Here is a 56128-nt window from a genome sequence, read left to right as displayed (position 1 = left end):
TGGAGTTCGCCAACGCCGCGCAGAAGATCCTCAGCCGCTCGGGGCTGCCGGCCCACGGCATCACCGGCGGGCTGTCGGCGGTCTTCCAGTTCGTGTACGGCTTCGGCACCATCGAAGGCCACTTCGTCGCCCGGTGCGCGGAGGCCGGAGTCACCCAGGACGAGTACTTCGCCCAGGCGATGGGCGCCCTGCGCGAACGCCCCGACCTCCACGAGGTGTTGGAGCTGTCGGAAGAACTGATGGAGGCGCGGGGCGGGGACACGGTGGAGGAGATGCGCGAGCGGGACTTCGTGTTCGCGCTGGAGATTCTGATCGCGGGAATCGAGGCGAAGCGGGAGCGGTGACCGGGGTGTTGTTCTTCCCGGCGCCTTCCCTGCCTTTCCCTGCGCCTTTCCCAGCCCTCCGGGGCGGTGTGGAGGGGTGGGCCCGGACGGGCGAGCGGGGAGTGGGCGTGGGTGGACGCCTCAATGCGAGAGGGCCTGAGGAGATCTCCCGGGCCCTCTTGGTTGCTGTCGTGGATTCGACAGGGCTTGAGCTTGCAACCTTCTGATCCGTAGCTCTATGCAGGTCGGTCGCCAGTGGTCATATCGACCGCAACAAGGTCCTACTGGGATGGGTCAAGTCGCTGATGGCTGCTGTGGTTGCGGTACTTCGCTGCTGTACTGCTGGCGGGGGAGAAGAGCTGGCTCCCCCTGCCCCCGTATGGCAGTGAGGCGCACGGCTACCGCGTGCGTGCTCGTCTGTCGCTGCTGCCGTGAGTGTGCACGGCGGTCGGTACGGTGCACCCTATGGGGAAGCGCGTAAGCAGAAGTAGGGGCCGCACGTCTAAGGCCGCAACTGTCGTCACACTGGTGCACGGTACCTACGCCCGCAACGCAGCCTGGACCTTGAGTGATAGCCCGCTGCACGTTGCACTGACGACAGCAGGGTGCCGCGTGATCCCGTTCTCTTGGTCCGGCAGGAACTCGCACCGGGCTAGGAATCACGCAACAGACGAACTTGCCACCCACCTAGAGATGCAGATTCGGAATTCTCCGAACTCTCGACATTTCGTAGTTGCGCACAGTCACGGTGGAAATGTAGCCCTGCGGGCCATGTCGGCGATTAATGGTCTAACTGTCGACGGAGCGCGAATATCGGTCATCGCGCTCGGCACTCCGTTCATTCATTCCCGCGGGCGCGTCGTGCCATTTTACCAGACTGCCATGACTGTACTTTTCGGCATCCTTGCGGTCCTGATGGGGTGCTCGGCTGTAGCTGCTGGACTTTCGACGCCACTATTGTGGACGCAGGCAATATTCGCGGCACTATTTGTTTCCATAATTATCTTTTGTGTGGTCGGGCTAGTCATGCACAGGGAAAAGCTGGGGCCGGGGTTCCGTGGAAATTTGATGTCTTCTATCCATTCGCCATCCGTCGACGCCGGTCACGTTACGGTGATCAGGTCGGCTGGCGATGAAGCGTCGACGGTGCTGGTTGCAGGGCAGTTCGTCGGGTGGCTCGCTGGCGTGACGAGTCGCCTCCTGGGGAGCTTCAGACTATGGGGATTCATCCTCATGACGGTACAAGCGGCACTCATCATTTCGGTCGCACTGGATATTCATAAACTCGGATTTATGATGCAGTACCTTTTTGCTCTGCCGGGACTCGCTCTCGTCTCGCTGATTACACTGCTCCTGGGCGCTTCGCTAGTATTTGGCGCAGATGGACCCTTTGTTAGTCTCTTTGCTTTTAGCTCCGTTGAGGCCACCCCTCCAGGGAAATCTGTTTTGCTGCAGCTGGAGCCCTTTCTCTCTGACGGCCAAAGGAAGCTGGCGCATTCGCGACTTTATGATGACGAGCGAGTGATTCGCGAGATCGTTGGAGTCGTTCGTAACTCTTGAATCATTTCGACTCTCGCCATTTCGCAAGGCCGGGAAGCGAGCCACCGACGGAGCGGCTTTGGACGGGAGCTGCCATGGGGAGAGTGATCATGGTCCATTAAGCTGATGGCGAGTCGGGCAGGTTGTTGATCTGCCCGGTAAGCACGACGTTGGGCCATGATCTTCGAGGCTCGCCCCATGGTGGCTGCCTAAAGCCGTGGAGCCGACCGCCCCAGCCACGACGGGTTTCCCCACCCATCGGTCGTGTGTCCGCGTTGGGCTGGCCCACGTGATCAGCGGGCCGGAGGGCGTTTGCGGATCATGCCGGGACGGTCCGCCGGTCGCCGTCACCATGATCCGGCCTGATCGGTAACCCAAAGCGCCGTTGGCCTTCGGTGCGGTATCCCCTGTACCTCATGGCTCGTTGCTGGTCTTGGCCCCTTGGGCGCCGCCCCCCTTGGTGGGGCCTTTGCCCGGGGCCATACGCAGATCCGTCGGCGCTCGCCCGCCGGTATGGGGCTGACCAGCCACGTCATGGCCAAGGAACCTTGTACCAGGGTCAGCGTCGTCAACTGCTTCTCGCGGAGCTCCCGTTCCGCCGTCTGCCCGTTCGCCAGGAACGCCCGCGCCGCCCGCAGCGTCTCGCCCCCGAACCCCGGCAGCGCCGTCCGCACCGCCATCCGCATCCAGCGCACCGCCGCCTCGACCGAGTCGACCTCCAGAGCCGCCTCGTTGACGCGCTCCCCCGTATCCCGGCGCTCGGCCGAGAACTCGCACAGGAACCCCGGCCCCCTCAGCACGGGAGCTCCGCCGTGACTGTCCGACCCGCCTCGTCTCCCGTCACCGCCAAGCGGATCGCGAGCGCCATGACGATACTCAACCCCCGCCCGTGAATGGCCTCTTCCGATGCCTCGGTGACCTTCGGTCCCTGCGGGACCCCGCCGGAGTCCGTGACCGCCACGGTCACCCGGCCCTCGGCCACCGTGAGCATCACCCGCAGCGCATGCCCCGCCGTATGCGTCAGCGCGTTCGTCCCCAGCTCGCTGACGACCAGGACCGCGTCGTCGACCCGGGGGTGCTCCCGTAAGACATCCCGGGCCCAGCGCCGCGCGCGGGCCACTTCCTCCGGGGAACCTGGGCAGATCATCCCCCAGACTCTCGCTCTACTCATATACTCGTCCATACAAGTTACTCCGTGCTGGTAGGCGGCCCATGGACCGGGTTTTCACGGGGCTCGTGCTAGATGAGTCGAACGCCGTCGTGTGTGCGGACGGCCGGCGGGGACATGCGATCCAGTGCGTCCAGGACGCGGATCGCGTACGCCTCGTCGGCGAGCTCGACCACTTCCTCGCGGGTGACCCAGCGCAGTGCGCGGGTCTCGTCGCCGACCGTCGGAGCGCCGTCGATGGCTTCGCAGCGGAAGACCAGGGAGACGACCAGGCCGGTCATGTTCTTGTAGACGCCGGTCAACATCGCCGGGAGGGCGATCTTGATGCCGGTCTCCTCCAGGACTTCGCGTTGCAGGGCGTCGGGGAGGGTCTCGTCGCGTTCGACCACGCCGCCGGGCGGCTCCCACTTACCGTTGTCGCGCCGCTTGATCACCAGCGCGCGGCCCGCGTCGTCGACGATGACGCCGGCGACGCTGACGGAGTGCGGGCGATCGGTGCTCACGTTCCTCGGCCCTCCCGGGTCTGGCTAGGCTCTCCACCATAGCGATCCAGGTCACCTGCTCGTCTAGATATCCAAAGGAGTACGCGCATGGCTCTCCCGTCCGGCCTTCTGGGCGCGCTGGACCCGACCAGTGACCGCGCCGTCTTCCGCCAGATCGCCGACCACCTGCGCGAATCCATCGACAAGGGCCGTTTCCGCGAGGGCGACAAGCTGCCCTCGGAGACCGAACTGGTCGATCACTACGGCGTCTCCCGCATGACCGTTCGCAACGCCCTCTCCATCCTCCAAGGGGAAGGGCTCGCGGTCTCCGAGCACGGCAAGGGCGTCTTCGTACGTCCCCGGCCGCCCGTACGCCGCCTCGCCTCCGACCGGTTCGCCCGCCGCCACCGCGACCAGGGCAAGTCAGCTTTCACCGTCGAGGCCGAAGCCGCGGGCGTGCACTCCGAGGTCGACGGCCTGGAGGTGAAGGAGGAGAAGCCCTCCCAGGACATCGCCGCCCGCCTCGGCTCCCCACACAAGGTCCTCACCCGCCGACGCCGCTACCTCATCGACGGCCGCCCGGTCGAGTTCGCGACCTCGTACCTCCCGCTCGACATCGCGCGCGGCACGCAGATCGCCGAAGCCAACCCCGGCCCCGGCGGCATCTACGCCCGCCTGGAGGAGGAGGGCCACCGCCTCGACCACTTCGACGAGGAGATCCGCGCCCGCATGCCCTCCCCGCAGGAAGTCCGCATGCTCCACCTCGCGACCGGCGTCCCCGTCATCCACCTGATCCGCACCGCGTACGACACCGAAGGGCGCGCCGTCGAGGTCTGCGACACCGTCATGGCCGCCGACGCCTTCGTCCTCGCCTACCAACTCCCGGCTACGTGAAAACACTTGGACCCGAGGAGGCGGTGGGCTCTCAGGCCTCGGCTGCGACCCGCCACAGAGGTGCCGTGTACTGGTCGGGGCTGTGGCTGATCAGGAGTTGGCGTAGTTCGGCGCGTTGGGTGCCGTCGAGGTTCAGCGCCTCGGTGATGTGGCGGAACGTCGTGTGGGTTGCTCCGCGGCTCCTGGCTTCCGCCTCGAACTGGGCGAGTTGGGACAGGACGGCTTCTGGGTCGAGCTTCTTCGGGGTTGGGCGACCCAGCCGGGCGGCCTTGGCGCGTTCGTAGTCGATCTCCGAGTGGCCGCAGATTTCGCGGCTGTGACGTTCGGCCTGGCCCAAACTGGTCGTCGCCATGGTGGCGCGGGCCAGCTCGTTGCGGCTGAGGGCTTGGTCCAAGTCGACCTGGTGCACAGTGGGGCCCTCGTCCGTCAGGGGAATGGCGAGGCCCGCGTCTCGCACCTCGCAGACTCCCCGTACGCCTCGGGCAGTCGCCGCGAGCATCGCCGTCGCCTCGGAGGGATGCCACTCCAGGACCGCGCTGATCTGCTCGACGTCCTGGCGCGTGAAGGTGTGGACGAGCGTGCCGAACAGGGGCCGTAGGTCGTCCACAGGGAGTTCGCCGTCCAGGCCCGGGCCCGCCACCAGGAGCCGGATGGGGGCGTTCACCTGGCAGCACGCGGCGAGCGTGAGCGCATCGGCCAGTGGGCTCTTCAGCGTCGGCTCGTCGCCCCGGGCGAGAATGTCGCCGCCCACGTCCAGGAGGTCGATCGAGGTGGGCGACAGGTGGCGGACCAGTTCTTCGAGCTGGCGTGTGATGCCCTCGGCGCCGTTGTGCGGGTCGATGAGCGTGAAGGTGTGGGGCAGTTCCGTCGCCAGTCGGGGAAGGGTCGAGCCTGCGGGGGCGATTGGGCGGGCCGTTGCTGGGACAGCCCAGACGGCCGGAGTGAGCTGGACGAGGCCGGTGAAGTTGTCCGCCCCTCGGGGGCCCGGGACCGGATCGATCAGGAGGCGGTCCCACGCGTACGTGAGGATCACCGCCCGGTCCTCGTCGCCGTAGAGGGCGGCGTCGAGCATTGCGGCGGCGACCGCGTCGCCCCCTCCTCCCGCTGCGACGATCAACCTCGTCATGCCCTCAGCCTACGGGCCCGTCGCCTGGCCGTTCCTCCTACGGCGGCTGGTGGCCATAGCCGCTTGGAGTGGATCAACAAGGACCGGGGCCACAGCCCCAGAGACGAAAAATCGGGGCGGCAGGCCGTCCCCTGCCTGCCGCCCCTGTCGGGTGCCTCCGCTCGGGGCACCCGAGTCCGGTTACTTCCCCGCCGACGGCGCCTGCTCCGACCGCGACTTCAGCGCGACCTCCTTGATGAACAGCGTCACGAAGAAGGCGAGCAGCGTGCACGGCGCGGCGTAGAGGAAGACGTCGGCCACGCCGTGGCCGTAGGCGCTCTCCATGACCGTGCGCAGCGGCGCCGGGAGCTTGTCGAGGTCGGGGATGCCGCCGCCCCCGGCGCCCAGGCCCGCCGCCTGCGGGCCGAGGTCGGTCAGGCCGTCCTTGACGTAGTGCGTGACCCGGTTCGCCATCACCGCGCCGAGCGCGGACACGCCCACCGCGCCGCCCAGCGACCGGAAGAACGTCACCACGGACGACGCCGAGCCGAGGTCGGCCGCGGAGACCTGGTTCTGCGTGCACAGCACCAGGTTCTGCATCATCATGCCGATGCCGAGGCCCATCAGCGCCATGTAGATCGCGAGCTGCCAGTACGCCGTGTCGTAGCGCATCGTGCCGAGCAGCGCGAGACCCGCCGTGACCAGGACGCCGCCGCTCACCAGCCACGCCTTCCAGCGGCCGGTCTTCGTGATGACCTGGCCGGAGACCGTGGAGGAGATGAACAGGCCGGCGATCATGGGGATGGTCAGGACCCCGGACATCGTGGGGGACTCGCCTCGGGCCAGCTGGAAGTACTGGCTGAAGAACACCGTTCCCGAGAACATCGCCACGCCCACGAACAACGACGCCAGCGACGCCAGCGTGATCGTGCGGTTGCGGAACAGCCGCAGCGGGATGATCGGTTCGGCCGCCTTCGACTCCACGTACACGAAGACCGCGCCGAGCAGCACCGAGCCGCCGACCATCGCCGCCGTCTGCCAGGACACCCAGTCGTACTTGTCGCCCGCGAACGTCACCCACACCAGCAGCAGCGAGACCGCCGCGCTGATGAAGAACGCGCCCGCCCAGTCGACCTTCACCTCGCGCCGCACCACCGGCAGCTTCAGCGTCTTCTGGAGCACGATCAGCGCGATGACCGCGAACGGCACGCCCACGTAGAAGCACCAGCGCCAGCCGAGCCAGTCCGTGTCGGTGATCACGCCGCCGAGCAGCGGTCCGCCGACCGTCGCGACCGCGAACGTGGCACCGAGGTAGCCGCTGTACCGGCCGCGCTCACGCGGCGCGATCATCGCGGCCATGATGATCTGGGCGAGCGCCGAGAGGCCGCCGACGCCGATGCCCTGGACGACGCGGCAGGCGATCAGCATGCCCGCGTTCTGGGAGAGCCCGGCGATCACCGAACCGCTGACGTAGATGACCAGGGCTATCTGGACCAGCAGCTTCTTGCTGAACAGGTCGGAGAGCTTGCCCCACAGCGGGGTGGTCGCGGTCATCGAGAGGAGCGAGGCCGTGACGACCCAGGTGTACGCGGACTGGCCGCCGCCCAGATCGCCGATGATCTGCGGAAGGGCGTTGGAGACGATCGTCGAGGACAGGATGGCGACGAACATGCCGAGCAGCAGCCCGGACAGCGCCTCCATGATCTGCCGGTGAGTCATCGGCGCGTCGCCGGCAGCCCCCTGGTGGGGCTGCCCTCCGTGGGCGGCGCGGCCGTCCCGCACACCGGCCGGTGTGGATGTAGCCATGAACTTCCTTCTCTGGTGCGTCTGTTACGACTGTTGTGCGGCGGGTGTACGGGTGAGGGGTGCGGCGGGCGCGAACGGCTCCTCGCGGCAGTTGAAGCTCTCTCTGAGCCGCCCGAGCATCGCGTTCAGCTGCCCGACCTCGTCGTCGGACCAGTCCCGCAGGGTCCGGGCGAACATCTCCGCCGTGCGCCGGCCGAGCTCGTCGAGCATGGCGCGGCCGGCGGGGTGAGCCGCAGGATCCGGGAGCGCTTGTCCAGCGGGTCCGGGTCGCGCTCGATCCAGCCCCGCGCGGCCACGTGCGTGACATGACGGCTCGTCACCGACATGTCTACGTCGAGCAGTTCGGCGAGCCTGCTGATCCGCATCTCGCCGTGGCGGCCGAGGAGCGTGAGTACGGCGGCGGCCCCGGCGGGGCACTCGGCGGGCAGGATCCGGCCGAGCCCGCGCTTGACGGCCCCGATGGCGCTGAGCTGGCGGGCCAGCTCCTCGTAGTGGCTCTGCGCGGCCATCGGGCTCCCCCCATCGACTCGTGGGCTCATTGACTCATTGATCTCGTTGCTTAGGGCAACCATAGGATTGATTGGTTGCTGAAGGCAAGCGAACGGGCAGAGGCGTGAGTAAAGTAAATGCAAAGTGTTCGCATATGGGAAGTCAATGCGCAGGTGGGAGGGGTCGGGAGGCGCTCGCGCCCGGTGTGCGTACGCCGTGAGCGTGTGGTGTGTGTGCCGGGGCACGCGGGGGCGGGGGTTGGGCGGAACCCGGGACTTCGCTAGGGTCCCGTGCATGGCACACAACACCCCGGGCCCCGAGGGCAACTACGACCCCGCGGGCAGCACGCAGATGTTCCGCGCCTTCGTCGACGAGGGCGCGCCGCAGGGCCGCCCGGCGGCGGCGACCCCGGCGGCGGCGCCGGCCGGTCCGCGCGTCGGCCTGATCGTCGGCATCGTCGTCGTACTCGCCGTCCTCGCGGGCGTCGCCTGGCTCGCGCTGGGCTGACCCTCCCGCACCTCCTGTCGAGACCCGTTTCGCTCAGCGCCAGTCGGCGGTGACCGTACGGGTCTCGATGTGCATTCCGAGCGGTACGCGCCAGGAGTCCACGCAGACGGTGTACGTACGTGACGTCGCGGTGTGCGCGGCGACGGGTGCGAGGGGCTGTTCCGTGGTGATGGTCGCCCAGTCGACGCCCAGCAGGCCGATGATGTGGGTCGCGAACGTGAGCGTTCCCGGCTTCACGGGGGTGCCGCCGGTGTTGCGGACCGGGATCGTGACGGATTCGCACCAGCGGGTGGGGGTGGGGGTCCGGGCGAGGGCGCCGAGGGTCAGGGCGGCGGGGGTGGTGCGGGTGGGGGTGGGCACGGGTGTGGGGGTGCCGCCCGTGCTGGGGGTGTCGGTGCTGTCGCCCGTGGTGGGGCCGCCGCCGGGGGTGCTGCCGCCGCTGGTGCCCGGGGTGGCGCTGCTTCCCGCTGTGCCGCCTCCGGCGGAACCGTTGCCGCCTCCGCTGCGGCTACCGCCACGGGCCTCTGCCGTACCGCCGCGAGCCCCCGCCGTACCGCCGCCGCTACGGGTTTGCGGGCTGCTGGGCGCCGCACTCCGACCCCCAGGCGTGGCGCCCGCCCCGTCCAGCGGAACCAGCTCCACCTTGCCGTGGGGCGGCACCGCCTTGCTCGGCGTGGCCTCCGCGCCCACGGCCACATAGGGCTTGCCGCCCTCCCCGCCGCAGGCGGCCAGCGCGCCGCCCAGCGCGAGCGTGGCGGCCGCCGATACGCCGATCAACGCAACACGTCGCATCGCGCCAGTGTTCCTGACGGACCGTCAATTGTGAACCCCGGGACGGGGGCTGAGGCGAGGGCGAGTGCGCTTACCCGCGCGCGCGGGGGTCCGCTGTGCCCACCCTCCCCCCAGCTCTTGAGGAGCAGGGGGGACCCCAGTCCCCGGCGGCACGCATGCCCGCAGCTGGGGGGCGCGAGCCGACGCCACGCGAGCGCGCCAGGCAAGCGGTGGCGCAGCCAAGGCCGCGCCCCGCGAGCGACGGTGCCCCGGCACACCGCCCCCGTAACGCCTAGTCCGCGATCAACCCCTCCCGCAGCTGCGCCAGCGTCCGCGTGAGGAGGCGGGAGACGTGCATCTGGGAGATGCCCACCTCCTCGCCGATCTGGGACTGCGTCATGTTCGCGAAGAAGCGGAGCATGATGATCTGGCGTTCGCGCGGGGGGAGTTTGGCCAGGAGGGGCTTGAGGGACTCGCGGTACTCCACGCCTTCGAGGGCCGCGTCCTCGTAGCCGAGGCGGTCAGCGAGGGAGCCCTCGCCGCCGTCGTCCTCGGGGGAGGGGGAGTCGAGGGAGGAGGCCGTGTACGCGTTGCCGACCGCGAGGCCGTCCACCACGTCCTCTTCCGAGACGCCCAGGACCGCGGCCAGCTCCGGAACGGTGGGTGAGCGGTCCAGCTTCTGGGCCAGTTCGTCGCTCGCCTTCGTCAGCGCGAGGCGGAGTTCCTGGAGGCGGCGCGGGACCCGGACCGACCAGCTCGTGTCGCGGAAGAAGCGCTTGATCTCACCGACCACCGTCGGCATCGCGAACGTCGGGAACTCGACGCCCCGTTCGCAGTCGAACCGGTCGATCGCCTTGATCAGGCCGATCGTGCCGACCTGGACGATGTCCTCCATCGGCTCGTTGCGGGAGCGGAAGCGGGCCGCCGCGTACCGGACGAGGGGGAGGTTCAGCTGGATCAGGGTGTCGCGTACGTACGTACGCTCCGGGCTTTCCTCGCTGCCCAGCGCGGCCAGCCGCAGGAACAGGGAGCGGGAGAGCGTGCGGGTGTCCAGCGGCTCGTGGGAGCGCGTCGCCTCCCGCCGGGGGGCGGTGCCGGACGGCGCCGGGCCGGCGGAGTCGAGCGCCTCGGGGGAGCCGGGCACGGCGCAGGTGTCGATGGCTTCCGGGCTCTCGCGCACATCGGGCGCGGGCACGCTCTTCATGAGCGTGAGCACCTGCACCTTTGAGCTGCCCTGTTCTGCGGACATGCCACCCCCTTGAGGTCGCGGACGGTCGCGGTGGCCACGACCATCGGAGGAACGCAGCCTCCACCTGAATACCGGAGGCGGAGCTGCGGCAAACGCGGTTCCAGCAGAATGTCACATGTCGGCAACGCGCTGTAGTGACATGTCGACAAGTCAGGTGTGGATCCGTGCAGTTAGCAGGGGGTGTGCCGGTTTTGCCGCCGGATTGTTCACCCGGACGTGGATCACTCGATCCGGTTATGCCTCGATTCGATTTGCGGATCGAAGCCGCGCGAAGCTCCTGGCCAGCAGCCTGGACACATGCATCTGGGACACGCCCAGCTCCTGGCTGATCTGGGACTGCGTCAGATTGCTGTAGTAGCGGAGCATCAGGATCCGCTGCTCGCGTTCGGGCAGTTGTACGAGGAGGTGGCGGACCAGATCGCGGTGCTCGACCCCGGCAAGGGCCGGGTCCTCGTAGCCGAGCCGGTCGAGCAGGCCCGGCAGGCCGTCGCCCTCCTGGGCCGCCTCCAGGGAGGTCGCGTGGTACGAGCGGCCCGCCTCGATGCAGGCCAGCACCTCGTCCTCGCCGATCTTCAGCCGGTCGGCGATCTCGGCGGTCGTGGGCGAGCGGCCGTGAGCGGTCGTCAGGTCCTCGGTGGCGCCGTTCACTTGGACCCACAGCTCGTGCAGCCGGCGCGGGACGTGGACGGTACGTACGTTGTCGCGGAAGTACCGCTTGATCTCGCCCACCACCGTCGGCATGGCGAAGGTGGGGAACTGCACCCCGCGCTCCGGGTCGAACCTGTCGATCGCGTTGATCAGGCCGATCGTGCCGACCTGGACCACGTCCTCCATCGGCTCGTTGCGGGAGCGGAACCGCGCCGCCGCGTACCGCACCAGCGGCAGGTTCGCCTCGATCAGCGCCCCGCGCACCCGGTGGTGCTCCGGAGTGCCCGGCTCCAGGCCCTTGAGCTGCCCGAAGAGGACCTGGGTGAGCGCCCGGGTGTCCGCGCCCCGGGTGCTGGTCCGTACGGGGGTACGGTGGCGTTCGGGGGGCTCCTGGGGTTCGTTCTGGGGCGGCACTTGAGGTGCGGTACTGGCCGGCACGGTCAACGCCACCCCTTCGCGGTCACTGCTTGGTCAATGTCGCGGTCAACTTCGGTCGAACCATCGTCGACTCATCCGTCAAAAGCGGTCATAGCATCACAAGACATGTCCACTGTGTGCAAGCACCGTATAACCACGTGTTGAGGGCAAGTTGGGCATTTGGCCTGCCCGGCACCGGCCCTCGGGCACACGAAAGGCCCCGCACCACTCGGATGCGGGGCCCCGTCGCGTACCGGCTCGGAACGGCCGTCAGAACGGGTAGTCGGCGATCACCCAGGTGGCGAACTCGCGCCACTGCCCGGCCGCGGCCTGGTGGGCCGGGTGTTCGAGGTAGCGCTTCAGCGCGTCCGCGTCCTCGACCGCCGAGTTGATGGCGAAGTCGTACGCGACGGGCCGGTCGGTGATGTTCCAGGCGCATTCCCAGAACCTCAGCTCGGGGACGAGCCCGTCCAGTTCCTCGAACGCCCTCACCCCGGCGGCGACGCGCGCCTCGTCGCGCTCCACGCCTTCGTTGAGCTTGAAGAGGACCAGATGGCGGATCATGTGTGCTCCTTGCCGTACGTACGTGTCAGCGCCGCCGCTGATCGTACGAGCAGCCCTTCGCGACTCAGCGGACCAGCTCGGTCATGAACTGGCCGATCCCCTTCGCGGCGGAGGAGATCCCCTCGAACCCCGTCTGGACCATCCCCGCGGCCTCCACGGGTGAGGTGATGATCGTATAAAGCACGAAGACGACCGCGCAGTAGAGCAGCACCTTCTTCACGTCCACGTGCGTGCACCCTCCCCGGCTCCCCTGTGCGCTCGCGTGAGTCTAACCAACACCACTTCCGCCGTCCTCACCATGTCTTTAAGGTCCAAGGGCCCCCGGATCGGGGCCCTTCGCCGGACGGTACGGACGTGACGCGGGAGCAGGATGGTTCCCGAGCCCAGCGGATCCGGCAGGAATCCGAGGGGCCGGAACAGGGCCTCACTGCGGGGTCCGCGCAGCGAGCTTCCCCCCGAACGCGGCATGGACTTGCAGGACCGTTCCCGTCGGGGGAACGGCTTGTCCCCCCCGGTTCCGCTCCCCCGTGCCGGACGCGAAAGCCCGGCCGTGCTCGGCCGGGCTTTCGCGCGTCCGGGCCGGGCACCGGGGCACGCAAGAAGGGCCCCGACGCTGTCGGGGCCCTTCTGAGAGCGGTAGCGGAGGGATTTGAACCCTCGGTGACTTGCGCCACACTCGCTTTCGAGGCGAGCTCCTTCGGCCGCTCGGACACGCTACCGAGAGAGAGCTTAGCCCAAGGTGGCCCGTGGTTTGAAATCCGTATGCGGCGACCGGGGTGAGACGTGGGTCACCGCCCGCCCACCGGCTTGGCCGACGCCCTGCCGACGCCCGGTCAGCGCTCCCGGAAGAAGGCCGTCAGCTGGCGGGAGCACTCCTCCTCCAGTACGCCCTGGATCACCTCGGGGCGGTGGTTGAGCCGCCGGTCGCGCACCAGGTCCCACAGGGACCCGGCCGCGCCCGCCTTCTCGTCGCGCGCCCCGTAGACGACCCGTTCGACCCGGGACTGCACCAGCGCGCCCGCGCACATGACGCACGGCTCCAGGGTCACCACGAGCGTGCAGCCGGTCAGCCGCCACTCCCCGGTCCTCTCCGCCGCCCGGCGGAGCGCGACGATCTCCGCGTGCCCCGTGGGGTCGCCGGTGATCTCGCGCTCGTTGTGGGCGGTGGCGAGGACCGTGCCGGCCGCTGACAGGACGACGGCGCCGACCGGCACGTCGCCGGCCAGCGCGGCCCGCCCGGCCTCCCCGAGGGCGGTGCGCATCGGCTCCGCCCAGGGGTCGCGTACGGGATCGTGCGCCACGGCCACTAGCGCACGGCCTCCAGCACCTCGGCCGCTCCCAGCGCGTCGGCGATCTCCACCAGCGCGTCCGAGTCGAGCGTGAGCAGCTGGCCCACGCTCACGCCGAGGTCGGCGAGGATCGCGGTGTCCCCGAGCGGGCCCGCGGGCACCGGGTCGAGGGCGTCCACGGCTTCGTCGTCCGGGTCCTCCTGTTCGTCGAGGTCGCCGTCCTCCGTGCCGTCGAGGTCCAGCGCGTCCAGGTCGTCGGCGCTGTCGTCGGAGGCAGGATCGCGGCCGAGCAGTTCGTCGGTGAGGAGGATTTCTCCGTACGAGGAACGGGCGGCGGCTGCGGCGTTGGAGACGTAGATGCGCGGGTCCTCCTCGCCGTCCAAGCGGACGACGCCGAACCAGACATCCTCCTGCTCGATGAAGACGAGGACCGTGTCGTCGGCTCCGTCGGCCGTGGCCTCCCGGGCCAGGTCGGCGAGGTCGGCGAGGGTCTCCACATCGTCGAGCTCCGTGTCGCTCGCTTCCCACCCGTCTTCGGTGCGCGCGAGCAGTGCGGCGAAGTACACCGTGACTCTCCCACTGGTCATAGGCGTGCCGGTTGGGGGTCCCCCCGGCCGTGGCTTCACTGGAATCGTTGCAGAAACAACGCCGTTGCGAGAGTTCTTCCGCGGTTGCGTTTCGCCGGTCGTCGCGTCGGCCGCGTTACCCGGCGTCCGTTCCCGTCGCTTCTCAGGTCACCAGCGGAAGGTTCGCATGCGCATGGCCTGGCGCATACGGGCCGCGCGGGCGCGGCGGGGCTGGACGCGGTCGCGCAGGGCCTTCGCCTCGTGCAACTCGCGCAGGAACTGGGCGCGCCGCCGCCGCCGCTCGGCCGCGCTCTCGGGCCGCGCGTCGTCCGTGTCGTCCCTGCCGTCCTGCTTGTCCGGCCGCTTGTCCGCCTGCTTGTCCGCCATGAGTGGGCACCGCCCCGGGGGTGTGTCAGTCCCTCGTCAGTCCCTCCCACCTTCCCTCGGGTGGGTGGTTTGATGCCAGCGCGGACGGCGCGGGCGGGCCGTCGGCCCGGTTACTGTGGGGTTATGCGTCTCCACGTCGTCGACCACCCCCTGGTCGCCCACAAGCTCACCACCCTGCGCGACAAGCGCACCGACTCCGCGACCTTCCGGCGCCTCGCCGACGAGCTGGTCACCCTGCTCGCGTACGAGGCCACGCGCGACGTGCGCACCGAGCAGGTCGACATCGAGACCCCGGTGACCCCGACGACGGGTGTGAAGCTGTCGTACCCGCGTCCGCTGGTGGTCCCGATCCTGCGGGCGGGCCTCGGCATGCTGGACGGCATGGTCCGCCTGCTGCCGACCGCCGAGGTGGGCTTCCTGGGCATGATCCGCAACGAGGAGACCCTGGAGGCCTCCACGTACGCGACGCGCATGCCGGAGGACCTCTCCGGGCGCCAGGTGTACGTCCTGGACCCGATGCTGGCCACCGGCGGCACGCTGGTCGCGGCGATCAAGGAGCTCATCAGGCGCGGCGCGGACGACGTGACGGCGGTCGTCCTGCTCGCCGCGCCCGAGGGCGTCGAGGTCATGGAGCGCGAGCTCGCGGGCACGCCGGTGACGGTCGTGACGGCGTCGGTGGACGAGCGGCTCAACGAGCACGGGTACATCGTGCCGGGCCTCGGTGACGCGGGCGACCGGATGTACGGCTCGGCGGAGTAGGCCAACCTGCTGTTTGTCTGCGGGCCGTCCGTGACTGGTCGCGCCCCTTCTCGGGCCCGGTGTTTGTCTGCGGCTCATCTGTGGCTGGTCGCGCAGTTCCCCGCGCCTCTTCTCGGCCCGGTGTTTGTCTGCGGCTCATCTGTGGCTGCTCGCGCAGTTCCCCGCGCCCCTTAGGCAACTCCGGCCCCTCCGGCGTGCGAGAAGCGGGCCCGCAACTCCGCCTGTCCGGCGGCGAGGAACGGGACCCGGCCACATTTCAGGCCCTCCGGCGTTTGAGGAGAGGGGCAGGGGCCGCAGGCACCGCCCCTTCAGGGCGCGGGGCTGTGACATGCGGCTCCGCCGCGTGGGCGCGACCAGCCACAGGCAGCCCGCAGACGAACGAGGTCCGGGGCGGAGCCTCGAAGCGGGGTGCAGGGGCCGCAGGCCCCGCAACGGGGGTCCGGGGGCGCAGCCCCCGGGAAACCCACCTCAACCCCCACCCACCCCCGGAGGGTTCAGGGAAGGGGCGGGGTGGGGGCCAGGGCCTGTCCGGCGGATCGCACCAGGACCCCGCTCACCAGGGCCGAAAGGCGGAGGCACCTCGCGGGCGACCAGATCCGCCGGACAGGCCCTAGCACTTGCCGGACGGCTGCGAGGCCGGCTTTCCCAGCGCCGCCAGGGCCGTGGCCGCCTGTTGGGCCGGGTCCAGGGTCTGGAAGGTCGAGCCCAGGATGAGGTCGACGTCCGGGGTCGAGCGGGCGTCCGTCTTCTGGGTCGTGCCCTTCAGCTGCGTACCCAGGACCGAGAACATGCCCCGCGTCGCCCCGGGCGCGCCCAGCAGTATCCCGTTCCCGGTGACCTTCTTGTCGTACTCCTCCGGCGCGTTCCCCACCTTGCCGATGGCGAAGCCGCGTTTCTTGAGTTCGTCCGCCGTCTCCTTGGCGAGGCCGCCCCGCGGCGTCGCGTTGTAGACGTTCACCGTGATCTGGGCGGGCTTCGGCAGCGCGGCGGCCGCGGCGGTGGCCGTGGACGGCGACGGGCTGGGCGCGCAGTCCTGCTTCGCGCCCGCCGTCTCCTTCTTCGCGTCGTCCGACCCGCCGAAGACGTCGATGAGCTGGATCGTCCCCCAGCCGATCAGACCGAGGGCCACGACGGCGGCGACCGCCGCGAGCAGGAGCCGGCCGCGGCGGCGGGGGCGGCGCATCCGCGGGTACTTGTCGCCCGTGATGCGGTACTTTCCGCCCATGCCGGGGGGAGTGAGCATGCTCATGTGCGCAGCGTAGTGCGGCCTGGTGGCGATGCCTACTAAATGATCAATGGATGGCGGCCGTATGAGCGGTAAAGAGCCCGAAAGGATCAGTCCGGATCAGTCCGGACGGCCGTCGGAGGGTGCCGCTCAGTCCATTTCCAGCACGCGCGCGTGGAGCACCTGGCGCTGCTGGAGCGCCGCGCGCACCGCGCGGTGCAGCCCGTCCTCCAGGTAGAGGTCGCCCTGCCACTTCACGACATGGGCGAAGAGGTCGCCGTAGAACGTGGAGTCCTCCGCCAGGAGGGTCTCCAGGTCGAGCTGGCCCTTCGTGGTGACGAGCTGATCGAGCCGGACCGGGCGCGGCGCGACGTCCGCCCACTGCCGGGTGCTTTCCCGGCCGTGGTCGGGGTACGGCCGCCCGCTTCCGATGCGCTTGAAGATCACACGGAAAGCCTACCGGGCAAGCGGCTCCGGGCGCAGCCATGGTGCGCGAGTGCGATCCTGGGCGGAGTGCCGCAAACCCGACATTGGGGGCTCGCCATGACCGACAGCGACGAGACGCCGGGCTCGTCGGCGGGGGTGACGCCGGGTGCGATGCCGGGCGGGGCGCCGGGCGCGGCTGGGTCCGCCGACGCCGCGCCGCGCGCCGCCTCCGCGCCTCCGCCCCCGCCCGCGACCTCCTCCGTCTCCCTCCCTCCCCCCGTCGCCGAGATCGCCACCGGGTACGCCTTCGCCGGCCCCGCCATGGAGCTCGGGGCCGTGCTCTGGGAGGGGCAGTGCCACGCCGACGCGCCGGTCCGTATCCCGCTCGCCATGCTCAACCGGCACGGCCTGGTCGCCGGAGCCACCGGCACCGGCAAGACCAAGACGCTCCAGCTCCTCGCCGAGCAGCTGTCCGCCAACGGCGTTCCCGTCTTCCTGGCGGACGTGAAGGGGGACGTCTCCGGGATCGCCGCGCCCGGGCAGGACGCCCCCAAGGTGCGGGAGCGGGCCGGGCAGGTCGGGCAGACATGGGAGGCGGCCGGGTTCCCCTGCGAGTTCTACGCGCTCGGCGGCATCGGCGCCGGCATCCCCCTGCGGGCCACGGTCACCAGCTTCGGGCCCGTACTCCTGTCGAAGGTGCTCCAGCTCAACCAGACGCAGGAGCAGTCGCTCGGCCTGATCTTCCACTACGCCGACTCCAAGGGCCTTGAGCTGTACGACCTGAAGGACCTCAAGGCGGTCACCGGCTTCCTGGTCTCGGATGTCGGCAAGCCCGAGCTGAAGGGGATCGGCGGGCTGTCGTCCGTCACCGCCGGGGTGATCCTGCGGTCGATCACCGCCTTCGAGCAGCAGGGCGCGGCTGAGTTCTTCGGGGAGCCGGAGTTCGACGTCAGCGAGCTGCTGCGGCTGGGGCCGGACGGGCGCGGGGTGGTGTCCGTACTGGAGCTGCCCGCCGTCCAGGACAAGCCGCAGCTCTTCTCGACCTTCCTGATGTGGCTGCTCGCGGAGCTGTTCAACGGGCTGCCGGAGGTCGGCGACGTGGACCGGCCCAAGCTCGTCTTCTTCTTCGACGAGGCGCATCTGCTGTTCAGCGGGGCGTCGAAGGCGTTCCTGGAGTCGATCACGCAGACGGTGCGGCTCATTCGCTCGAAGGGGGTCGGCGTCTTCTTCGTGACGCAGACGCCGAAGGACGTGCCCGCGGATGTGCTGGCGCAGCTGGGCAACCGGGTGCAGCACGCGCTGCGCGCCTTCACGCCGGACGACGCGAAGGCGCTGAAGGCGACGGTACGGACGTTTCCCAAGTCGCCGTACGACCTGGAGGAGACGCTCACCGGGCTCGGTACGGGCGAGGCGGTGATCACGGTCCTGAGCGAGACGGGCGCGCCTACGCCGGTCGCGTTGACGCGGCTGCGGGCGCCGCAGTCCCTGATGGGGCCGGTGCCGGCGGAGGACCTCGACCGGCTGGTCAAGTCCTCCCTCCTGTACGGGCGTTACGCGGAGGCCGTCGACCGCGAGTCGGCGTTCGAGAAGCTGTCGGCGGGGGAGAGGGAGCGGGAGGCGGCGGCGGTGGAGTCGGCGCTGGGTTCCCCCTCGGCGGAATCTCCCTCGGCGCCGAAGGGGCGGGCCGACAAGTCCCTGGCCGAGCAGGTGGTCGGCAGTGGGATCTTCCGTTCCCTGGCGCGGTCGGTGGGTACGCAACTGGGCCGCGAGATCTCCCGTTCCCTGTTCGGCACCCGGCGCAGGTAGCCCCCACCCCGCCCCTTCCCTGAACCCTCCGGGGGTGGGTGGGTGGTTGAGGTGGTCTCCCGGGGGCTGCGCCCCCGGACCCCCGTTGCGGGGCCTGCGGCCCCTGCACCCCGCTTCGAGGCTCCGCCGCGGACCTCGTTCGTCTGTGGGCTGCCTGTGGCTGGTCGCGCCCACGCGGCGGAGCCGCATGTCACAGCCCCGCGCCCTGAAGGGGCGGTGCCTGCGGCCCCTGCCCCGCTCCTCCAACGCCGGAGGGCCTGAAATGTGGCCGGGTCCCCTTCTGCCTTCAGGGGTGCGGGGAACGGCGCGCTCAGCCCAAGCCGGCCCGCAGGCATACGCCGGGCGAATAGGGGCGCGGGGAACTGCGCGAGCAGCCACATGCAACCCGCAGGCATACGCCGGGCCGAATAGGGGCGCTGGGAACTGCGCGAGCAACCACATGCAACCCGCAGGCAAACGCCGGGCCGAATAGGGGCGCGGGGAACTGCGCGATCGGCCTGAGACCGGGTCACTTCGGCGGCTTCGCCGCCCTCGCCGCCGCCTTCATCTCCTGCTTGTGCGCCCGCACCTTCGCCAGTGTCTGCGGGCCCGTGATGTCCGCCACCGAGCGGTGGCAGTTCGCCTCGCCGTACGGGCCCGCGGCCTCTCGCCAGCCCGGAGGGCGGATGGAGAGCTGCTTGCCCAGGAGGGCCAGGAAGATGCGGGCCTTCTGGTCGCCGAAGCCGGGGAGGGCCTTGAGGCGGGTCAGCAGGTCCGCGCCGGTCGGCGCGTCACGCCAGACCGCCTCCGCGTCGCCCCCGTACTCCTCCACCAGATACCGGCAGAGCTGCTGAACGCGCTGAGCCATGGAGCCGGGGTAGCGGTGCACGGCAGGTTTCTGCTTCAGGAGGTCGGCGAAGGCGTCCGGGCCGTAGGAGGCGATCGCCGCCGCGTCCAAGTCGTCCGCACCCATCCGCGTCGCGATCGTGTAGGGCCCCGCGAAGGCCCACTCCATCGGGATCTGCTGGTCCAGCAGCATGCCGATCAGCGCGGCCAGAGGGCTGCGGCTGAGCAGCGCGTCGGCCTCCGGCTGCTGGGACAGGCGCAGTGTCTGCCCCGGTTTCTCACTCGGTGCCATACGTCGATGATCACCGGGGTGGTCACGCTTCGCACCCCGCCGTCACCGTTTTCCCGTGAACTCACACTTTCGTATGACTGGCGCAACCGTTCGGAATGTCCACCCGGACGGCGGGTAGTGCTGGGGCCGACCAACTGGTGCCATCAGGAGGGGAAGCCCAGTGACGCAGCCGTTCGTCCTGCCGGATTTCTATATGCCGTATCCGGCCCGGCTCAATCCCCATCTCGAAGCCGCGCGGGTCCACTCCCGCGAGTGGGCTCGCGGAATGGGCATGCTGGAGGGGTCCGGCATCTGGGAGCTGAGCGACCTCGACGCCCATGACTACGCGCTGCTGTGCTCGTACACCCACCCCGACTGCGACGCGGAAGCGCTGTCGCTCGTCACCGACTGGTACGTGTGGGTGTTCTTCTTCGATGACCACTTCCTCGAAGAGTTCAAGCGGACCCAGGACCGGGACGGGGGGAAGGCCTATCTCGAACGGCTTGCCGCCTTTATGCCCATGGACCTCGCCGAGGGGTTTCCCGAGCCCGCCAACCAGGTCGAGAAGGGTCTCGCCGACCTGTGGGCGCGGACCGTGCCCAGCATGTCCTACGGCTGGAGGGAACGGTTCGCCGAGTCCACCCGCAACCTCCTCAACGAGTCGATGTGGGAGCTCGTCAACATCAACGCGGGGCGCATCGCCAACCCCGTCGAGTACATCGAGATGCGCCGCAAGGTCGGCGGCGCGCCCTGGTCGGCGGGGATCATCGAGTACGCGGCGAACGCCGAACTCCCGCCCGCCGTGGCGGCCTCGCGCCCGCTGCGGGTCCTCACCGACGCGTTCTCGGACGGCGTCCATCTGCGCAACGACCTCTTCTCGTACCAGAGGGAGGTGGAGGAGGAAGGCGAGCTGAGCAACGGGATTCTGGTGCTGGAGACCTTTCTCGGGTGTACGACCCAGGAAGCCGCCGAGACCGTCAACGATCTCCTCACCTCCCGGCTCCAGCAGTTCGAGAACACCGCCCTCACCGAAGTCCCGGCGCTGTGTCTGGAGAAGGGGCTCAGTCCGGAGGAGTGTGCTCGGATCGCCGCCTACGTCAAGGGGCTTCAGGACTGGCAGTCCGGCGGGCACGAGTGGCACATGCGCTCCAGCCGGTACATGAACGAGCAGGCGCAGGAGCGGCATTCGATGTTCGGCGGGGTGCTCGGCACCTCGGCGCTGGACATCAAGAACCTCTTCGGGCGCCCGGCGCAGGCCCGGCTGCGCAGCCACGGCCATGTGCCGTTCGAGCGCGTCGGGCCGTCCCTGCTCCCCGACTTCGACGTGCCCTTCGAGCTGGGGCTCAGCCCGCACCACGCCGACGCGCGCGAGCGCTCGGTGGCCTGGGCGGGGCGGATGGGCCTGCTCAACGACATCTGGGACGAGCAGAAGCTGATCGGCTACGACTTCGCACTCTGCTCGGCCGGGCTCGACCCGGACGCCACCCCGGAGGAGCTGGAGCTCAGCGCGGAGTGGCTGACCTGGGGGACGTACGGGGACGACTACTACCCGCTGGTGTACGGGCGTTCGCGCGATCTCACCGGTGCGCGGGTCGCTCATGAGCGGCTCCTGCACATGCTGGATGCCGACGATCCGGAGCGCGGGTGCGCCCTCGCGGTGAGCCCGATGGAACGTTCGCTCGCCGACCTGTGGGCGCGCACGGCGGGCCCGATGTCCCCGTACGGACGCCAGAACTTCCGCCAGGCGGTCGAGGTGATGCTGGAGAGCTGGCTGTGGGAGCTGCACAACCAGGGCCAGCACCGCATCCCCGACCCGGTCGACTACATCGAGATGCGGCGGAGCACCTTCGGCTCGGACCTCACCTTGGCCCTGAGCCGGATGCGGCACGCCGACGCGCTGCCGCCGGAGATCTTCCGCACGGGCACGATGAGCGCCCTGGAGAACTCCGCGATGGACTACGGGATGCTGATCAACGACTTCTTCTCGTACCAGAAGGAGATCGAGTTCGAGGGCGAGGTGCACAACCTGCTCCTGGTAGTGCAGCGCTTCTTCGACTGCGACTACCCGGCCTCGGTGCGGATCGCCGACGACCTGGTGCGCTCGCGGATGCGGCAGTTCCTCCACATCAAGAAGACCGAGATCCCGCTGCTGTACGAGGAGTTCGGGCTCGACGCGGACGGCCGGGCGGCCCTCGACGCGTACGTGAAGGAGTTCGAGGACTGGATCGCGGGCATCCTCAACTGGCACCGGGGCACGCGCCGCTACAGCGACGAGTCGCTGCGCGGCGGCTCGCTGCCCAATGTGATCCCCTCGGTGCTCGCCTCCTCCGGGCCCGGCACGGCCGCGCTCCGGTTCGCCCAGCTGGTGGCGCAGTCGACCGGCGGCCCGGTGGACAGCCAGGTCGCGGGGGTCACCGGGGCGTGATCGACTTGCGGGCATGGGTCATGACCACGGTCCCCCGGGCTCTCGGCTTCGCCCGAGCGGGGAGGGGCCCCCATCCTCCGGGGCTGCGGGCACCCTGAGCGGCACGTTCCGCGGCCGGCTGCTGTGGACCATCGGCATCAGCGCGTCGATCACCGTCATCCAGGTGGTCGGCGCGCTGCTCTCCGGCTCGCTCGCCCTGCTCGCGGACGCCGCGCACAGCCTCACCGACGCGGTCGGCGTCGCCCTGGCGCTCGGCGCGATCACCCTGGCCCAGCGTGCTCCCACGCCCCGCCGCACCTTCGGCTTCTACCGCGTGGAGATCTTCTCGGCGGTCCTGAACGCCCTGCTGCTCGTGGCGGTCTTCATCTGGGTGCTGTGGTCGGCGATCGGCCGGTTCAGCGAGCCGGTGGAGGTCAAGGGCGGGCTGATGTTCGCGGTCGCGGTGGGCGGACTCGCGGCGAACCTGGTCGGGCTGTGGCTGCTGCGGGACGCCAAGGACCAGAGCCTCAATGTGCGCGGCGCCTATCTGGAGGTCCTGGGCGACGCGCTCGGCTCGGTCGCGGTGATCATTGGCGGTCTGGTCATCCTCCTCACGGGCTGGCAGGCGGCCGACCCGATCGCGTCCATCGTGATCGGTCTGCTGATCGTGCCGAGGGCGTACGGACTGCTGCGCGACGCCCTGCACGTCCTGATGGAGGCCGCCCCGCAGGACATGGACCTGGCGGAGGTGCGCCGCCACCTGCTCGACGAGCCCGGCGTGCTGGCGGTCCACGATCTGCACGGCTGGACCGTCACCTCCGGGATGCCGGTCCTCACCGCCCATGTGGTGGTGGCCGACGACGCGCTGGCCGACGGGTACGGGGACCTGCTGCGGCGCCTCCAGCGGTGCGTCGGCGACCACTTCGACGTGGCCCACTCCACGATCCAGCTGGAGCCCGAGGGACACCCCGAGACCCCCGGTGCGCTGCACAGCTAGTCCGGTACTCGCTCACCGACCGGGGGAGCGGTACGCCCTTGTCACATCCGGGCCCGGCGCGTCGTCCTAGGGACATGGACATCGCCATTGCGGGAGGGACGGGGACGCTGGGAAGCCGCGTCGCCGAGGAGCTGCGTACGCGGGGGCACCGCGTGCGGGTGCTGAGCCGTAGGTCACCGGAGTACCGGGTCGACCTGACCACGGGGGAGGGGCTGATCGACGCCCTTGCGGGGTGCGACGTCGTGGTGGACGCGGCCAACGGCCACGGGACCGCCAGGGGGGCGGCCCGGACGCTCGTGGACGGGTCGCGGCGGCTGCTCGCCGCCGCGCGGGCCGTGGGCGTACAGCACCACGTATGCGTCTCGATCGTGGGCTGCGACATGGTGCCGATGGGATATATGCAGGTCAAGGCCGAACAGGAGTGGGTCGTACGGGAGGGCAGGGTGCCCTGGACGATCGTGCGGGCCACCCAGTTCCACGAACTGCTCGCTTCGACGCTCGCGTCGGCCGCCAAGTGGGGCGTGGTGCCGGTGCCCCGGGCCCGGCTGCGCACGGTCGCCGCCCTGGAGGCCGCCTGGGTGGTCGCCGATGTGGCGGAGGGGGTGCCGCACCGGGGGCGGATCGAGATCTGCGGGCCCGAGGACACCGATATCCGGGAGATGGCCCGGGTCTGGCGCGAGGTCACCGGCCGCAAGGCCCTGCTGATGCCGGTGCCGCTGCCCGGCCGGATGGGCCAGGCGCTGCGGGCGGGCGCGCTCACCGTGGAGCGGCCGGATGTGCGCGGCACCATGTCGTTCGCGGAGTGGCTGCGCAGCGAGCAGGTCTGGGCGAGCGTCGCGGGGCTGCGGTGAGCGCGGCCGGCGGGCGCGGGCCGCTGTCCAACGAGGACGGACTGGCCCGGGCCTTCGAGCGGGAGCGGCCCCGGCTGCTGAGGGTCGCCTATACGACGACGGGGTGCCTGGCGGAGGCGGAGGACTGCGTCCAGGAGGCGTGGCTGCGGCTGCGCGGCCTCGACGACCCGGGCGCGGTCCGCGATCTGCGCGCCTGGCTGACCACGACGGTGGGCCGGCTCGCCCTGGACGCGCTGGGCAGCGCCCGGGTGCGGCGCGAGCGGTACGTCGGCACCTGGCTGCCCGAGCCGCTGGTGGAGCAGGCACCGGACGAGCAGGACCCCGCCGACCGGGTCACGCTCGACGAGTCGGTGTCGATGGCATTGATGATCGTCCTGGACGAGCTGTCGCCCGCCCAGCGCACCGCGTTCCTGCTGCACGACGTGTTCGGGCTGCCCTTCGAGGAGGTCGCGGGCGTGGTGGGCCGCACCCCGGCGGCCGTACGCCAGTTGGCCTCGCGGGCCCGCCGCCACGTCGACGGCAGCCGCCCGCACCACCCCGCCGGATACGCCCGCCAGCGCGAGCTGGTCAGCGCCTTCGGCCAGGCCTGTCAGGAGGGGGATCTGGAGCGGCTGGTCTCGCTGCTCGACCCCGAGGTGGTCTGGCGCGGCGACGGCGGCGGCAAGGTGACCGCGCTGAACGGCATCGTGCGCGGCGCCGACAACGTGGCGCGCGGCATCGTCGCCCTCACCCGGGTGCACGTCCCGCCGGACGGGCTGCGGCTCGCCCACGTCAACGGCGCGCCCGGCCTCGCCCTGTACCACTGGGACGGCGCCCGCACGATCGTGGCGATCACCGTGGACGGCGGCCGGATCACCTCCGTGGACGCCATCCGCAACCCCGACAAGCTGACCCACGTACCGGACGCGTGAGCGCTTCGGCGCCCGCCACCGCCTGAACGTCCGCCCGAGCCACGCCGACCGGCCCGGGCAGCCGAAGGGGCCCTCTCCGGCTGGTCACGGGGTGACCAGCCGGAGCGCGGCCAAGGAACGGGAACAGCCGTTACTGGAGCGCCGCTTCCGCGAGTGCCCGGACCACCAGGGGGACCGCCTCGGCCCGGTGCTCCCGGTGCACCACGAACCGTACGGACCCGGTCGGCAGCGGCAGTACGAGCACCCCTCGCTCCGCGAGCCGTTCGCGCAGCTCGTCGGGGTCGCGCCCGGGCAGCCGTACGGTCACGATGTTGGTGGGGCACGGGGGGTCGCCCACCTCCGCCCCCGGCACCCCGGCGAGCCCCTCGGCCAGCTGCGCGGCGAGCGCGTGGTCCTCGGCGAGGCGGGACACCCGCGCGAGCCCCTCCAGGGCGGCCGCCGCGAGCACACCCGACTGGTGCATGGTGCCGCCGAGCAGCAGCCGCAGCTCCCGGGCCCGCGCGACGAACTCCGCGTCCGCGCACAGCAGCGACCCGACCGGCGCGCCCAGCCCTTTGGCCAGGCAGAACGTCACGCTGTCCGCCGGGGCCGCGAGCTTCTCCACCGGCACCCCGAGCGCGACCGCCGCGTTGGCGAGCCGGGCCCCGTCCAGATGGACGTGCGCCCCCTGCTCCCGGCCGAGCCCCGCGAGCCGGTCCACCTCGGCCGGGTCGAGCGCGTTGCCGGTGTGCATCATGCAGGTGTTCTCCAGGGCCACGATCCCCGGCCGCCCGCCGCCCTCGCGCAGCGCCGCCGCCAGCGCGTCCGGGTCCGGGGCGCCGTCGTCGCGCTCCGGCAGCGCCACCGGCTCGGCTCCGGCGAACCGCCGCATCCCCTCGGCCTCGAAGAGCGCGATGTGGCTCGTGGCGCCCATGAGCAGCCGGCTGCCGGGGCCGGGCGCGGCCGCGAGCACCGCGACCAGGTTGGCCATGGTGCTGCTCGGCAGGAACAGCGCCGCCCCGGTCCCGAGCAGCCGGGCGCCCTCCTCCTCCAGTTCCCGTACGCAGGGGTCGTCCCCGTAGGCGTCGTCGCCCACCTCGGCCGCGGCCATCGCGGCCCGCATCGCCGCGTCCGGGGCGGTACGGGTGTCGCTGCGGAAGTCCAGGAAGACGGACACGGTCAGCTCCCCTCCAAGTACGGGCCGGGAGCGGCGCGGTGGCCCACCCACACCGCCCGGGTGTGCGTGTACTGCCCGGCGGCGTGCACTCCGAGCTCACGGCCGTAGCCGCTCTGCCCGATGCCGCCCACGCTGATGTGCTCGTCGGTGTCGCCCCAGGTGTTGAACCAGAGCATCCCGGCCCGCAGCCGCCGTGCGAAGCGCTCGACGCGCCCGCCGTCCGCCGTCCACACGGACGCGGACAGGCCGTACTCGGTGTCGTGTGCCAGCTCCAGCGCCTGCTCCTCGGTACGGAACGAGCGCACCGCCAGGACCGGCCCGAACAGCTCCTCGCGCCAGGCCCGGAGCGTGCCCGGCACCTCGTCGAGGATGGTGGGAGCGACGTAGTACCCGCCGCTCAACTCGCCGTCCAGCACCGGCCGTACGTCCTTCTGGCCGGGCGGCAGCAGGGCCCGGACGCCGTGGGCCACCGCCTCCTCGACCGCCGACGCGACCCGCTCCACGGCCCGGCGGGTGATCAGCGGGCCGAGCTCGGTGCCCGGGTCGTCGGTGGGGCCGACGCGGCGCGCGAAGGCCCGCGCGGCCACTTCCCGTACGAAGTCGTCGTGCACGCTCTCGTGGACGATCAGCCGGGAGGCGCCGACGCACATCTGGCCCGAGTTCCCGGTGAACGCCTCCACCGCCGAGGCCGCGGCCGCCTCCATATCGGCGTCCGGGAAGACGACCAGGGGGTTCTTGCCGCCCAGTTCGAGCGAGACGCGCTTGACCGACTCGGCGCACCGCGCCGCCACCTCGCGGCCCGCCGCCGTGGAGCCGGTGAAGGAGACGGCCGCGACCTCGGGCAGCGTGCACAGCAGCCGGCCCGCCCCGGCGCCGCCGTACACCGCGCCGAGCACGCCCTCGGGCAGCACCCGCCCGCCGAGCTCCACGAGCAGCCGCACGCTCAGCGGGGTCTCGGGCGCCGGCTTCGCGACGGCCGTGTTGCCGTACGCGAGCGCGCCCCCCACCTTCCAAGCGGCCATGAGCAACGGGTAGTTGGAGGGGACGACGGCCGCGCACACGCCGAGCGGGATCCGGTCCGTGTACGCGCGTGTGCCCGGGCCCGACGGGTGCACCTCGCCCGACGGGCGCAGCGCCTGTTCGGCGAACCAGCGCAGCGCCCGCACCGCGAAGTCGACCTCGCCGCCGATCCGCGCGACCGGCTTGCCCGCGCCGCGCCGCTCCAGCTCGACGAAGTCGGCCCGCCGCTCGTGGACCGCGTCGGCCAGCCCGTGCAGGCGGTCCGCGCGGTGGCGGGGCCCGGCCGCGTACCAGCCGTCGAAGGCCCGCGCCGCCCGCCGCACCGCCTCGGCGCACTCGGCGGGCGTGCTGTCGGGGAGGCGGCCGTAGACCTGGCCGGTCGCGGGGTCGTACAACTCGCGGCCCTCAGGGGCCGGTTCGCTCGCGGACGGGCCGGAGGTCACAGGGCGGACCCCTGTTCCGTCAGGGGCGCGGCGGCCAGGACCTCCCGTACGCGGGCGAGCATGAACTCCTTGTCCAGGCCCTCGCGGGCGCTGCTCAGCAGCCTGGCCTCGACCCCGGCGTTCACGTCGTGCCACATCGCGTCGAAGGGACCGACGCCCTCGTCGACGTACGCCAGGTACAGCGTCTGCCCGTCCAGGCCGATCTCCTTCGCCCGCGCCGGGTGCTTCTCGCGCTGCGGCGGGAACGGCATCCGGCCGCGGCCCGAGCGCTGGAGGGTCAGACGCAGCTCGTCGCCGCCCCCGGAGGTGTAGATCACCTCCAGCTCGCGGGAGCCGTCGGCGTCGGCGAAGACGGCCGCGCTGTCGGCGGGGAAGCCGCCGAGCAGGGCGGGCAGCCGCTGATCGGTGAGGAAGCCGGTGAGCTCGTCCGCGGCCACCCAGTCGCCCTCGTGCGGCCGGGTGCGCCGGTGGAAGGTGAACAGGCCGGTCGGCACGGACACCATGTCCACGTCCTGGTGGCGCGCCCAGTAGCTGAGCTCGCCGAACGGCGTGCCGATCACCCGTGCGGGCACCCCGGGCACGGCGGGCCGCAGCGAGCGGTAGAGCTCCACCAGCTCCTCGCCGGTGAACTCCCCTGCCAGTACGGACAGTTCGACGGTGGTCCGGCTCATCCGGGCCGACGCCGCCGCGTGCCCCAGGTAGTCGGTGCCGAGCCACACCACCCGGCCCTCCCCGATGGGGAAGGTGAGGGTCTCGCTGCCCCACAGCGCCGGGTGGTCGGCCGCCGGGAACGCCCAGTCGTACAGGAACTGCTTGAGCCGCAGCCGCCTGCCGCCCCCCGCGATCTCGGTGCGGAACGCGGCCGGGTTCGCCCTCGACCACGGGGTGCGGCCCGAGTCCTGGCCGGTGCGGCCGGGGGGCGCCTCCTTGCGCAGGGTGGTGGTGGCGCTGTCGCACCCGGCGGGCAGCCGCTCGGGGTGCCACACGGTGAAGTTGCACCACTCCTGGGCCTCTTGGGGCAGCAGGTGCGGCGGTACGTCCTCCAGGGCGGCCGCGTCGTGCACGGTCCGCCAGTGCCAGCGTTCGGTGGAGGCCATCGTGGTGTTCCTACTTCCCTGTTCCGGCCAGCCAGGCCGAGGCGGATGCGAGGTACATGAGCTCACCGGTGCCGAGGGCGTCCTTCAGCGGCCCGGGCGGCTCCGGCAGCCCGAAGGGCATGCCCTGCTCGTCCGCGAGCGCCCGCAGGGCCTCGCGGTACGACGGGTCGGACGGGGCAGGGAAGCCCTGCTTGCGGCGGTGGACCACGGACGGCGGCAGCAGCCCGCCGAGCGCCTTCTTCAGCAGGTCCTTGTGGCTGCCGGGCTCCCCGGTGCTCTTGAGGTGCTCGGGCGAGCGGAAGGCCAGCTCGGCGAGCGTCACGTCCTGGAAGACCGGCCGGTCCTCCAGGGTGTACGTGGACGAGGTGAGGTCGACCATGTCGTTGACGTACACCAGGAAGCGGCGCATCAGATGGTGGCGGCCGCGCTTGAGGGGGTCGAGGGTGCCCGGCTCGCGGTACTCGCGCAGCACCCGCTCCCACACCCGCTCCCTGATCTCGTCCATGTCCACGTCGAGCTGCCCGGCGATCCACTCCACGAGCTCGCCCCACAGCGGCCGCTCGTCGGGATGGAGGCGGTGGGTGAGGTAGTGGCGGCCGTGCAGATGGGTCGGCGCGTCCGGGGCCACCACGGGGAAGTAGCCGCCGTCCTGGTAGCCCCACATCTCGTCGGCGCCGTGCCCGGAGTAGACGACCACCTGGCCCTCGGCCGCGATCCGCTCGTACAGCTGGTACATGGCGAGCTCGGCGCCGTGCAGCATCGGCCGGGTGAGCCGCCCGGCCACCTGCGGGATCAGCTTCACGGCGTCGCGGCGCGACAACTCGACGACGGTGAGCGGGACGTGGTGCCGCCCGGCCACGATCCGGGCGTGCTCGACGTCGCTGTTCGAGCCGCCGATGCCGTCCTCGTACCGGACGACGTAAGGACGCAGCCCGATGCCCCGGGTGTGCAGCGCGGCGAAGATCGCGGAGCTGTCGACGCCGCCGCTGAGCACCGCCGCACGGGGCACGTCGGCGGCGGCCCGCAGGGTGACCGCCCGGTCGAAGGCGGCCCGGATCTCCTCGGCCCCGACCGGCTCGTCCCCGAACGGGACCTGCCAGTACCGCCCGGTCCGCACCCGTGAGCCCTCGGCCACCAGATACTCGGCGGGCTGCAGCGCGTGCACCCCCGTCAGCCAGGTCCGCTCGTCCGCCGCGTCCATCCGCACCCAGGACCGCAGCACGAACTCCGTGCGGTCCACCTCCGGCGCGATCAGCCCGGTGGCGAGGAGGGCCTGCGGCTCGGAGGCGAAGAGCAGGCCGCCCGCCGTGTAGCAGTAGACGAGCGGCTTTACCCCGAAGTGGTCGCGGGCCAGCGTGGTGCGGCCGGTGCGCGCGTCGTGCCAGGCGAGCGCGAACATGCCGTCCAGGCCCGCGAGTACGGGCTCGGGATCACCGGCCACGCTCACCTGCTGGAGGACGAACTCGGTGTCGCAGTGCGTACGCCGGGGCCACGGCTCGGGCAGCGGCGCCCGCGACCCGTACACCTCACCGTTGCTGACCAGCGTCACCCGCCCGTCCGGCGACGCCATCGGCTGGTCGCCGGCGGCCGAACGGTCGCGCACCGCGAGCCGCACACAGGCGAGCATCACCGTGCCGTCCGGGGAGACCCACGGCTCGGCCGCCGACTCGCCCCGGTGGTGCAGCGCCTCTGTCAGCGTCCGGCCGAGCGCGGCCAGCCACGGCCGCTCACGCGGCCCGTCCAGGCTGATGAAGCCCGCGATCCCGCACATTCAGTCCCCCCGTCCGCTCCCGCGCCACACCCGGCCGAGCAGGGCCAGGGAGGTCAGGAAGCGGTGCTCGATGCCGTGGTGGCCGCCGTCGTGCTCCTGGTACTCGTGCGCGATGCCCTGCTCCTGCCAGACGGCGTGCAGGGCCCGGGCGCCCCAGTGCATGTGGTAGTCGTCCCGCAGCCCGGTGTCGAGGTAGAGCAGCCGCAGCGCCCGCAGCCGGTCGCCGTACGCGGGCGCCATCCGTACGGGGTCGTGCCGCAGCCAGCGCTCCCAGACCCCGGCGCGGAACACGCCCGTGCGCGGGTCGCAGGGCAGTGCGTCGGCGGGCGTGGTGCCGGGTTTGTCGGCGTAGCACATGCCCATCGCGAGCAGGCTCATGGCGACCATGAACGCGGTGTCGTGCGGCCCCGACTCCCTTTTGTTCAGGAGCGATTCGATGCCGCCGGCCGCCTCCAGGGTGTCCAGGACGCCCGGCAGCAGCGGCAGATAGCTGTGCTCGAACCCGGCGTCGGGGGTGTGCGCCAGGACCGCGCCGAACAGCTCGGTCCGCATCGCGGCGAGAACCGCCCCGTACCCGCCGCTCGACTTCCCGCCCACCGCCCGCCACCGGGGCTCGGCCAGCGTCGGGAAGCGCCGGTCGACCTCGGCCACCACCTCGCCGAGGTAGCCGAGGTAGCGGCCGCAGGCGGGCGAGTCGATGTACTGCGAGCCGCCGTACGCCGTGGTGCCGTCCGGGACCACGATCAGCGCGGCCGGTATGTCGCCGCGCGCCATGGCCCGGTGGATCCGGTCCGCCGGGGCCGCCCCGAACGCCAGAGCGTGCGTCATCAGCGTCGGGTGGGCGCCGAAGCCCGGCAGCCAGTACACGACGGGGTGGCGCGCCGACTCGTCGTACCCCGGCGGCAGCAGCACCTCGATGCGGCGGGCCGCCGGGTCGCCGAGCGGGTTGTCGCGCAGACAGGCGCTGGTGTGGTCGATGACCACACGGGTCCCCAGCGGTCCAGGCACCAGCGGTTCAGGCACCAGCGGTTCAGGCACCAGCGGTTCAGACATGCGCGACCGGCCCCCGGCCGGTGGGGGCGTCGGTGTCGGCGCTCAGCGCGCGGTCGACCTGGCGGGTGTAGTACGCCGGGTGGTGGAAGACCGCCGAGAGCAGATTGCTGTTGCTCGCCCACAGCCCGTACGAGCTGCCGAAGAGCAACTCGCTGTCCAGGAGCGCCTGGAGGGTGCTCGCGGCGATCTCGGTGTAGCCGTTGTCCTGGCTGAGGTGGTCGCGGGCGGGGCCAGGGCCCAGATGGCCGATGCGGCCGCTCACCGGCTCCAGGAGGTACGTGTGCGTGGAGCCGTTGTCGTCGTGGAGCGAGATGGTGTGGGTGGCGCCGCTGTCGAGCGCCCGGTACCAGAAGTCGGTGCCGACCACGAGCTCCATCACCTCGGTGAGCAGCCGGTGCGAGCCGCGGGTCTGGCGGCCGACGCGGTCGCGCTCGGGGTCGAAGGCCGGGACCTCGGCATCCGGGTCGAGGGCGACCTCGGCGTACACCGCCTCGAAGTCGTAACCCTGCGTCACCTGCGGCCCGTTGCGCAGCTCGGCCTTGCCTCCCGCGACCTCCAGGACCTGGCCCGGCCCCCACAGCAGCCCCTCGCGGCCCAGCTCGCGCAGCCGGCCGAGCGCCTCCCACGGCGTGAACGGGAAGATGGTGCGGTTGCACCAGCCGTAGTCCTGCTCCCCCTCGCCGCTGACCTTCCAGCCGAAGGAGGACGGGACGGTGACGGCGGCCCCCAGCGTCTCCACGTACCGGTCGAAGTTGGCGACCGCGCGGGCCCGCACCGCCTCGGGTTCGACGAGCGGCCTGCGCTCGGTGAGCACCCCGGGCGGCGAGACGCTGTGCGCCGGTACGAAGGCCACGTCGACGGGGCGCGCGTCGGGGCCCGTGAAGTGGCGGACGGTCGACTCGTGCAGGATCGAGTCGCCGCACAGCATCACCACCGCCTCCTCGGTCTCCACCAGCACGCTCATCTCGGGGAACGGCACGTTGGAGACGAAGGTGCGCAGGACGACGTCGCCCAGGTGCACGGTGTTGCCGGGGGTGACCGGCGTGAGCCGCTCGAAGCCGAGCCTGCGCAGGGTCCACGGGATGGCCTGGTGGCCCAGGCCCGAGGCGGTGAAGCGGGGCGGGACCTGGCCGACCGGGAAGATGCACTCGGTCTCGGCCGCCCGGTGCGGGCTGTCGTCGAAGTCGACCTCGCCGTCCTCCAGCAGCCGTGTCAGCGACGGGAAGTGGTGGTGGTCGAAGTGGTGGTGGCTGAAGACGATGTGGTCGACGCCGCCGTCCAGGACCTCGTCGAGCCCGTCCGGCAGCGCCGGGTGGTGCTCCCAGAAGCGGTCCAGGCGCTGGGTGAGCCACGGGTCGACGAGGATGCGCCGCCCGCCGGTCTCGATGAGGACGGCCGCGTGGCCGAGGGAGGTGAGCCGCATCGGTCGTCCTCTCATTCCGCTTCGTAGACGCAGCGGAACCCGACCTCGTTGTGCAGATCGGTGATCAGGTCCTTGCCCCGGTAGAACGTGGTCAGACAGGCGAGCGGCGAGGTCCAGGTGCCGCCGCGCAGCACGTGGAAGGCGTCCTTGCGGTTCATGAACTCCATCGGGTGGCGGCCCTTGAAGAACGGGTCCATGTCGTCGCCCGTGTAGAAGTTGGTCCGGGTCAGCTCCCAGACGTTCCCGGACATCTGGAGCACGCCGTACGGACTCGCGCCCCCGGGAAGGCTGTCGGCGGGCAGCACCGGGTGTGCGGGCCGGTCGTCGTGGGTAGTGGTGACCAGCAGCGCCTCCAGCTCGTCCAGGTCGGCCACCTGCCGCCCGTAGGAGCGCTCGACGTAGTTCACCCGCTCCGGATCCCAGGTGTTTCCCCACGGGTAGGTCCGGCCGTCCGTCCCGCGCGCCGCCTTTTCCCACTGGAGCTCGCTCGGCAGTGAGCCGCCCGCCCAATTCGCGAACGCCCACGCGTCGTACCAGTCGATTCCCACCTGTGGCATTTCCGGCGCGTTGAACCGGGGGTCGTGGGCGTGCGCGGGCCGGTGATTCCGGCCATCCTCGGGCTGGTCCGGGTGGTCGAACACACCGCTTTCCCCGGCCTCTTCCAGGAACTGTGCGTAGCGGGCATTGGTGACGGTGGTCCGGTCGATGTAGTAGGCGGGCAGCTCGACCGCCCGCAGCGGATTGTCACCCTGCTTCATCCGGAAAGGGCCGCTCTGCACGGACGCGGTCCCGGCAAGAAAAGGACCAGCCGGTATCAGAACCGCGTCCTCGGTCCTGCGCGGCCGCGCCGCATGGGTGCGTATGCGCGCACGCATGTCCGTGAAGTATTCGTCCTCCAGACGCCGGAGCTCCTCCGGGTCCCGGGTTCCGAATATGGTGAGCAGGGCCCGCTTGGTGAACGCGGCGCCGCAGCCGACCGGTTTACGGGAGAAGTCCTCGCGGGCGAAATTGCTCGGCCATCCGGAAATGCGGATGAGATCGGGAACGGCCGCCTTGATGCGGTATTGGGTGATCACTTTCAGGGAGGCGAAAGCGACCCAGTCGACCGGGTCGTGGGTGCCGCCGGCGATCGCCGACGCGGCAGCCGGGTCATCCCGGTGGTGCTCCGCGAGCAGCCTGACGGCGGCCGCCCGGACCGGCCACTCCGGGTGCTGGACAGCCAGGCCGACCAGCAGCGGGACACCCTTGGCGTCCCGGCCGCGACGGTCGGCGAGTTCCACCACGGACTGGACCGACTCCCAGTACCGGGTGTCGTCCGACCCGTCCACCTTCAGAAACTCGGGCGCCAGCTCCACGGTCGTGGATGGAAGGTTGCCGACCACCAATATCTCCCTCAGGGCTGCTCTCGGGTGCTGCTCTACGGGCTGAGGGGCCCGCCCGCACTGGAGGGTGCGGGCGGGCCTTTTCATCTTGTTCGCGTCGCTAAAACGCTAAAACGGGACTACCACTTGGTGGTGTCCTGCTCGTTGTCGCGCGTTCCCATGAAGTCCTTTTCCGACATCAGAATCAGCCTCCTCCCACATAGGAAATGACAAGACTGCCGGTAGGTAGCGGTCGGACAGCAACCGCTTGCCGACCCAAAACATGTTCCGTGCCCTTTGCCGGTCCGTCAACCGTACGATCATCAATTCTGGGCGGATGGGGCCGATTTGGTCGCCTTGACAGGGGAATATTCGAGGAGTGGATCAAGGGTTCCGCTGTTCGGGATGGTTTTGGATTGACTGCCGCAGAGTAATTGACAAGCCAGGACCTGGCCAGAAAACAACTGTTGTGCAGATCACAGCTAAAATGTTCAATCATCCCCTGTCATTTCTAGCGGAGGCTGAGCTACCGTCCTCGGCGTGGATTCATTGCAGTTCGCAGCGGTACGCCAGGAGATTGCCTTCGGACTTCCCTACACGTATGCGCGCGGCCATGACCTCACGTGCACGGTCGTACGCGTCGAGTTACGCGAGAAGTCGCGCGGCGGTGCTCATCTCGGACGAGGTGAAGGAGCGCCCTTCGAGAGCTTCTTCGAGGTTTCCGCCGAGGAAACGGTGGCCGAACTCGAAGAGGTCGGCCCGCTCGTCGAGAGCGGCACGGCCGACCGTGCGGACCTGCTCTCCCGGCTCCGGCGCGGCGCCGCCCGCAACGCGCTCGACGCGGCACTGTGGGACCTGGCGGCCAAACGCGCCGGCGTCCCCGTGTGGCGGCTGCTCGGCACACCCGAGCCCGAGCCGCTGGAGATCATGACGACGATCTCGCTCGCGGACCCGGAGCAGCTGGAGCAGGAGATCGCCGAGAGCCGCTCCGTACGCGTCCTCAAACTCAAGCTCGGCTCCCCGGACGCCGACGACGACGTACGCCGCCTGGAGCGGCTGCGCGCCGCCCGCCCGGACGCGCGGATCGTCGTCGACGTGAACGGCGGCTGGGACCTTGACACTCTGCGCGTCATGCTGCCGCTCCTGGAGAGGCACCGCGTCCGCATGCTCGAACAGCCCGTGGACGCGGCCTCGGAGCCGGGCCTGCGGGGACTGCCGCGCGCCCTGCCGATCGTGGCCGACGAGTCCTTCGAGACCGAGGGCGACCTGGAGCGGGTGCGCGGGCTCTACGACGGGGTCAACGTCAAGCTCGACAAGTGCGGCGGACTCACCGCCGCCCTGCGCGTCATCGGCCGCGCCCGCCGCGAGGGCCTGCGCGTCATGGTCGGCTGTCTGCCCGGCAGTTCGCTCTCCGCGGCCGTCGGCTTCCACGCCGCGCAACTGGCGGAGTTCGTCGACCTGGACGGCCACTTGCGCCTGGTCGACGACGTGGAGCCGAGGATGCCTGCGAAGGACGGCTGGCTCCAGGCGCCGGCGCGGGAGCTGTGGGGGTGAGCGGAGGAGTGGCAACGGGCGCTTCCTGTAGGCATGTTGAGGAAGGGGCTGGGTTAGGTTCATGACCATGACTCCTCCAGCAGCGCGCACGCTCGACGAGCGGATCAAGGACACCCGCGAGCGCTTCGAGAACGACGTCGACACCTGGGTGTCGACGGCCTCGGCGGACGGCACGCCCTACCTCGTCCCCCTCTCGTTCCTCTGGGACGGCACTACGTTCCTGATCTCGACGGTCCGTACGGCACCGACGAGCCGCAACCTCGTGGCGAACGCCGCCGTACGGCTGGCCTTCGGCGCGACCCGGGACGTGGTGCTGGTCGAGGGCACCGCCGTACCGGCCGAAGAGGGCGCGCTGGAGCCGGAGTCGGCGGACGCGTTCGCCGTGAGGACCGGCTTCGACCCGCGCGAGGAGAAGCAGGAGTACCTGTACTTCCGCGTCGCGCCGCAGCGCGTCCAGGCGTGGCGCGAGGCGAACGAACTGGCGGGCCGCACGCTGATGAAGGACGGCGCCTGGCTGGCCTGAGAGGCCCGCAGACTGACAAGGGGGAGCACGAGGATGCCGATCCAGAGGATCAACGACCAGGTGGCGGTGGTGGTGGACGGCCACTCCACGGGCGCGCTGCTGGCCCCGGCCTTCACGGCGTACGGGATCGGCGCGGTGCACGTGGAGAACCGGGCGGAGCGCTCGACGGCCCATCTGCGCACGTTCGCACCGGAGACGTACGAGGCCTGTTACGCGTACGAGGGCGACCTGGCGGCCCTGCTCGGGGCGCTGCGCCCGCACCGGGTGGGCTGGGTGATCGCGGGCACGGACTCGGGCGTGGCCCTGGCCGACCGCCTGGCGGCCGCGCTCGGCCTGCCCCGGCACAACGACCCGGCGACGTCGGCGGCCCGCCGCGACAAACAGGAGATGCAGCGCGCGCTCGTGGCGGCCGGGGTCGCCGGGGCGTGGCACGCGGCGGTCACCACACCGGAGGAGGCCCGGGCGGTGGCGCTGCTCCACGGCGGCGCCCCGGCCATCGTCAAACCCCTGCGCAGCGGCGGCACCGACGGCGTGCTCTTCTGCGCCGACCCGGACGAGACGGCGAGCGCGGCCGGAAAGCTCCTGGGCAGCGAGTCGATCTACGGCGAGCGCAACGAGACGGTCCTGGTCCAGGAGTATCTGCGGGGCGACGAGTACATGGTCAACTGCGTGAGCGCGGCGGGCCACCACACGGTGCTGGAGATCTGGCGATCGGTGAAGACGGTGGTGGGGACGTCACCGGTATACGACTACACGGAACTCCTGAACCCCCGGTCGCAGGAATCCGCCGCCGTTCTTGCCTACGTACGAGAGGTCCTCACCGCGGTGGGCAACACCTGGGGCCCGTCCCACACGGAGGTCATCGCGACCCCGTCGGGCCCCCGCCTGGTGGAGACGGCCGCGCGCCTCCAGGGCACGGCGGACCTCTCGGCGATCACCCGGGCGACGGGCCGCAACCCGGTGACGGAGACGGTCCACGCCCTGCTCGACCCCGACCTGTACGCCCGCGGCGGCCCCCCGACGCCCCCGCCCCAGCGCGTGGCCCGCGGCGTCAGCTTCATCTGCCCCCGCAGCGGCCGCCTCCGCCGCGACCTCGACTGGACCCCGCTCCACACCCTGCCGTCCTTCCACAGCCTCCTGGCCCCCGCCCCCAAGGCGGGCGCCTACATCCCCCGCACCACCGACCTCTTCACCCGTCCCGGCGCCGTCTACCTGATCCACGAGGACCCGAGGGTGGTGGAACGGGACCACGCGACGATTCGGGGGTGGGAGCGGGAGGGGTTCTATGACATTGAGGAGGGGGAGGAGGTCCAACGGTTGGACCCGCAGGATTCCTACTCATTTGATAATCCCAAGGGGTGACTGAGACTCCGTACAACATCGGTGAGGGACCGGCGACCAGGGTGAGTCTTTCGCTCCCTGAGGGGACGGCTGAAGCCATCAGGCAGCGGGTGGGCAAGCGCGAGTTCTCCGCCTTCATCGCGGCTGCAGTCGAGCGCGAGCTGCGTGGCCAGATCCTGGACGAGTATCTGGCTGACTACGAACGTCGCAAGGGCCCTGTCTCAGAGCAGGAGCAGGAACGGGCCCGGCTGGTCTTCGACGAGGTGTTCACCGAGGAGGGCCAGCGGCCCGCCGCAAGCTGAGTCAGGGGGGCACTCTCGTCCTCGACTGCGAGGGCCTCTCGAAGCTCGTCGACGACCACGAGCCGGTGATCGCCCTGATCGCAGAGGCCCGCAAGCGCGGCATGACCGGTGACTGCTGCAATGCACTCGAAGTCCCGGTCACGGTGTCATCGGCTCCTTGAGGCTGCCGGTCACCAGAGGTGGGCGCCTGTGGTCGACCTGTCTCGTGTCACGGAAAAACTACTGGCTGTCATGACATCGGGTGCCAGAAATGCGAAACAGCTCGAATCGTCATCAGGGGCAGCCGGGTGGCGTACACGCCAGCGGGTTCGCCGGCCGCCTTCGCCCCCCGCCGAGGGCGATCCGCAGCGGTCGGTATCGGTGATCAGATGTCGACCGGGTCACAGCGGCCCTTCAGGCGGCAAACGTCGATGGGCCCGGTGAGGCACTGGCGGAGGATACGAGATTCGAACTCGTGAGGGTGCCCCCAACACGGTTTCCAAATGTTCGTCCGGGGGTGTGGGAGCGTACGGGAGCGTTCTGACCTGAGGCGCAGCTGGGGTGGGTGGGGCTTCTGAACGGTGCTGTACGCCGATGAATGCAACCAGAACTGCAACCAGGGGTCTCTACTTGCCGGGCTCAGGCCCGTACCACTGGAGTGCCTGCCCGGTGACAGCCGCGATGCATTCGAAGTCCCGATCGCGGTGCAGCAGCGTCAGCCCTTGGAGCTCTGCTGTTGCAGCCACGACGAGGTCGACGGGGCCCGCGCTCCGGTGCTGCCCGCGCTTGGTGAGGACTTCCTGGACCTGCCAGGCACGGTCGTACGCACGATCATCGACCGGAACCCAGCTGAACAGCAGCCGCATGTCCTCGATGCCTTTCGCCCGGTCCTTAGCGGACCGGGTGCTGTAGAAAAACTCCAGCTCGGTGATGGGGCAGGTCGCGATGAGCCCTGCCGCAGCGGCCTGGTCCCAGCCGTACTGTTCCGCGTCAGGGCGCATAAAGCGTGCGAGCGCGCTGGTGTCGATCAGGAACTGGGCCGGGCTCACCGGCGGTAGTTCCGCTTGTCGTCGAGCAGATCCAGGTCGAAAGCGCCTTCGTCGGCTGCCGCGCGGAGGCGAGTGAGGGCCAGTGCCCGGCGGCGGTTCTCCAGCACCTCGCGGAGGGCGGTGTTGACGGTTTCCTTCTTGGTGCTGGTGCCGAGGGCCTGGGCCACGTCGGCAAGCAGTTCGTCGTCGAGGTCGATCACGGTCCGACTCATTCAGACACCTCCTTTGATATCAACTCGCATGCTGAGTATATCTCGCGTGATGCCCCTTGCGTAGGGGCTTTCGAAGGTCACAAAAAGCGTCCAGCCAGCTGCTGACTTCGATCTTCGAGGTGGCGAGCATGACGACAGGCGAAGGCATGGAGGTGCCATGTGCGGTGGATCGCCATCGCGGCAGGGGTCCTTGTGGCGGCCGGGAGGCTTGCGAGGTGCCTGCTGGTGCAAGTCCGGAGGTTTCTTGCAGAGCTCGCCGAGGTGATTCGGGCGTGGCGCACGGTTCAGAATTTGTTGAGAGGTGGGAGGGCGTTTCCACCTCGCGACAACCGGGCCCAATGCGAGTGCCGGGACGGCGGTCAGTACCGAAGTCCGGGCCGCCGTGGCGGACAAGGCAGAAGGCCGCGCGGCTGACCTGGCAGTCGAGCCGCAGACTTCACCCCGCCCGCGGTGTGCGACGGCTTGGCCGGGCTCGGCTGACTCCCGCGCGCTCGCGGCCTGCCCGCGCTGACCGCGTCTACCGGGAAGACATTGGGCGACGGCATGTGGAGCCTGCGGACTCATGAGTCGAACGAAGTGCGGCCACGTGCTGTTCCCGCCGAGTGGGCTGCCTGCTGTACGCGTTCGGGTTGAGCACTGACCGATCGGTGTGCCTGCGCCTGGGGAGGTGGGTGTGTCACCGGCCGGCATCAGAAGTTCAACCACGAACGTCGATGGGCCCCACCGCAAGCGGTGGGGCCCATCGACATCGTGCCCGGTGAGGCACTGGCGGAGGATACGAGATTCGAACTCGTGAGGGGTTGCCCCCAACACGCTTTCCAAGCGTGCGCCCTAGGCCACTAGGCGAATCCTCCGCCGCAAACAATACAAGACGCTGAGGGGTGCTCGCGAACTCGTCCCCCGGTCGGGGATCGGGTACCCTGTGCGGAGCCCCTCACGTGGCGCTATCTGACTGAACTCCCCCAGGGCCGGAAGGCAGCAAGGGTAGGTCGGCTCTGGCGGGTGCGTGGGGGGCGCTTTCGTTTGCGGAGCGCCACATCGGCCCGGGGTTCGGGCCGCGCCAGGTCGGCCCGGTGGGTGGCGGACCGGTGCGGGTGGCCCGCCCGGCCGCCCCCGCGGACGGCGACGCGGGCTCGGTTGTCAGTCCGCCCCGATAACCTCGTAGGTGTGTCGTCCCTTGCGCTGTACCGCCGCTACCGCCCGGAGTCCTTCGCCGAGGTCATCGGGCAGGAGCATGTCACCGACCCGCTGCAGCAGGCGCTGCGGAACAACCGGGTCAATCACGCGTACCTGTTCAGCGGGCCGCGCGGCTGTGGGAAGACCACCAGTGCGCGGATCCTCGCCCGGTGCCTGAACTGTGAGCAGGGGCCGACGCCGACTCCGTGCGGCGAGTGCCAGTCGTGCCGGGACCTCGCTCGTAACGGGCCCGGGTCCATCGACGTCATCGAGATCGACGCCGCGTCGCACGGTGGTGTGGACGACGCCCGTGAGCTGCGCGAGAAGGCCTTCTTCGGCCCCGCAAGCAGCCGGTACAAGATCTACATCATCGACGAGGCCCACATGGTCACCTCGGCGGGCTTCAACGCCCTGCTGAAGGTCGTCGAGGAGCCGCCGGAGCACCTCAAGTTCATCTTCGCCACGACCGAGCCCGAGAAGGTCATCGGGACGATCCGGTCGCGGACCCATCACTACCCCTTCCGGCTCGTTCCCCCCGGCACCCTGCGGGAGTACCTGGGCGAGGTCTGCGGGCGGGAGGGCATTCCCGTCGAGGACGGCGTGCTGCCGCTCGTCGTGCGCGCCGGGGCCGGGTCCGTGCGTGACTCGATGTCCGTCATGGACCAGCTCCTCGCCGGCGCCGCCGAAGACGGTGTGACGTACGCCATGGCCACCTCCCTCCTCGGCTACACGGACGGGTCGCTGCTCGACTCCGTGGTGGACGCGTTCGCCTCCGGTGACGGCGCCGCCGCCTTCGAGGTCGTCGACCGGGTGATCGAGGGCGGCAACGACCCCCGCCGCTTCGTCGCCGACCTCCTGGAACGGCTGCGGGACCTCGTCATCCTCGCCGCCGTCCCGGACGCCGGGGAGAAGGGGCTCATCGACGCGCCCGTCGACGTCGTCGAGCGCATGCAGGCCCAGGCGTCCGTGTTCGGCGCCGCCGAGCTCAGCCGGGCCGCCGACCTCGTCAACACCGGGCTGACCGAGATGCGGGGCGCCACCTCGCCCCGGCTCCAGCTGGAGCTGATCTGCGCGCGCGTGCTGCTGCCCGCCGCTTACGACGACGAGCGCTCGGTCCGTGCCCGGCTCGACCGGCTGGAGCGCGGCGCCCACTTCCAGCCGGGCGCGGGGACCGGGCCCGCGATGGGGTACGTGCCGGGGGCCGAGGCCCACCCGCCCATGCCCCCCACAGTCGCCTCGAACGGCCCTGGACACGGTCCCGAGGCCGCCCGGTCCGCCGCGCGCGGTGCCGCCGCCCCGGTGGCCCCACCCACGCCCCAGGCGCCCGCCCCGGCCGCCCCCGTCGCCCCGCCGGTCCAGGCCCCGCCCGCACCCGCCCCCGAGCCCGTCTCGCAGGCCCCCGCCCCGGGCGCCTGGCCCGGTGCCGCCGCTCCCGGTGGCGCCGGAGGCGGTCAAGGTGGCGGTCAGGGCGGCGCTGCCCAGCGGCCCGGCGCCTGGCCGGGTGCCGGAGGTTCCGGTTCCGGGAGCGCCGCCCCCACCGACTCCACCCCCGCAACTTCCACCCCCGCAACCTCCACCCCCGCCGCCCCCGCCTCCGGCGGCACCGGAGCCTGGCCCTCCGCCTCCACCCCGGGCCGGCCCGCCCCGGCCGCGCAGCCCCCGGCCCCGGCTGCGGCTCCCGCCGCCCCCGCCGCGAACCCCGGCAGCGCCGTCCACGTACGGAACATGTGGCCGGACATCCTGGAGGCCGTGAAGAACAAGCGGCGCTTCACCTGGATCCTGCTGAGTCAGAACGCGCAGGTGGCCGGATTCGACGGCACCACCCTGCAGCTCGGGTTCATCAACGCGGGCGCCCGGGACAACTTCGCGAGCAGCGGCAGCGAGGAAGTGCTGCGCGGGGTGCTCGGCGAGCGCTTCGGGGTGCAGTGGAAGGTCGAGGCGATCATCGACCCGTCCGGCGGCTCCCAGCCCCCGGCCGCGGCGGCCAACTTCGGCGGCGGCGGCTCCGGCAACCCCGGCGGCTACGCCGCTCAAAGTGGCGGCGCCTCCCGCCCTCAGTCCCCGGCCGCCCCCGCGCCCCAGGTCGCGCCCGCCCCCGTGCAGCAGCCGCCGCAGGCCTCCGCCCCGGTCAGGCAGGCGCCCCCCGTGGCGCAGGAGCCGCCGCCGGTGCGCCCGGAGGACGACGTTCCGGAGGACGACGACCCGGACCTCGTGGACAACGCGCTCTCCGGCCACGACCTCATCGTCCGCGAGCTCGGTGCGACGGTGGTGGAGGAATATACGAACGAGTAGCGGTACGGGGTTCGGTGACCCGTACGAGGGAGAATCCGCCACTCCGGCTAGGCTGGCTGCCGTGAAGGTCCTTGTCATCGGCGGCGGCGCCCGCGAGCACGCCCTGTGCCGTTCCCTGTCCCTCGACCCCGACGTGACGGCGCTGCACTGCGCCCCCGGCAACGCCGGGATCGCGGAGGTCGCCGAACTCCACCCCGTGGACCAGCTGGACGGCGAGGCGGTCGCCCGCCTCGCGGCCTCGCTCCACAGCGACCTGGTCGTCGTCGGGCCCGAGGCGCCGCTGGTCGCCGGGGTGGCCGACGCCGTACGGGCCGTGGGCATCCCCTGCTTCGGCCCCTCGGGCGAGGCGGCGCGGCTGGAGGGCTCCAAGGCCTTCGCCAAGGACGTGATGGCCGCCGCCGGCGTGCCGACGGCCCGCAGCTATGTGTGCACCACCCCGGCCGAGATCGACGAGGCGCTGGACGCGTTCGGCGCCCCGTACGTCGTCAAGGACGACGGTCTCGCGGCCGGCAAGGGCGTCGTCGTCACCGAGGACGTCGAAGAGGCCCGCGCGCACGCGCTGGCCTGCGACCGTGTGGTCATCGAGGAGTTCCTCGACGGCCCCGAGGTCTCGCTCTTCGCGATCACGGACGGCGTGACCGTGCTGCCGCTGCAGCCCGCGCAGGACTTCAAGCGCGCGCTCGACGGCGACGAGGGCCCCAACACCGGTGGCATGGGCGCGTACTCGCCGCTGCCGTGGGCCGACCCCAAGCTCGTCGACGAGGTCATGGCGAGCGTGCTCCAGCCGACGGTCGACGAACTGCGGCGCCGCGGCACCCCGTTCTCCGGGCTGCTGTACGCGGGCCTCGCGATCACTTCGCGCGGCGTGCGCGTCATCGAGTTCAACGCCCGCTTCGGCGACCCCGAGACGCAGGTCGTCCTGGCGCGGCTGAAGACGCCGCTCGCGGGCGTACTGCTGCACTCGGCCAACGGGACGCTGGACGTACAGCCGACGCTGGCCTGGCGCGACGACGCCGCGGTCACGGTCGTCGTGGCGTCGCACAACTACCCCGGTACGCCCCGGACGGGCGACCCGATCGACGGGCTCGACGAGGTCGCGGCCCAGGACGCGCCGCACGCGTACGTCCTGCACGCGGGGACGCGGCGGGACGGCGACGCGGTGGTCAGCGCGGGCGGACGGGTTCTTTCGGTCACCGCGACCGGGGCGGACTTGGCGCAGGCCCGCGAGCGGGCGTATGCGGCAGTCGGACGCATCCGGCTCGACGGGGCGCAGCACCGTACGGACATCGCCCGGAAGGCGGCGGACGCGCAGGTGTGACGCGGGGCGTCTGCCCCGGGTGCCCTGGTCCGGGGCGCGGCCTCGTCGGGGCCGCGCCCCGGACCTTTTGGGCTCGGCGGCTGCGTCCGGCCCCCTGGAACCCCCACCCAACCCCCACCCAACCCCACCCCAAAGCCATTCCATCGAGTGACGGGTGGGCCATCCGGATGACGGGTGGCGGGGGCACAACTAGGGTGCGGCGGGAGCGGTCCGGCACTTGGGTCACCGGCATTGCGATGTCAGTGGGGGGTGCCACAGTGGGGGAGTGAGCAACGCCGACGCAGGGCAGAGGGGGTGACGTCCGGCCGTGTCCGGTTCCGGGATGGGTGGTGAGGCGGGCGCGCGGTCTGCGCGCTCGCGGGCGCTGGCAGTGCTGCGGGTACGCAGCCGGGCGCTGGCCTTCGCTCTGCTGCCGGCGGCCGTCGCCGTCGTGCTGCTCGTCGCGGACGTGCAGGGCCGGATCGACGGGCGCGGCTGGGACACGGCCCGCTGGGCGGTGACGGGCGCGGCGGCCGTGATGCTGCTGGCCGCCGCCGCGGTCACGGCCGTGATCGTACGGGCGAGACCCGCGCTCTCTCCGACGGTCGAGCTGGCCGAGTCCTCGGCGCCGGATCTGTACCGGCTGGTGAGGGACCTGGCCGACCGGCTCGACGTGCCCGCGCCCTCGGCCATAGCGCTCACCCCGGACTGCGACAGCTGGCTGGAGGACCGCACCCACCCGGCCCATTCCGTACGGACGCGGCTGGGCCACGGCCCGCTGGGCATACCGGGAGTGCGGCGCCGCACCGACGCCGCGCCCGTCCTCGTCATCGGGTCGCCGTTCCTGTGGTGGATGAGGGTCGGTGAGCTGCGGGCCATCCTGGCGCCCGTGGTGGCCGGCACCGGGCCGTCCGCGCAGCCCGACATAGCCTCGGCCCGCCGTTTCGTACGGGGCCTGGACGCGGCCGTCGCCGTGACCAGCGGGCCCGGCGCGGGCCGGGGGGCGCGGCTGGTGCTCGGCTTCGTCGGCCCGGTCGCGCGGCTGCTGCTGCGCGGCTGCCGGTCGCACGCCGCCGAGATGGAACGGGGGGTCGCGGCCGCGGCCTCCGAGCGGGCCCAGACCGTCGACTACGGGCTGCGGATCGTCGCCCAGGAGCAGGTCGGGCTCGCCTACGCGGGCTGGGACCGGCTGCTCACCCGGGTCGCGCTGCCCGCCTGGCGGATGGGGCGCTGGCCCTCCCGGCTCGACGCCGGGGTGGTCTCGGCGCTGACCGAACTGTCGCGGCGGGACCGACTGGCCGAGGGGTTCGCGTCCCGGCTCGGAGAGCGGCCCGCGTGCGACCTGCTCGAAGAGCCGGGGGCGGCCGATGAGGCGGCCTCGCTGCTCGCCGCCCGGCTGTTCCACGGCGGCCCGGCCGAGCCCGGGCCCGACTGGTCGCCGGTGGACTGGCAGCACTATCCGGAGGAAGTCGTCGACCGGAAGTGGCGTGCGGAGGCGGCCCGGCTGCACCGCGTGCTCGACGGGATGGGGCCGCGGCCGGGTGCGGAGCCCGTCGCCCCGACGCTGGCGCGGGTCCTTGAGCACCTCGCCGGGCAGGACGGGGAGGCGCTGGCCGCGGGCATCGAGGTGGCCGTGGCCGTCGAGGAGGCGGCGGGTCCGCCCCCGCCTTCGGCGGACGTGTGGGGCGACTCGGTCCCGCTCTTCCCGCTCCAGCCGCCGCGGACGGGGCGGGAACTGCTGGCCGACCATGTCACGGCGATGGTGTGCTGCGCGGCGGTCGACACGGCGGGGGCGGCGCCGGGGCTCGACTGGCTGGACGGGCCGGCGCTGCTGGTGGACGGGGAGCGGAAGGGGGATCTGGCTTCCCGGGTGCTCGCGTTGCTGGAGGAGGCGGATGCGGAGCCGCTTCGGCGGTGGTTGGTGGGGGTGGGAGTGCGGGCGGAGAAGCCGGTGCGGCTGGTTTGACGGGGGTTCGGCCCCTCCCCGCCCCTTCCCTAAACCCTGCGGGGTGGGTGGGGGTGGGTTCCCGGGAGCTACGCCCCCGGACCCTCGGTGCAGGGGGCTCCCCCCTGCGCCCCCTGGCGGGGCCTGCGCCCCCTCGGGGCTCCGCCCGGGACCTCGGCGCAGGGTGGTGTGGGTTGCCAAAGCCCGGCCCCCTCCCGCCCCCCTAAACGGAGCCATCTCTTCCGTATCGAGTCAATTCACGACGAACAGTGACGGAGTGCATGCGTTATGTGATGTGCTGGGGACCGACCGCTGACCGGCGGTGTCGGGGGAGTGGGGAGGGGAGCGGTATGGGGGCGGAGCAGATCCGGCGGTGGGAGTCGGGGGCGCTCGCGCACGCCGTCTCCGATCCCTTCGGACAGGGGCCGTTGCCCTGGCTGCGTGGTGGGGAGCACTACTTCGACGACACCGGGCACGTGGTGCCCTGGTACGTCGAGCCCGCCCGGCCCGGCACCGGCAGCGCCTCCGGGCCCCGTACCGCCGACGACGTACGGAAGCAGATCAAGGGGTTCGCCTCCACCGGGGCCGTCGCGCCCGGTGAGGCGATCGATTTTCATATCACCGTCGATCCGCCGCAGCAGTTTTCGGTCGACATTTATCGGATCGGGCACTACGGGGGCGATGGTGCCGCCCATGTCTCCACCAGTCCCCGGCTCGCCGGGATCGTGCAGCCCGCACCGCTCGCCGCCAACCGGACAGTCTCCTGCCACCACTGGTGGCTCTCGTGGCGGTACCAGGTCCCGTCGCACGCCTCGATCGGCGCGTACGTGGCCGTGCTCACCACCGCCGACGGGTACCGGTCGCACATCCCGTTCACCGTGCGCGACAGCCATCCGGCCGATCTGCTGCTCCTGCTGCCCGACATCACCTGGCAGGCCTACAACCTCTTCCCCGAGGACGGCCGCACCGGCGCCTCGCTCTACCACGCCTGGGACGGGGACGGGCGGCTGCTCGGCGAGGAGGACGCCGCCATCACGGTGTCCTTCGACCGGCCCTATGCCGGCGCGGGGCTGCCGCTGCACGTCGGGCACGCGTACGACTTCATCCGGTGGGCCGAGCGGTACGGATACGACCTCGCGTACGCCGACACCCGCGATCTGCACGCCGGGCGCATCGACCCCACCCGCTACCGGGGGCTCGTCTTCCCCGGCCACGACGAGTACTGGTCGGCCCCCATGCGCCGCACCGTCGAGCTCGCCCGGGAGCACGGCACCTCGCTGGTGTTCCTCTCCGCCAACACGCTGTACTGGCAGGTCGAACTCGCGCCCTCGCCGTCCGGAGTCGCCGACCGGCTGCTGACCTGCCGCAAGCGGCGCGGGCCGGGGAAGCCCGCGCTGTGGCGCGAAGTCGCCCGTCCCGAGCAGCAGTTGCTGGGGATCCAGTACGCGGGGCGGGTGCCCGAGCCGTCCCCGCTGGTCGTGCGGAACGCGGGTCACTGGCTCTGGGAGGCCACCGGCGCGGGCGAGGGGGACGAGATCGACGGGCTGGTGGCGGGCGAGGCCGATCGTTACTTCCCGCGCACCGCGCTCCCCGAGCACCAGGACCGCATCCTGCTCGCCCACTCGCCGTACCGCGACAGCGAGGGGGCCGTCCGGCACCAGGAGACCTCCCTCTACCGGGCCCCCTCCGGCGCGCTCGTCTTCGCCTCCGGCACCTTCGCCTGGTCCCCGGCGCTCGACCGGCCCGGCCACACCGACCCCCGCATCCAGCGCGCCACCGCCAACCTCCTCGACCGCATCTGCAAAAGGGACTAGGGCCTGTCCGGCGGATCCTGTCTGGGACGCGGGGTCGTGGCACGCCCTCCCCCAAGGCCTTAAGGGCCAAGGGGGCCCCAGCGGCGTTGTCGTCGGCTGCCGACTCCCCCAAGCTCTCGACTTCGTTCGAGCAGGGGGGACCCTCGTCGCGTCGACGCCCTCGTCCGCCTTGCGGCTGGACGCACCAGGACCCCGCTCACCGGGACCGAAAGGCGCAGGCACCTCGCGGGCGACCAGATCCGCCGGACAGGCCCCAGCGGCCGCGACGAGCCCCTGTCACGGGGTACCCGTCGCGTGCGAGAGAATCGGAAGCGCTCCTGGATCAATCTACGCGGAGGAACCGTGTCCGGATTTGTAGAAAAGCCCGAGCCGATTCAGGTTCCGGGCCTCACCCACCTCCACACGGGCAAGGTGCGCGACCTCTACCAGAACGAGGCCGGTGACCTGGTGATGGTCGCCAGCGACCGGATGTCCGCGTACGACTGGGTGCTGCCGACCGAGATCCCCGACAAGGGCAGGGTGCTCACCCAGCTCTCGCTGTGGTGGTTCGACCGGCTGGCCGACCTCGTCCCCCACCACGTGCTCTCCACCGAGCTCCCCGACGGCGCCCCCGCCGACTGGGCCGGGCGCACGCTCATCTGCAAGTCGCTGCGGATGGTCCCGGTCGAGTGCGTGGCGCGCGGCTACCTCACCGGCTCCGGACTCGTCGAGTACGACGAGTCCCGTACGGTCTGCGGGCTCGCCCTGCCCGAGGGGCTCAGCAACGGCTCCGAGCTGCCCGCGCCGATCTTCACGCCCGCCACCAAGGCCGCCGTCGGCGACCACGACGAGAACGTCTCGTACGAGGAGGTCGCCCGCCAGGTCGGCGCGGAGACCGCCGCGCTGCTGCGCCAGACGACCCTCGCCGTCTACGGCCGCGCCCGCGACATCGCCCGCGACCGGGGCATCGTCCTCGCGGACACCAAGTTCGAGTTCGGCTTCGAGACCGTCGACGGCGAGGACCGGCTCGTCCTGGCCGACGAGGTCCTCACGCCCGACTCCTCGCGCTTCTGGCCCGCCGAGACCTGGGAGCCCGGCCGCGCACAGCCGTCGTACGACAAGCAGTACGTGCGCGACTGGCTGACCTCCGCCGCGTCCGGCTGGGACCGCCACGGCGAGCAGCCGCCGCCCCCGCTGCCGCAGGACGTCGTGGACGCCACCCGGGCCAAGTACCTGGAGGCGTACGAGCAGCTGACCGGCACCAGCTGGAGCTGAGCACAAGAAGAAGCCCCCGGTCGGAGATCCGACCGGGGGCTTCTTTCGCTGAGCGGACGACGAGATTCGAACTCGCGACCCTCACCTTGGCAAGGTGATGCTCTACCAACTGAGCCACGTCCGCATGCGCCGTAGCGCGCAGCTAACTATACCCATCCGCGGCGGCGTGCGAGACGCACGGCCGTATGACGGTTCTCGGCACCGAGTTTCGTGGCGGCCGAGGAGAGGTAGTTCCGGACCGTTCCCGGGGAGAGTCCGGCGCGCTCCGCGATCTCCGCGACGGGCGCCCCGTCCGCCGCCAGCTCAAGCACCTGCGCCTCGCGAGCGGTCAGCGGAGAGTCCCCGGCGGAGATCGCGTCCGCCGCCAACTCCGGGTCCACATAGCGGTTTCCCGCGTGTACGGACCGGATGATCTCGGCGAGTGTGCGGGCGCTCACGGTCTTCGGTACGAAACCGCGCACCCCGGCCGCGAGTGCCCGCTTGAGGTGGCCGGGCCGCCCGTGGCTCGTCACGATCATGGTGCGGCAGCCGGGCAGCTCGGCCCGCAGGGATGTGGCGACACTCACACCGTCCGCCCCCGGCATCTCCAGGTCCAGCACGGCCACATCGGGCCGGTGCGCCCGCGCCATCGCCAGCGCCTCGGGCCCGGACGCGGCCTCCGCGACCACGGTCAGATCGTCTTCGAGGCCGAGCAGCGCGGCGAGCGCGCCCCGGATCAGATGCTCGTCGTCGGCGAGCAGGACGCGCAGGGGCGCCGCCGGTCCGCGTGCCTGCGCGTCCCCGGAATCCGCCCCGGCTCCGGACGCCGCTGCCGGGTCGGACGTCGTCATACGGTCAGCTCCTCGGCCAGTTCCGCGGCGCTGTGCAGCGGCACGGTCACCGTCAGCAGGAAGCGCTCGCCCGTGCGGGCCGCCTCCAGGGCGCCGCCCATCGGGGCGAGCCGTTCGCGCAGACCCGCCAGGCCCGAGCCGGGGGCGGCGGGGGCTCGGTCGGGGACGCCGTCGTTCTCCACGACCAGGGTGACGGCCGGGCCGTCGGCCGCGAGCCGGATCGCACATCTGCGCGCGTTCCCGTGCCGCAGCACATTGGTGGTGGCCTCGCGCACCACCCAGCCGAGCGCCGACTGCACCCCGGCGGGGAGCCCGGCCGCCGCGCCCGTGACCGCGCAGTCGATCCCGGCGGCCTCCAACACGCCCCGGGCGCCGTCGAGTTCGACGGCCAGGTCCGCCTCGCGGTATCCGCGCACCACTTCCCGTACCTCTCGCTGCGACTCCCGCGCGATGCGCTGGACCTCGATCATCTGGGCCACCGCCTCGGGCCGTCCGCGCTCGGCCAACTGCACGGCGAGCTCGCTCTTGAGGGCGATCACCGCGAGGTTGCGGCCCAGGACGTCGTGCATGTCCCGCCCGAAGCGCAGCCGTTCCTCGGCGACGGCGAGCCGCGCCTGGACGTCCTTGGCCTCCTCGGCCTGCCACATGTTCCGCAGCCCCCAGGCGCCGGGCCGGACAGTGATCAGCATCAGCGCACCCGTCGCCACCACCATCGGCAGCGGCGCGACCAGCTCCATGCCCCGGACCCCGGCCGCCGCGAAGGAGGCGACGACCGCGGCCGCGTACCCCAGGCAGTGCAGCAGGAAGGTGCGGGCCGGGACCAGCAGGGCGTACGGGATCATCAGCGCGATCGGCAGGTCGGTGAGGAGCAGCGGGAAGACGCTGCGCGAGTCCGTGGCGGTGAGCGCCGCGAGCAGCGCGGTGCCGACGCCGAGCAGCACCACCGGGGCCGCGAGCAGCCGCCGGGGGAAGGCGCCGTGGCCGAGGTAGTCGTCGTAGGCCGGGCCGATCCGGCGGGTGCCGACGACGCACTGCGCGATGTTCAGCACGAGCAGTGCCACGCCGAGCGAGGTGACCAGCGCGCTCCGGGGGCCGGCCGCGAGCAGCGGGAGGCCGCCCCAGGTCAGCAGGAAGAACCAGAGCATCGTCTTCATGGTGTTGCGCGTGTACAGGTCCATCTTCTGGATCCTGCTGCGCGCCTGCCAGCGCCGCCGCCAGCCGCCGATCCGGCGTATCCGACCGAGCACCCGTCATCCCCCTGTGTCAGCGCCGTGGTTCCCAGCGGAACCACTTGCGTACAGCAAACACGCCGAGCAGCATCCAGGCCACCGCCGTGGCGACCAGGCCGAGCACCTCGCCGGTGTCGAGCGCGCCGGTCCAGCCGCCCCTGATCAGGGCGATCGCCGGGGAGAGCGGCAGCAGTTCGCAGACCGACGCCATCGCGTCGGGCATGAGGTCCACCGGTACGACCATGCCGGAGCCCACCATCGACAGGAGCAGCATCGGCATCACCGAGATCTGCGCGGCCTCCGCGGAACGGGTGAAGGCCGCGGTCGCCGCCGCCAGGACGCACATCAGGGCGGCTCCCAGGGCGAGTCCGGCCACCGCGAGCCACACCGCGCGGGGCGCGGCCATGTCCATCACGACGGTGCAGCCGGCCGCCAGCAGCACGCACTGCACGAGCGCCAGCGCCACCGGCGGGAGCGCGGCACCGGCGAGGATCTCGCGGTCCCGCAGCTCGCCGGTGCGCAGCCGCTTCAGGACGAGCTCCTCACGGCGTACGACGAAGACGCCGACGAGGGCCGAGTAGACGGCGAAGAGCAGCACGTAGCCGAGCGAGCCCGGCAGCAGGACCGTGCCGACGGTCAGCCCGGTGTCCTTCAGGTCCATTCCGCGTGCGGCCGAGCTCATGGAGAAGGTGAGCATCGCGGGCAGCACGAGCGCGGTGAACATCGCCGCCTTGTTGCGGCCGAGCAGGGTGAGTTCGGCGCGGGCGAGCGCCTTCATCCGGGAGGCGGGGGTGCCGGGCGAGGGCGTCCCGACGCGTGGTTCGACGGCCGTGGCGCTCATCGGGTCGGCTCCTGTTCCCGGGCGATCTGCAGGAAGGCTTCTTCGAGGGACGCGGCCCGGATGTCGAGGCCGCGCAGTTCGACGCGGCCGTCCCGGGCCCACAGCAGCAGCTCGGTGGCGGCGTGCTGGAGCGCGGTGGTCTTCAGCCGTACGGTCCGGCCCTCGGTCTCGTGGCTGGAGACCCCGAGCAGGGCGAGCGGCGGGAGGTCGCCCAGGTGGTAGCCCTCGGGCAGCTCGAAGGAGAGGTGCGAGGGCTGGGCGGCGACCACCTCGTCCACGCGCCCGGCGGCGGCGATGCGCCCCTCGTGGAGGATCGCGAGCCGCTCGGCGAGCGCCTCGGCCTCCTCCAGGTAGTGGGTGGTCAGCAGCACGGTGGTGCCCGCGTCCCGCAGTTCGCGGACCAGCTCCCAGGTGGTGTGGCGGCCCTCGGCGTCCAGACCGGTGGTCGGCTCGTCGAGGAAGAGCACCTCGGGCCGGGCGAGCAGGGCGAGGGCGAGATCGAGCCGCCGCTTCTCGCCGCCGGACAGCTGCTTGACGCGTACGTCCGCGCGCCGGGCGAGCCCGACGAGCTCCAGCGCCTCGCCCACCGGCCGGGCACCACTCGTACATCCCGCCCACATCCGTACGGTTTCGGCCACCGTCAGCTCGGACGGGAAGCCGCCCTCCTGGAGCATCACCCCGGTGCGGGGGCGTACGGCGGCGCGCTCGGTGTACGGGTCGTGGCCGAGCACCCGGACGGATCCGGCGCTCGGCGGGGCGAGGCCTTCGAGCAGTTCGACGGTGGACGTCTTGCCCGCGCCGTTGGTGCCGAGCAGCGCGAAGAGCTCGCCGCGCGCCACGGAGAAGGAGATTCCACGAACGGCCTCGAAGCCCCCGGCGTAAGTGCGCCGCAGCTCCTCGACCTCGATCACATCTGGCATGCGTCCAGCGTTCCGCCGGATCGGGGCCGGGGGCAGTGCGGCGTGTCACGGGTCGGGATGACAAATGTCAGCAGCGCTCGCCTGGGGAAACGACAAAGGCCCCGGTCGTGATGACCGGGGCCTTTGCTTCCTGAGCGGACGACGAGATTCGAACTCGCGACCCTCACCTTGGCAAGGTGATGCTCTACCAACTGAGCCACGTCCGCATTGCTGCCGCCTGGCTCTCACCGGCGGTGCGAACACCACTGTACCTGATCCACAACTGTGGTCGGTAAGCGATGCAGAGCGGGTGACAGGAATTGCACACTGCGCCTTCCCCCTGGAAGGGGGATGTTCTACTACTGAACTACACCCGCACGCTGCTGGGGACTCGGCCTTCCGGCCTCGCCCCTCGGCGTGCTCCAGACTCTAGCTGATCACCCCGGGTGCAATGCAACTCGGTTGCCGGGGCCGTCAGTCCGGGGCCCCGGCAACCGCTCGTCCTCGGGCGCCCTCAGACCGCCGCGCCGAACGCCTCGTAGACCTTCTTGGGGATGCGGCCGCGCGCGGGCACCTCCATCTGGTTCGACCGGGCCCAGGCGCGGACCGCCGCCGGGTCGGGGGCGACGGCCGTGTGCCGGAACGCCTTCCCGGACTTCGACTGCTTGCGGCCCGCCTCGACGAACGGGGCGAGGGCCTTGCGCAGTTTCTTTGCATTGGCGGGATTGAGGTCGATCTCGTAGGCCTTCCCGTCCAGGCCGAACGTGACCGTTTCCGCCGCTTCTCCGCCGTCCAGGTCGTCGGAGAGCGTGACCACTACGCGTTGAGCCACGGATATCGGTTCCTTCCTACGGTCCGCCGTTCCCACGTGTCTGACGTGCGGCGATCCCGGCCTTCCGGCAGTTTTGGAGCAATGCTGTTTCTCTCGGGTTTCCCCTGAGAAACCTTTGTACAGCGACAGGCATTGCATTGTGAAGCCCAGCCAATTGCATCCGCGTGTCCGACCGCAATGCGCATGGACCGTTTTTCCCGGGATTTTTCCCACGTGTTGTCGCGGCCGAAACCGGAACGTGATCGGACACCTCCGATATCTACTCGCGTAGATTTTCCGGCCGGGTACTCTGAGGGAACCGCCTTCGCACCACACCACCACGGGAGTGCCAGTGGCACGCGTCGTAGTCGACGTCATGCTCAAGCCGGAGATCCTCGACCCGCAGGGACAGGCGGTGCAGCGCGCACTGCCCCGTCTCGGCTTCGAGGGGATCGCGGATGTCCGCCAGGGGAAGCGTTTCGAGCTCGATGTGGAAGGGCCCCTCGACGAGGCCGCCCTCGCCCGCATCCACGAGATGGCTGAAACGTTCCTCGCCAACACCGTCATCGAGGACTTCACCGTGAAGGTCGAGGAGTCCAAGTGACTGCTCGCATCGGTGTCGTCACCTTCCCCGGGACGCTCGACGACCGCGACAGCCTGCGGGCCGTGCGGATCGCGGGTGCCGAGCCGGTGTCGCTGTGGCACCGCGACAAGGACCTCAAGCAGGTCGACGCGGTCGTCCTGGCCGGCGGCTTCTCCTACGGCGACTATCTGCGGGCCGGAGCCATCTCCCGCTTCTCGCCGGTGATGGAGACGATCATCGAGCAGGCGAAGGCCGGGATGCCGGTCCTCGGCATCTGCAACGGCTTTCAGATCCTGACCGAGTCGCACCTGCTGCCGGGCGCCATGCTCCGCAACAACCACCTGCACTTCATCTGCCGCGAGCAGAAGCTGCGGGTGGAGACGAGCGAGACCGCCTGGACGGCCGACTACACGGCCGGGCAGGAGATCCAGATCCCGCTCAAGAACATGGACGGCCGGTACGTGGCCGACGAGCGCACGCTGGACGAGCTTGAGGCCGAGGGACGCGTCGCGTTCCGGTACAGGGACTTCAACCCCAACGGGTCGCTGCGCGACATCGCGGGCATCACCAACGCCGCCGGCAACGTCGTCGGCCTGATGCCGCACCCCGAGCACGCCGTGGAGCCGCTGGTCGGCACCGGCCGCACCGACGGCCTCGGTTTCTTCACCTCGATCCTCAAGAAGCTGGTCAACGCCTGATGAGCCTCGACACCGTCAAGCACGCCACCGGGACGCCCGACGTCGAGCAGCCCTGGAAGGAGCTCGGCCTCAAGGAGGACGAGTACGCCCGGATCCGCGAGATCCTGGGCCGCCGCCCCACCGGCGCCGAGCTCGCCATGTACTCCGTGATGTGGTCGGAGCACTGCTCGTACAAGAGCAGCAAGGTCCACCTGCGCCAGTTCGGCGAGAAGGTCCCCGAGAACGACGCGATGCTCGTCGGCATCGGCGAGAACGCGGGCGTCGTCGACGTCGGCCAGGGCTACGCGGTCACCTTCAAGGTGGAGTCCCACAACCACCCCTCGTACATCGAGCCCTACCAGGGCGCGGCCACCGGTGTCGGCGGCATCGTCCGCGACATCCTGGCGATGGGCGCCCGCCCGGTCGCGGTCGTCGACCCGCTGCGCTTCGGCGCGGCCGAGCACCCCGACACCAAGCGCGTCCTGCCGGGCGTGGTCGCGGGCATCGGCGGCTACGGCAACTGCCTCGGCCTGCCGAACATCGGCGGCGAGGTCGTCTTCGACGAGTGCTACCAGGGCAACCCGCTGGTCAACGCCGGGTGCATCGGCGTGATGAAGCACGAGGACATCCACCTCGCGAAGGCGTCCGGCCCCGGCAACAAGGTGATCCTGTACGGCGCCCGTACGGGTGGCGACGGCATCGGCGGTGTGTCGGTCCTGGCCTCGGAGACCTTCGAGTCGACCGGTCCGGCCAAGCGTCCGGCGGTCCAGGTCGGCGACCCCTTCCAGGAGAAGCTCCTCATCGAGTGCACCCTGGAGATCTTCAAGGAGAAGCTGGTCGCGGGGATCCAGGACCTGGGTGGCGCGGGCCTGTCCTGCGCGACCTCCGAGCTGGCTTCGGCGGGCTCGGGCGGTATGCGCGTGGACCTGGAGACGGTCCCGCTGCGCGACGCGACGCTCTCGCCCGAGGAGATCCTCATGAGCGAGTCGCAGGAGCGGATGTGCGCGGTCGTCGAGCCGCGGTACGTCGAGCGGTTCATGGAGATCTGCGAGAAGTGGGACGTCATCGCCACCGTCATCGGTGAAGTGACGGACGGCGAGCGCCTGGAGATCTTCTGGCACGGCGAGCAGATCGTGGACGTACCGCCGCGGACCGTGGCCCACGAGGGCCCGGTGTACGAGCGTCCGTACGCCCGCCCCTCCTGGCAGGACGCGCTCCAGGCCGACGACGCGGGCAAGCTGCCGCGGCCGCAGTCCGGCGAGGAGCTGCGCGCGCAGGTCCTGAAGCTGGTCGGCTCCCCCAACCAGGCCTCCAAGTCCTGGATCACGGACCAGTACGACCGGTTCGTGCAGGGCAACACGGTCCTGGCGCAGCCCGAGGACGCGGGCATGGTCCGCATCGACGAGGAGTCGAACCTCGGGGTCGCGATGGCGACGGACGGCAACGGCCGGTACGCGAAGCTCGACCCGTACACGGGTGCGCAGCTGGCGCTGGCGGAGGCGTACCGCAACGTGGCG

At 71.1% G+C, this 56128-nt stretch carries 51 protein-coding genes, 5 tRNA genes, 1 other RNA gene and 4 pseudogenes (2 of these 61 only partly in view); 26 read left to right on the top strand and 35 right to left on the bottom strand.

Annotated features, from left to right (window positions below):
- The 4 genes and pseudogenes from ACZ499_RS00545 to ACZ499_RS00530 all read left to right on the top strand — a co-directional run.
- Positions 1–344, top strand: the 3' end of a protein-coding gene (locus ACZ499_RS00545) for a TetR/AcrR family transcriptional regulator (RefSeq protein ID WP_468670667.1). Its footprint begins 448 nt before the window's first position; the window shows 344 of its 792 coding nt (coding positions 449–792); the start codon falls outside the window, past its left edge; the stop codon is at positions 342–344.
- Positions 345–788: 444 nt separating this feature from the next.
- A pseudogene (locus ACZ499_RS00540) lies at positions 789–1178 on the top strand (alpha/beta fold hydrolase); the annotation flags it as partial.
- 27 nt (positions 1179–1205) lie between these two features.
- Positions 1206–1883 (top strand): hypothetical protein, encoded by a 678-nt coding sequence (locus tag ACZ499_RS00535; protein ID WP_468672106.1) that lies wholly within the window; start codon positions 1206–1208, stop codon positions 1881–1883.
- Between the two features lie 513 nt (positions 1884–2396).
- Positions 2397–2678: a hypothetical protein gene (locus tag ACZ499_RS00530; protein ID WP_468670665.1), complete on the top strand. Its 282-nt coding sequence runs from the start codon at positions 2397–2399 to the stop codon at positions 2676–2678.
- Here the strand turns inward: ACZ499_RS00530 and ACZ499_RS00525 are convergent.
- Positions 2656–3033 (bottom strand): ATP-binding protein, encoded by a 378-nt coding sequence (locus ACZ499_RS00525; RefSeq protein ID WP_468670663.1) that lies wholly within the window; start codon positions 3031–3033, stop codon positions 2656–2658. The genes ACZ499_RS00530 and ACZ499_RS00525 overlap by 23 nt on opposite strands.
- A 68-nt stretch (positions 3034–3101) precedes the next feature.
- Entirely contained in the window at positions 3102–3533 is a 432-nt protein-coding gene (locus ACZ499_RS00520; RefSeq protein WP_468670660.1) for an NUDIX hydrolase, read from the bottom strand.
- A gap of 87 nt (positions 3534–3620) precedes the next feature.
- On the opposite strand from ACZ499_RS00520, the gene ACZ499_RS00515 reads away from it, so the two are divergent.
- Positions 3621–4406: a GntR family transcriptional regulator gene (locus ACZ499_RS00515; RefSeq protein ID WP_468670658.1), complete on the top strand. Its 786-nt coding sequence runs from the start codon at positions 3621–3623 to the stop codon at positions 4404–4406.
- A gap of 31 nt (positions 4407–4437) precedes the next feature.
- Here ACZ499_RS00515 and ACZ499_RS00510 read toward each other — a convergent pair whose 3' ends face one another.
- From ACZ499_RS00510 to ACZ499_RS00500, 3 genes and pseudogenes are all read right to left on the bottom strand, one after another.
- Positions 4438–5532 carry a DUF1152 domain-containing protein gene (locus ACZ499_RS00510; protein ID WP_468670656.1) on the bottom strand — a complete coding sequence of 365 codons (1095 nt, stop codon included), beginning with the start codon at positions 5530–5532 and terminating at the stop codon, positions 4438–4440.
- Between the two features lie 189 nt (positions 5533–5721).
- Positions 5722–7230: pseudogene (locus ACZ499_RS00505) on the bottom strand (MDR family MFS transporter); the annotation flags it as partial.
- Positions 7231–7341: 111 nt separating this feature from the next.
- Positions 7342–7826: pseudogene (locus tag ACZ499_RS00500) on the bottom strand (MarR family winged helix-turn-helix transcriptional regulator).
- Positions 7827–8100: 274 nt separating this feature from the next.
- Between ACZ499_RS00500 and ACZ499_RS00495 the strand changes: the two are divergent.
- Complete coding sequence (locus ACZ499_RS00495) at positions 8101–8313, top strand: hypothetical protein (RefSeq protein WP_468670654.1); 213 nt, start codon at positions 8101–8103, stop codon at positions 8311–8313.
- Positions 8314–8346: 33 nt separating this feature from the next.
- Here the strand turns inward: ACZ499_RS00495 and ACZ499_RS00490 are convergent, their stop codons facing one another.
- From ACZ499_RS00490 to ACZ499_RS00450, 9 genes are all read right to left on the bottom strand, one after another.
- Complete coding sequence (locus ACZ499_RS00490) at positions 8347–9105, bottom strand: hypothetical protein (RefSeq protein ID WP_468670652.1); 759 nt, start codon at positions 9103–9105, stop codon at positions 8347–8349.
- Positions 9106–9376: 271 nt separating this feature from the next.
- A complete protein-coding gene (locus tag ACZ499_RS00485) occupies positions 9377–10333 on the bottom strand; it encodes an RNA polymerase sigma factor SigF (protein ID WP_468670649.1) in 957 nt (318 codons plus the stop codon).
- A 234-nt stretch (positions 10334–10567) separates the two neighbouring features.
- Positions 10568–11419 (bottom strand): RNA polymerase sigma factor SigF, encoded by an 852-nt coding sequence (locus ACZ499_RS00480; protein WP_468412344.1) that lies wholly within the window; start codon positions 11417–11419, stop codon positions 10568–10570.
- 249 nt (positions 11420–11668) lie between these two features.
- A complete protein-coding gene (locus ACZ499_RS00475; protein WP_468670644.1) occupies positions 11669–11962 on the bottom strand; it encodes a Dabb family protein in 294 nt (97 codons plus the stop codon).
- 64 nt (positions 11963–12026) lie between these two features.
- Positions 12027–12188 carry a hypothetical protein gene (locus tag ACZ499_RS00470; protein ID WP_180357221.1) on the bottom strand — a complete coding sequence of 54 codons (162 nt, stop codon included), beginning with the start codon at positions 12186–12188 and terminating at the stop codon, positions 12027–12029.
- 408 nt (positions 12189–12596) lie between these two features.
- Positions 12597–12681: transfer RNA gene (locus ACZ499_RS00465), tRNA-Ser, on the bottom strand.
- Positions 12682–12795: 114 nt separating this feature from the next.
- Complete coding sequence (tadA, locus tag ACZ499_RS00460) at positions 12796–13224, bottom strand: tRNA adenosine(34) deaminase TadA (RefSeq protein ID WP_468672028.1); 429 nt, start codon at positions 13222–13224, stop codon at positions 12796–12798.
- A gap of 44 nt (positions 13225–13268) precedes the next feature.
- Positions 13269–13838, bottom strand: coding sequence for a tRNA adenosine deaminase-associated protein (locus ACZ499_RS00455; RefSeq protein WP_385541320.1), 570 nt, complete (start codon positions 13836–13838; stop codon positions 13269–13271).
- Positions 13839–13985: 147 nt separating this feature from the next.
- Positions 13986–14204, bottom strand: coding sequence for a hypothetical protein (locus tag ACZ499_RS00450; RefSeq protein WP_385541322.1), 219 nt, complete (start codon positions 14202–14204; stop codon positions 13986–13988).
- Positions 14205–14327: 123 nt separating this feature from the next.
- Between ACZ499_RS00450 and upp the strand changes: the two genes are divergently transcribed.
- Positions 14328–14963 (top strand): uracil phosphoribosyltransferase, encoded by a 636-nt coding sequence (upp, locus tag ACZ499_RS00445; protein WP_385541324.1) that lies wholly within the window; start codon positions 14328–14330, stop codon positions 14961–14963.
- Between the two features lie 610 nt (positions 14964–15573).
- Here upp and ACZ499_RS00440 read toward each other — a convergent pair.
- Both ACZ499_RS00440 and ACZ499_RS00435 read right to left on the bottom strand, forming a co-directional pair.
- On the bottom strand, positions 15574–16212 hold the full coding sequence (locus ACZ499_RS00440; RefSeq protein WP_468670641.1) for a LytR C-terminal domain-containing protein: 639 nt from the start codon (positions 16210–16212) through the stop codon (positions 15574–15576).
- A gap of 126 nt (positions 16213–16338) precedes the next feature.
- On the bottom strand, positions 16339–16635 hold the full coding sequence (locus ACZ499_RS00435) for a type II toxin-antitoxin system VapB family antitoxin (protein WP_053725882.1): 297 nt from the start codon (positions 16633–16635) through the stop codon (positions 16339–16341).
- Positions 16636–16935: 300 nt separating this feature from the next.
- Here ACZ499_RS00435 and ACZ499_RS00430 point away from each other — a divergent pair, with 300 nt between their 5' ends.
- Positions 16936–18420, top strand: coding sequence for a helicase HerA-like domain-containing protein (locus ACZ499_RS00430; protein ID WP_468672026.1), 1485 nt, complete (start codon positions 16936–16938; stop codon positions 18418–18420).
- A 508-nt stretch (positions 18421–18928) separates the two neighbouring features.
- Here ACZ499_RS00430 and ACZ499_RS00425 read toward each other — a convergent pair.
- On the bottom strand, positions 18929–19537 hold the full coding sequence (locus tag ACZ499_RS00425) for an HhH-GPD-type base excision DNA repair protein (RefSeq protein ID WP_468670638.1): 609 nt from the start codon (positions 19535–19537) through the stop codon (positions 18929–18931).
- A gap of 160 nt (positions 19538–19697) precedes the next feature.
- Here ACZ499_RS00425 and ACZ499_RS00420 point away from each other — a divergent pair, with 160 nt between their 5' ends.
- The 4 genes from ACZ499_RS00420 (at position 19698) to sigJ (ending at position 24679) form a co-directional block, all read left to right on the top strand.
- A complete protein-coding gene (locus tag ACZ499_RS00420) occupies positions 19698–21941 on the top strand; it encodes a terpene synthase family protein (RefSeq protein WP_468670635.1) in 2244 nt (747 codons plus the stop codon).
- A gap of 13 nt (positions 21942–21954) precedes the next feature.
- Positions 21955–22917, top strand: a complete 963-nt coding sequence (locus tag ACZ499_RS00415; RefSeq protein ID WP_468670633.1) for a cation diffusion facilitator family transporter — start codon at positions 21955–21957, stop codon at positions 22915–22917.
- A gap of 74 nt (positions 22918–22991) precedes the next feature.
- Positions 22992–23768, top strand: coding sequence for an SDR family oxidoreductase (locus ACZ499_RS00410; protein WP_468670631.1), 777 nt, complete (start codon positions 22992–22994; stop codon positions 23766–23768).
- Positions 23765–24679 carry an RNA polymerase sigma factor SigJ gene (gene sigJ / locus ACZ499_RS00405; protein ID WP_468670629.1) on the top strand — a complete coding sequence of 305 codons (915 nt, stop codon included), beginning with the start codon at positions 23765–23767 and terminating at the stop codon, positions 24677–24679. The genes ACZ499_RS00410 and sigJ overlap by 4 nt, the downstream gene beginning before the upstream one ends.
- Positions 24680–24809: 130 nt before the next feature.
- Here sigJ and ACZ499_RS00400 read toward each other — a convergent pair whose 3' ends face one another.
- The 7 genes from ACZ499_RS00400 to ACZ499_RS00370 are packed head-to-tail and all read right to left on the bottom strand — an operon-like array spanning position 24810 to position 34024.
- Positions 24810–25835 carry a threonine aldolase family protein gene (locus tag ACZ499_RS00400; protein WP_468670627.1) on the bottom strand — a complete coding sequence of 342 codons (1026 nt, stop codon included), beginning with the start codon at positions 25833–25835 and terminating at the stop codon, positions 24810–24812.
- 2 nt (positions 25836–25837) lie between these two features.
- Positions 25838–27298 (bottom strand): aldehyde dehydrogenase family protein, encoded by a 1461-nt coding sequence (locus ACZ499_RS00395; protein ID WP_468670623.1) that lies wholly within the window; start codon positions 27296–27298, stop codon positions 25838–25840.
- Positions 27295–28395: a hypothetical protein gene (locus tag ACZ499_RS00390; RefSeq protein ID WP_468670619.1), complete on the bottom strand. Its 1101-nt coding sequence runs from the start codon at positions 28393–28395 to the stop codon at positions 27295–27297. Before ACZ499_RS00390 ends, ACZ499_RS00395 begins: the two co-directional genes overlap by 4 nt.
- Positions 28396–28405: 10 nt before the next feature.
- On the bottom strand, positions 28406–30166 hold the full coding sequence (locus tag ACZ499_RS00385) for an asparagine synthetase B family protein (protein WP_468670617.1): 1761 nt from the start codon (positions 30164–30166) through the stop codon (positions 28406–28408).
- Positions 30167–31219, bottom strand: coding sequence for an alpha/beta hydrolase-fold protein (locus ACZ499_RS00380; RefSeq protein ID WP_468670615.1), 1053 nt, complete (start codon positions 31217–31219; stop codon positions 30167–30169).
- Positions 31212–32642 carry an MBL fold metallo-hydrolase gene (locus ACZ499_RS00375; protein WP_468670613.1) on the bottom strand — a complete coding sequence of 477 codons (1431 nt, stop codon included), beginning with the start codon at positions 32640–32642 and terminating at the stop codon, positions 31212–31214. Before ACZ499_RS00375 ends, ACZ499_RS00380 begins: the two co-directional genes overlap by 8 nt.
- 11 nt (positions 32643–32653) lie before the next feature.
- Positions 32654–34024, bottom strand: a complete 1371-nt coding sequence (locus ACZ499_RS00370; protein WP_468670610.1) for an SUMF1/EgtB/PvdO family nonheme iron enzyme — start codon at positions 34022–34024, stop codon at positions 32654–32656.
- Between the two features lie 519 nt (positions 34025–34543).
- Here ACZ499_RS00370 and ACZ499_RS00365 point away from each other — a divergent pair.
- The 5 genes and pseudogenes from ACZ499_RS00365 to ACZ499_RS00345 all read left to right on the top strand — a co-directional run.
- The gene (locus ACZ499_RS00365; protein ID WP_468670607.1) at positions 34544–35557 is read left to right on the top strand and encodes a dipeptide epimerase; all 1014 of its coding nucleotides are present in this window, start codon (positions 34544–34546) and stop codon (positions 35555–35557) included.
- Positions 35558–35624: 67 nt separating this feature from the next.
- Positions 35625–36080, top strand: a complete 456-nt coding sequence (locus tag ACZ499_RS00360; RefSeq protein WP_468670606.1) for a pyridoxamine 5'-phosphate oxidase family protein — start codon at positions 35625–35627, stop codon at positions 36078–36080.
- A 33-nt stretch (positions 36081–36113) separates the two neighbouring features.
- The gene (locus ACZ499_RS00355; RefSeq protein ID WP_468670602.1) at positions 36114–37442 is read left to right on the top strand and encodes an ATP-grasp domain-containing protein; all 1329 of its coding nucleotides are present in this window, start codon (positions 36114–36116) and stop codon (positions 37440–37442) included.
- Positions 37439–37723, top strand: coding sequence for a hypothetical protein (locus tag ACZ499_RS00350; protein ID WP_468670600.1), 285 nt, complete (start codon positions 37439–37441; stop codon positions 37721–37723). Before ACZ499_RS00355 ends, ACZ499_RS00350 begins: the two co-directional genes overlap by 4 nt.
- Positions 37720–37827 (top strand): annotated as a pseudogene (locus ACZ499_RS00345) (DNA-binding protein); the annotation flags it as partial. The gene ACZ499_RS00350 and the pseudogene ACZ499_RS00345, both read left to right, overlap by 4 nt.
- A gap of 501 nt (positions 37828–38328) precedes the next feature.
- Here the strand turns inward: ACZ499_RS00345 and ACZ499_RS00340 are convergent.
- The 3 genes from ACZ499_RS00340 to ACZ499_RS00330 all read right to left on the bottom strand — a co-directional run bounded on the left by ACZ499_RS00340 (position 38329) and on the right by ACZ499_RS00330 (position 39817).
- Entirely contained in the window at positions 38329–38751 is a 423-nt protein-coding gene (locus ACZ499_RS00340; protein ID WP_468670598.1) for a PIN domain-containing protein, read from the bottom strand.
- On the bottom strand, positions 38748–38963 hold the full coding sequence (locus tag ACZ499_RS00335; protein ID WP_053725891.1) for a type II toxin-antitoxin system VapB family antitoxin: 216 nt from the start codon (positions 38961–38963) through the stop codon (positions 38748–38750). Before ACZ499_RS00335 ends, ACZ499_RS00340 begins: the two co-directional genes overlap by 4 nt.
- Before the next feature lie 766 nt (positions 38964–39729).
- Positions 39730–39817: transfer RNA gene (locus ACZ499_RS00330), tRNA-Ser, on the bottom strand.
- 71 nt (positions 39818–39888) lie between these two features.
- Here ACZ499_RS00330 and ffs point away from each other — a divergent pair.
- From ffs to ACZ499_RS00300, 6 genes are all read left to right on the top strand, one after another.
- Positions 39889–39987, top strand: an RNA gene (gene ffs, locus ACZ499_RS00325) — signal recognition particle sRNA small type.
- Positions 39988–40130: 143 nt separating this feature from the next.
- A complete protein-coding gene (locus ACZ499_RS00320; protein WP_468670596.1) occupies positions 40131–42431 on the top strand; it encodes a DNA polymerase III subunit gamma and tau in 2301 nt (766 codons plus the stop codon).
- Between the two features lie 61 nt (positions 42432–42492).
- Positions 42493–43749, top strand: a complete 1257-nt coding sequence (gene purD, locus ACZ499_RS00315; RefSeq protein ID WP_385825446.1) for a phosphoribosylamine--glycine ligase — start codon at positions 42493–42495, stop codon at positions 43747–43749.
- Between the two features lie 307 nt (positions 43750–44056).
- Entirely contained in the window at positions 44057–45694 is a 1638-nt protein-coding gene (locus ACZ499_RS00310; RefSeq protein ID WP_468670593.1) for a hypothetical protein, read from the top strand.
- A gap of 329 nt (positions 45695–46023) precedes the next feature.
- A complete protein-coding gene (locus ACZ499_RS00305) occupies positions 46024–47487 on the top strand; it encodes a N,N-dimethylformamidase beta subunit family domain-containing protein (RefSeq protein WP_468412393.1) in 1464 nt (487 codons plus the stop codon).
- Between the two features lie 342 nt (positions 47488–47829).
- Positions 47830–48741, top strand: coding sequence for a phosphoribosylaminoimidazolesuccinocarboxamide synthase (locus tag ACZ499_RS00300; RefSeq protein ID WP_468412395.1), 912 nt, complete (start codon positions 47830–47832; stop codon positions 48739–48741).
- A gap of 51 nt (positions 48742–48792) precedes the next feature.
- Here ACZ499_RS00300 and ACZ499_RS00295 read toward each other — a convergent pair.
- From ACZ499_RS00295 to ACZ499_RS00260, 8 genes are all read right to left on the bottom strand, one after another.
- Positions 48793–48865 (bottom strand) — tRNA-Gly (locus ACZ499_RS00295).
- Positions 48866–48887: 22 nt separating this feature from the next.
- Positions 48888–49571 (bottom strand): response regulator, encoded by a 684-nt coding sequence (locus ACZ499_RS00290; protein WP_468412397.1) that lies wholly within the window; start codon positions 49569–49571, stop codon positions 48888–48890.
- Complete coding sequence (locus ACZ499_RS00285) at positions 49568–50818, bottom strand: sensor histidine kinase (RefSeq protein ID WP_468670590.1); 1251 nt, start codon at positions 50816–50818, stop codon at positions 49568–49570. Before ACZ499_RS00285 ends, ACZ499_RS00290 begins: the two co-directional genes overlap by 4 nt.
- Positions 50819–50834: 16 nt before the next feature.
- Positions 50835–51641 (bottom strand): ABC transporter permease, encoded by an 807-nt coding sequence (locus ACZ499_RS00280; protein WP_468670589.1) that lies wholly within the window; start codon positions 51639–51641, stop codon positions 50835–50837.
- Positions 51638–52561 carry an ABC transporter ATP-binding protein gene (locus tag ACZ499_RS00275; protein ID WP_468670586.1) on the bottom strand — a complete coding sequence of 308 codons (924 nt, stop codon included), beginning with the start codon at positions 52559–52561 and terminating at the stop codon, positions 51638–51640. Before ACZ499_RS00275 ends, ACZ499_RS00280 begins: the two co-directional genes overlap by 4 nt.
- Positions 52562–52694: 133 nt before the next feature.
- A tRNA-Gly gene (locus tag ACZ499_RS00270) sits at positions 52695–52767 on the bottom strand.
- 78 nt (positions 52768–52845) lie between these two features.
- Positions 52846–52917: transfer RNA gene (locus ACZ499_RS00265), tRNA-Gly, on the bottom strand.
- A gap of 137 nt (positions 52918–53054) precedes the next feature.
- Positions 53055–53372, bottom strand: coding sequence for a histone-like nucleoid-structuring protein Lsr2 (locus ACZ499_RS00260; RefSeq protein ID WP_385549511.1), 318 nt, complete (start codon positions 53370–53372; stop codon positions 53055–53057).
- A gap of 331 nt (positions 53373–53703) precedes the next feature.
- Here ACZ499_RS00260 and purS point away from each other — a divergent pair, with 331 nt between their 5' ends.
- The 3 genes in view from purS to purL are tightly spaced (each overlapping or abutting the next) and all read left to right on the top strand, a layout consistent with a single transcriptional unit that may run on beyond the window.
- The gene (gene purS, locus ACZ499_RS00255) at positions 53704–53955 is read left to right on the top strand and encodes a phosphoribosylformylglycinamidine synthase subunit PurS (RefSeq protein WP_067162360.1); all 252 of its coding nucleotides are present in this window, start codon (positions 53704–53706) and stop codon (positions 53953–53955) included.
- Positions 53952–54632 carry a phosphoribosylformylglycinamidine synthase subunit PurQ gene (gene purQ / locus ACZ499_RS00250; RefSeq protein ID WP_468412406.1) on the top strand — a complete coding sequence of 227 codons (681 nt, stop codon included), beginning with the start codon at positions 53952–53954 and terminating at the stop codon, positions 54630–54632. Before purS ends, purQ begins: the two co-directional genes overlap by 4 nt.
- A protein-coding gene (gene purL / locus ACZ499_RS00245; RefSeq protein WP_468670582.1) for a phosphoribosylformylglycinamidine synthase subunit PurL crosses the window boundary here: on the top strand, positions 54632–56128 show its 5' portion. Its footprint extends 753 nt past the window's final position; only the first 1497 of its 2250 coding nucleotides appear in the window; the start codon lies at positions 54632–54634; its stop codon lies beyond the right edge, outside the window. The genes purQ and purL overlap by 1 nt, the downstream gene beginning before the upstream one ends.

It is taken from the genome of Streptomyces sp. NPDC031265, assembly GCF_055570295.1.
The sequence above is the reverse complement of the archived record's forward strand: the minus strand, read 5'-3'. Positions and strand labels throughout refer to the sequence as shown.

What these genes read in the sequence shown, in the direction of transcription:
- ACZ499_RS00535 (WP_468672106.1), top strand. Translation starts at nt 1,206, where the DNA reads ATGACTGTACTTTTCGGCATCCTTGCGGTCCTGATGGGGTGCTCGGCT.
- ACZ499_RS00530 (WP_468670665.1), top strand. Translation starts at nt 2,397, where the DNA reads ATGGCCAAGGAACCTTGTACCAGGGTCAGCGTCGTCAACTGCTTCTCG.
- ACZ499_RS00525 (WP_468670663.1), bottom strand. Translation starts at nt 3,033, where the DNA reads ATGAGTAGAGCGAGAGTCTGGGGGATGATCTGCCCAGGTTCCCCGGAG.
- ACZ499_RS00515 (WP_468670658.1), top strand. Translation starts at nt 3,621, where the DNA reads ATGGCTCTCCCGTCCGGCCTTCTGGGCGCGCTGGACCCGACCAGTGAC.
- ACZ499_RS00510 (WP_468670656.1), bottom strand. Translation starts at nt 5,532, where the DNA reads ATGACGAGGTTGATCGTCGCAGCGGGAGGAGGGGGCGACGCGGTCGCC.
- ACZ499_RS00495 (WP_468670654.1), top strand. Translation starts at nt 8,101, where the DNA reads ATGGCACACAACACCCCGGGCCCCGAGGGCAACTACGACCCCGCGGGC.
- ACZ499_RS00490 (WP_468670652.1), bottom strand. Translation starts at nt 9,105, where the DNA reads ATGCGACGTGTTGCGTTGATCGGCGTATCGGCGGCCGCCACGCTCGCG.
- ACZ499_RS00485 (WP_468670649.1), bottom strand. Translation starts at nt 10,333, where the DNA reads ATGTCCGCAGAACAGGGCAGCTCAAAGGTGCAGGTGCTCACGCTCATG.
- ACZ499_RS00475 (WP_468670644.1), bottom strand. Translation starts at nt 11,962, where the DNA reads ATGATCCGCCATCTGGTCCTCTTCAAGCTCAACGAAGGCGTGGAGCGC.
- tadA (WP_468672028.1), bottom strand. Translation starts at nt 13,224, where the DNA reads ATGCGCACCGCCCTCGGGGAGGCCGGGCGGGCCGCGCTGGCCGGCGAC.
- ACZ499_RS00455 (WP_385541320.1), bottom strand. Translation starts at nt 13,838, where the DNA reads ATGACCAGTGGGAGAGTCACGGTGTACTTCGCCGCACTGCTCGCGCGC.
- ACZ499_RS00450 (WP_385541322.1), bottom strand. Translation starts at nt 14,204, where the DNA reads ATGGCGGACAAGCAGGCGGACAAGCGGCCGGACAAGCAGGACGGCAGG.
- upp (WP_385541324.1), top strand. Translation starts at nt 14,328, where the DNA reads ATGCGTCTCCACGTCGTCGACCACCCCCTGGTCGCCCACAAGCTCACC.
- ACZ499_RS00440 (WP_468670641.1), bottom strand. Translation starts at nt 16,212, where the DNA reads ATGAGCATGCTCACTCCCCCCGGCATGGGCGGAAAGTACCGCATCACG.
- ACZ499_RS00430 (WP_468672026.1), top strand. Translation starts at nt 16,936, where the DNA reads ATGGAGCTCGGGGCCGTGCTCTGGGAGGGGCAGTGCCACGCCGACGCG.
- ACZ499_RS00425 (WP_468670638.1), bottom strand. Translation starts at nt 19,537, where the DNA reads ATGGCACCGAGTGAGAAACCGGGGCAGACACTGCGCCTGTCCCAGCAG.
- ACZ499_RS00415 (WP_468670633.1), top strand. Translation starts at nt 21,955, where the DNA reads ATGGGTCATGACCACGGTCCCCCGGGCTCTCGGCTTCGCCCGAGCGGG.
- ACZ499_RS00410 (WP_468670631.1), top strand. Translation starts at nt 22,992, where the DNA reads ATGGACATCGCCATTGCGGGAGGGACGGGGACGCTGGGAAGCCGCGTC.
- ACZ499_RS00390 (WP_468670619.1), bottom strand. Translation starts at nt 28,395, where the DNA reads ATGGCCTCCACCGAACGCTGGCACTGGCGGACCGTGCACGACGCGGCC.
- ACZ499_RS00385 (WP_468670617.1), bottom strand. Translation starts at nt 30,166, where the DNA reads ATGTGCGGGATCGCGGGCTTCATCAGCCTGGACGGGCCGCGTGAGCGG.
- ACZ499_RS00380 (WP_468670615.1), bottom strand. Translation starts at nt 31,219, where the DNA reads ATGTCTGAACCGCTGGTGCCTGAACCGCTGGTGCCTGAACCGCTGGTG.
- ACZ499_RS00375 (WP_468670613.1), bottom strand. Translation starts at nt 32,642, where the DNA reads ATGCGGCTCACCTCCCTCGGCCACGCGGCCGTCCTCATCGAGACCGGC.
- ACZ499_RS00360 (WP_468670606.1), top strand. Translation starts at nt 35,625, where the DNA reads ATGACTCCTCCAGCAGCGCGCACGCTCGACGAGCGGATCAAGGACACC.
- ACZ499_RS00355 (WP_468670602.1), top strand. Translation starts at nt 36,114, where the DNA reads ATGCCGATCCAGAGGATCAACGACCAGGTGGCGGTGGTGGTGGACGGC.
- ACZ499_RS00335 (WP_053725891.1), bottom strand. Translation starts at nt 38,963, where the DNA reads ATGAGTCGGACCGTGATCGACCTCGACGACGAACTGCTTGCCGACGTG.
- ACZ499_RS00305 (WP_468412393.1), top strand. Translation starts at nt 46,024, where the DNA reads ATGGGGGCGGAGCAGATCCGGCGGTGGGAGTCGGGGGCGCTCGCGCAC.
- ACZ499_RS00290 (WP_468412397.1), bottom strand. Translation starts at nt 49,571, where the DNA reads ATGACGACGTCCGACCCGGCAGCGGCGTCCGGAGCCGGGGCGGATTCC.
- ACZ499_RS00280 (WP_468670589.1), bottom strand. Translation starts at nt 51,641, where the DNA reads ATGAGCGCCACGGCCGTCGAACCACGCGTCGGGACGCCCTCGCCCGGC.
- ACZ499_RS00275 (WP_468670586.1), bottom strand. Translation starts at nt 52,561, where the DNA reads ATGCCAGATGTGATCGAGGTCGAGGAGCTGCGGCGCACTTACGCCGGG.